The organism is Streptomyces sp. NPDC040545, from assembly GCF_055595065.1.
Window position 1 is genome coordinate 115,343 of record NZ_JBVIWA010000020.1, and the last position, 40,912, is coordinate 156,254.

The 40,912-nt window shown below is 69.6% G+C and carries 39 protein-coding genes and 3 pseudogenes (1 of these 42 only partly in view); 30 read left to right on the forward strand and 12 right to left on the reverse strand.

Annotated elements, in window-relative coordinates; translation table 11 throughout:
* Positions 1 to 1,086 carry the 5' portion of a carboxylate-amine ligase gene (locus tag ACZ573_RS30700; RefSeq protein ID WP_471310354.1) on the reverse strand. 12 nt of this gene lie to the left of the window's left edge, so the window shows 1,086 of its 1,098 coding nt (coding positions 1-1,086); the start codon lies at positions 1,084 to 1,086; its stop codon lies beyond the left edge, outside the window.
* A gap of 273 nt (positions 1,087 to 1,359) precedes the next feature.
* Between ACZ573_RS30700 and ACZ573_RS30705 the strand changes: the two are divergent.
* From ACZ573_RS30705 to ACZ573_RS30745, 9 genes and pseudogenes are all read left to right on the forward strand, one after another.
* Positions 1,360 to 1,479, forward strand: a pseudogene (locus tag ACZ573_RS30705) (aminotransferase class I/II-fold pyridoxal phosphate-dependent enzyme); the annotation flags it as partial.
* Positions 1,467 to 1,736: pseudogene (locus tag ACZ573_RS30710) on the forward strand (SDR family oxidoreductase); the annotation flags it as partial. The pseudogenes ACZ573_RS30705 and ACZ573_RS30710, both read left to right, overlap by 13 nt.
* 463 nt (positions 1,737 to 2,199) lie before the next feature.
* On the forward strand, positions 2,200 to 2,442 hold the full coding sequence (locus ACZ573_RS30715; protein ID WP_471310357.1) for a DUF6479 family protein: 243 nt from the start codon (positions 2,200 to 2,202) through the stop codon (positions 2,440 to 2,442).
* 84 nt (positions 2,443 to 2,526) lie between these two features.
* Positions 2,527 to 2,670: a hypothetical protein gene (locus ACZ573_RS30720; protein WP_471310359.1), complete on the forward strand. Its 144-nt coding sequence runs from the start codon at positions 2,527 to 2,529 to the stop codon at positions 2,668 to 2,670.
* Between the two features lie 115 nt (positions 2,671 to 2,785).
* A complete protein-coding gene (locus ACZ573_RS30725; protein ID WP_471310362.1) occupies positions 2,786 to 3,199 on the forward strand; it encodes a CBS domain-containing protein in 414 nt (137 codons plus the stop codon).
* A gap of 662 nt (positions 3,200 to 3,861) precedes the next feature.
* Positions 3,862 to 4,884, forward strand: a complete 1,023-nt coding sequence (locus ACZ573_RS30730; protein WP_471310365.1) for an ATP-dependent DNA ligase — start codon at positions 3,862 to 3,864, stop codon at positions 4,882 to 4,884.
* 451 nt (positions 4,885 to 5,335) lie between these two features.
* A complete protein-coding gene (locus ACZ573_RS30735; RefSeq protein WP_471310367.1) occupies positions 5,336 to 5,737 on the forward strand; it encodes a cofilin family protein in 402 nt (133 codons plus the stop codon).
* Positions 5,738 to 5,989: 252 nt separating this feature from the next.
* Positions 5,990 to 6,316 (forward strand): plasmid stabilization protein, encoded by a 327-nt coding sequence (locus ACZ573_RS30740; protein ID WP_471310370.1) that lies wholly within the window; start codon positions 5,990 to 5,992, stop codon positions 6,314 to 6,316.
* 209 nt (positions 6,317 to 6,525) lie between these two features.
* A complete protein-coding gene (locus tag ACZ573_RS30745) occupies positions 6,526 to 6,801 on the forward strand; it encodes an isoamylase early set domain-containing protein (protein WP_471310373.1) in 276 nt (91 codons plus the stop codon).
* 1,335 nt (positions 6,802 to 8,136) lie between these two features.
* On the opposite strand, the gene ACZ573_RS30750 is transcribed toward ACZ573_RS30745, so the two are convergent.
* Positions 8,137 to 8,586 carry an SRPBCC family protein gene (locus ACZ573_RS30750; RefSeq protein ID WP_471310375.1) on the reverse strand — a complete coding sequence of 150 codons (450 nt, stop codon included), beginning with the start codon at positions 8,584 to 8,586 and terminating at the stop codon, positions 8,137 to 8,139.
* A 240-nt stretch (positions 8,587 to 8,826) separates the two neighbouring features.
* Here ACZ573_RS30750 and ACZ573_RS30755 point away from each other — a divergent pair, with 240 nt between their 5' ends.
* Positions 8,827 to 9,165, forward strand: a complete 339-nt coding sequence (locus ACZ573_RS30755) for a MerR family transcriptional regulator (RefSeq protein ID WP_202203329.1) — start codon at positions 8,827 to 8,829, stop codon at positions 9,163 to 9,165.
* A gap of 257 nt (positions 9,166 to 9,422) precedes the next feature.
* Complete coding sequence (locus ACZ573_RS30760) at positions 9,423 to 9,560, forward strand: cold-shock protein (protein WP_471310377.1); 138 nt, start codon at positions 9,423 to 9,425, stop codon at positions 9,558 to 9,560.
* A gap of 237 nt (positions 9,561 to 9,797) precedes the next feature.
* Here ACZ573_RS30760 and ACZ573_RS30765 read toward each other — a convergent pair whose 3' ends face one another.
* Positions 9,798 to 9,941, reverse strand: a complete 144-nt coding sequence (locus tag ACZ573_RS30765) for a hypothetical protein (RefSeq protein ID WP_471310379.1) — start codon at positions 9,939 to 9,941, stop codon at positions 9,798 to 9,800.
* A gap of 360 nt (positions 9,942 to 10,301) precedes the next feature.
* Here ACZ573_RS30765 and ACZ573_RS30770 point away from each other — a divergent pair, with 360 nt between their 5' ends.
* Both ACZ573_RS30770 and ACZ573_RS30775 read left to right on the forward strand, forming a co-directional pair.
* Positions 10,302 to 10,859, forward strand: a complete 558-nt coding sequence (locus ACZ573_RS30770) for a hypothetical protein (protein WP_471310381.1) — start codon at positions 10,302 to 10,304, stop codon at positions 10,857 to 10,859.
* A 91-nt stretch (positions 10,860 to 10,950) separates the two neighbouring features.
* Positions 10,951 to 13,305 (forward strand): bifunctional polysaccharide deacetylase/glycosyltransferase family 2 protein, encoded by a 2,355-nt coding sequence (locus tag ACZ573_RS30775; protein ID WP_471310382.1) that lies wholly within the window; start codon positions 10,951 to 10,953, stop codon positions 13,303 to 13,305.
* An 85-nt stretch (positions 13,306 to 13,390) separates the two neighbouring features.
* On the opposite strand, the gene ACZ573_RS30780 is transcribed toward ACZ573_RS30775, so the two are convergent.
* Complete coding sequence (locus tag ACZ573_RS30780; RefSeq protein ID WP_471310450.1) at positions 13,391 to 14,896, reverse strand: M4 family metallopeptidase; 1,506 nt, start codon at positions 14,894 to 14,896, stop codon at positions 13,391 to 13,393.
* A 280-nt stretch (positions 14,897 to 15,176) separates the two neighbouring features.
* Complete coding sequence (locus tag ACZ573_RS30785) at positions 15,177 to 16,229, reverse strand: M4 family metallopeptidase (RefSeq protein WP_471310384.1); 1,053 nt, start codon at positions 16,227 to 16,229, stop codon at positions 15,177 to 15,179.
* A 319-nt stretch (positions 16,230 to 16,548) separates the two neighbouring features.
* On the opposite strand from ACZ573_RS30785, the gene ACZ573_RS30790 reads away from it, so the two are divergent.
* From ACZ573_RS30790 to ACZ573_RS30825, 8 genes are all read left to right on the forward strand, one after another.
* Positions 16,549 to 18,123, forward strand: a complete 1,575-nt coding sequence (locus ACZ573_RS30790) for an APC family permease (RefSeq protein WP_471310386.1) — start codon at positions 16,549 to 16,551, stop codon at positions 18,121 to 18,123.
* A gap of 128 nt (positions 18,124 to 18,251) precedes the next feature.
* The gene (locus ACZ573_RS30795) at positions 18,252 to 19,883 is read left to right on the forward strand and encodes a flavin monoamine oxidase family protein (RefSeq protein WP_471310389.1); all 1,632 of its coding nucleotides are present in this window, start codon (positions 18,252 to 18,254) and stop codon (positions 19,881 to 19,883) included.
* A 970-nt stretch (positions 19,884 to 20,853) separates the two neighbouring features.
* Positions 20,854 to 20,979 (forward strand): hypothetical protein, encoded by a 126-nt coding sequence (locus ACZ573_RS30800; RefSeq protein ID WP_471310393.1) that lies wholly within the window; start codon positions 20,854 to 20,856, stop codon positions 20,977 to 20,979.
* Between the two features lie 417 nt (positions 20,980 to 21,396).
* On the forward strand, positions 21,397 to 21,723 hold the full coding sequence (locus ACZ573_RS30805; RefSeq protein WP_471310396.1) for a GYD domain-containing protein: 327 nt from the start codon (positions 21,397 to 21,399) through the stop codon (positions 21,721 to 21,723).
* Between the two features lie 1,286 nt (positions 21,724 to 23,009).
* A complete protein-coding gene (locus ACZ573_RS30810; protein WP_471310398.1) occupies positions 23,010 to 23,399 on the forward strand; it encodes a hypothetical protein in 390 nt (129 codons plus the stop codon).
* Between the two features lie 458 nt (positions 23,400 to 23,857).
* Positions 23,858 to 24,103 carry a hypothetical protein gene (locus ACZ573_RS30815; RefSeq protein WP_471310400.1) on the forward strand — a complete coding sequence of 82 codons (246 nt, stop codon included), beginning with the start codon at positions 23,858 to 23,860 and terminating at the stop codon, positions 24,101 to 24,103.
* A gap of 951 nt (positions 24,104 to 25,054) precedes the next feature.
* A complete protein-coding gene (locus tag ACZ573_RS30820; protein ID WP_471310402.1) occupies positions 25,055 to 25,402 on the forward strand; it encodes a MerR family transcriptional regulator in 348 nt (115 codons plus the stop codon).
* Between the two features lie 247 nt (positions 25,403 to 25,649).
* Complete coding sequence (locus ACZ573_RS30825; protein WP_008735947.1) at positions 25,650 to 25,853, forward strand: cold-shock protein; 204 nt, start codon at positions 25,650 to 25,652, stop codon at positions 25,851 to 25,853.
* Positions 25,854 to 25,976: 123 nt separating this feature from the next.
* Here ACZ573_RS30825 and ACZ573_RS30830 read toward each other — a convergent pair whose 3' ends face one another.
* The 3 genes from ACZ573_RS30830 to ACZ573_RS30840 all read right to left on the reverse strand — a co-directional run bounded on the left by ACZ573_RS30830 (position 25,977) and on the right by ACZ573_RS30840 (position 27,404).
* Positions 25,977 to 26,420, reverse strand: coding sequence for a DUF2267 domain-containing protein (locus ACZ573_RS30830; protein WP_214353992.1), 444 nt, complete (start codon positions 26,418 to 26,420; stop codon positions 25,977 to 25,979).
* A 60-nt stretch (positions 26,421 to 26,480) separates the two neighbouring features.
* Positions 26,481 to 26,876, reverse strand: coding sequence for a DUF2267 domain-containing protein (locus ACZ573_RS30835; RefSeq protein ID WP_214353993.1), 396 nt, complete (start codon positions 26,874 to 26,876; stop codon positions 26,481 to 26,483).
* A gap of 96 nt (positions 26,877 to 26,972) precedes the next feature.
* On the reverse strand, positions 26,973 to 27,404 hold the full coding sequence (locus ACZ573_RS30840) for an Hsp20/alpha crystallin family protein (protein WP_471310406.1): 432 nt from the start codon (positions 27,402 to 27,404) through the stop codon (positions 26,973 to 26,975).
* 127 nt (positions 27,405 to 27,531) lie between these two features.
* On the opposite strand from ACZ573_RS30840, the gene ACZ573_RS30845 reads away from it, so the two are divergent.
* Together ACZ573_RS30845 and htpG are read left to right on the forward strand one after the other, a co-directional pair.
* Positions 27,532 to 28,182, forward strand: coding sequence for a type III effector protein (locus ACZ573_RS30845; RefSeq protein ID WP_471310409.1), 651 nt, complete (start codon positions 27,532 to 27,534; stop codon positions 28,180 to 28,182).
* A gap of 115 nt (positions 28,183 to 28,297) precedes the next feature.
* Positions 28,298 to 30,214, forward strand: a complete 1,917-nt coding sequence (gene htpG, locus ACZ573_RS30850) for a molecular chaperone HtpG (protein ID WP_471310412.1) — start codon at positions 28,298 to 28,300, stop codon at positions 30,212 to 30,214.
* 119 nt (positions 30,215 to 30,333) lie between these two features.
* Here the strand turns inward: htpG and ACZ573_RS30855 are convergent, their stop codons facing one another.
* On the reverse strand, positions 30,334 to 31,152 hold the full coding sequence (locus ACZ573_RS30855; protein WP_471310415.1) for a VOC family protein: 819 nt from the start codon (positions 31,150 to 31,152) through the stop codon (positions 30,334 to 30,336).
* Between the two features lie 810 nt (positions 31,153 to 31,962).
* Here ACZ573_RS30855 and tpg point away from each other — a divergent pair.
* Positions 31,963 to 32,521: pseudogene (gene tpg / locus ACZ573_RS30860) on the forward strand (telomere-protecting terminal protein Tpg).
* A gap of 287 nt (positions 32,522 to 32,808) precedes the next feature.
* Positions 32,809 to 33,360 (forward strand): EF-hand domain-containing protein, encoded by a 552-nt coding sequence (locus ACZ573_RS30865; protein WP_471310418.1) that lies wholly within the window; start codon positions 32,809 to 32,811, stop codon positions 33,358 to 33,360.
* A 562-nt stretch (positions 33,361 to 33,922) separates the two neighbouring features.
* Here ACZ573_RS30865 and ACZ573_RS30870 read toward each other — a convergent pair.
* Complete coding sequence (locus ACZ573_RS30870; RefSeq protein WP_471310421.1) at positions 33,923 to 34,834, reverse strand: hypothetical protein; 912 nt, start codon at positions 34,832 to 34,834, stop codon at positions 33,923 to 33,925.
* Between the two features lie 231 nt (positions 34,835 to 35,065).
* On the opposite strand from ACZ573_RS30870, the gene ACZ573_RS30875 reads away from it, so the two are divergent.
* The 4 genes from ACZ573_RS30875 to ACZ573_RS30890 all read left to right on the forward strand — a co-directional run bounded on the left by ACZ573_RS30875 (position 35,066) and on the right by ACZ573_RS30890 (position 38,739).
* On the forward strand, positions 35,066 to 36,709 hold the full coding sequence (locus tag ACZ573_RS30875; protein WP_471310424.1) for a hypothetical protein: 1,644 nt from the start codon (positions 35,066 to 35,068) through the stop codon (positions 36,707 to 36,709).
* A gap of 27 nt (positions 36,710 to 36,736) precedes the next feature.
* Positions 36,737 to 37,720: a hypothetical protein gene (locus ACZ573_RS30880; RefSeq protein ID WP_471310427.1), complete on the forward strand. Its 984-nt coding sequence runs from the start codon at positions 36,737 to 36,739 to the stop codon at positions 37,718 to 37,720.
* Between the two features lie 593 nt (positions 37,721 to 38,313).
* Positions 38,314 to 38,511: a hypothetical protein gene (locus ACZ573_RS30885; RefSeq protein ID WP_471310430.1), complete on the forward strand. Its 198-nt coding sequence runs from the start codon at positions 38,314 to 38,316 to the stop codon at positions 38,509 to 38,511.
* A 24-nt stretch (positions 38,512 to 38,535) separates the two neighbouring features.
* Complete coding sequence (locus ACZ573_RS30890; RefSeq protein ID WP_471310432.1) at positions 38,536 to 38,739, forward strand: hypothetical protein; 204 nt, start codon at positions 38,536 to 38,538, stop codon at positions 38,737 to 38,739.
* A gap of 18 nt (positions 38,740 to 38,757) precedes the next feature.
* On the opposite strand, the gene ACZ573_RS30895 is transcribed toward ACZ573_RS30890, so the two are convergent.
* Positions 38,758 to 38,904 carry a hypothetical protein gene (locus tag ACZ573_RS30895; RefSeq protein WP_471310434.1) on the reverse strand — a complete coding sequence of 49 codons (147 nt, stop codon included), beginning with the start codon at positions 38,902 to 38,904 and terminating at the stop codon, positions 38,758 to 38,760.
* A gap of 826 nt (positions 38,905 to 39,730) precedes the next feature.
* On the opposite strand from ACZ573_RS30895, the gene ACZ573_RS30900 reads away from it, so the two are divergent.
* Entirely contained in the window at positions 39,731 to 40,051 is a 321-nt protein-coding gene (locus ACZ573_RS30900; RefSeq protein ID WP_471310437.1) for a hypothetical protein, read from the forward strand.
* Between the two features lie 468 nt (positions 40,052 to 40,519).
* Here ACZ573_RS30900 and ACZ573_RS30905 read toward each other — a convergent pair.
* The coding region (locus tag ACZ573_RS30905; RefSeq protein ID WP_471310439.1) for a hypothetical protein at positions 40,520 to 40,912 on the reverse strand (393 nt) is incomplete at its 5' end.

The window sequence follows — 40,912 nt, forward strand, 5'->3', positions numbered from 1 at the left end:
GGCTCCTGAGGTGATCAGCGCGCCGACCGCCGGTAGGCCCGCCTCGGCAAGGGCGCGGCGCTGGCGGTCGGCCGACGTTCCCTGCCGGAGCAGCCGATGGACGAGCGAGATCACCTCGCGGTGGTCACCGTTCTCCTCGAGGGCGGGGCCGATGTAGCGCAGGAGCGCGCACACCACGTCCGTGCTGCTCCGCAGTCGTCCCTCCGGGTCCACCAGCGTGCTGCTGATCCCGTGCCGGGCCGCATGCCAAGTCGCCGCTTGCAGGAGCTCCGGCCGGCATGGCGTGTGAGCGACTCCCGCCTTTTCCTCGGCGATCGCGGTGGCGGCGAGCCCGCGGACGACTCCGGCGAGCATCACCGCGTCGTCCGCCTCCAGCTGCACGTCACAGCAGCGCACCTCAAGAGTGGGGTATCGCTCCGAGAGCCGGGCCTGCCAGTACAGCTGCCCCCGGTCCGGAATCACCCCGGGCCGCCCCACCAGGGCATCGGCCCGCGCCTCGTAGTCCGCGAGCCCCGCGAAGTGCGGTGGTGGACCGCTGACCGGCCAGCGGCCGAAGATGATCGTGCGCCAGCTGGCGAACCCGGTGTCCCGCCCGTCCCACAGAGGCCCGTTCGCGGACATCGCCAGCAGGGTGGGAAGCCAGACGCGCAGCCGGTTCAGGACGGCTACCCCGGTTTCGCGGTCGGGCATCCCCACGTGGACGTGCATCCCGCAGATCAGCTGCTCGTCGACCAGCAATCGGGCCTCCTCCTGCATCTTCACGTATCTCGCCGTGCTGGTGATGGGTACGGGCACGACATCCCGGACCGGCGAGGTGGCGGAGATGGCGATGCGGCAGCCGTTCGCCTGCGCGGCGGAGGCGACCGCATGGCGCAGCCGCAGGAGATGGCCTCCCACCTCTTCGAGAGCCGTGCACACGGGGGTGGCGACCTCGATCTGCGCCTGGAGCAGTTCGTCCTGGACCTCTCGCTCTTCCGCGAGGGGTGCCAGGCGGGCCGTGGCGCGCACCTCCTGCACGAGCGGTGTCGGAAGGAGCGTCTCCGGGTCGACCAGCAGGTACTCCTCTTCGACGCCAACAGTGATCATGCTGGGTGGTACCCCGTACTTGCAGTGATCACCCAGTAATGGGGTATTACGGCACCACATTGAGGCACATGCTGGCATTTCCCGTTTCGGGGTGTGAGCGCTCGGCCGTTCAGGGTGGACGACGCGGCGACGTGGCCACTCCTTCGGTCCTGTTCTGCTTCTTTCTCCCGGCGCCTGCCCTCGGGCCGCAGCCGGGCCCCGACCGGCTCCGACTGTCCGCCGGAACGGATTTCGGAGGTGTTTTCGCTCGATGGCTCCGGGCAGGCGCGAAACATGGACCAGTCGAAGGCGCCTGTACTCGAGGCATTGGCCGCATACCATGCTGACGGCCAGACCCCGTTCATACCGCCAGGACACAAGCAGGGCCGGGACGCCGACCCCCGGGTGCGGGCGCGGGCCCCTACTGTGCGGCCAAGGCCCGCTTGGGGCTGCTGACGCAGGTCATGGCCCTGGAGCTGGCCGAGCACGAGATCACCGTGAACGCCGTCGCCCCGGGGGAGATCACTAAGCCGATGACCGGGCAGAAGGACGGGGACGTACGGAGGACGGGCAGGCCCGATATCCCTCTCGGCCGGCCGGGAGACGCCCGCGAGGTCGCCGAGGTCGTCGCCTTCCTCGCCAGCCCCTCAGCCTCCTACGTGACTGGCGCGCCCGGTCCGAATCGGCAGCCCGTGCGAACTCGGGCGTGTGGTCCCCTGCTGCTCACGTCGCCGATGTCGGACGACCCCGAAAACACCCCGCCCACCGGCTGGCTCAGGTAGATCCCGGAGTGGGCGATGTGCTCGCCGAAACGGTCCGAGAGGACGTCTTGGAAGTGGGCGTAGCCCGCCCCAGACGGGCCACCTCGACCGTGGTGCCGGTCGCAGCCGCAACACCTTGGGCCAGCCTCCGGTGTCGTCGACCAACACGTCGAGCGCGGCGGTGGCCGAAGGACAACAACACTGCCAAGGTCCTCCCGGCTCCGCCAACGACTGAACGACGGAGCCGTAAGCCGAGCAGGCCACCACCTGCCGCCGACGCACAGCCGGTGCGGGTGACACCGCGTGCCGACAGTCCCCGTAATGGATTCCTCCGGTGGCCGTTGAAGCGCCCGATCGCGGGTAGGGGCCGGACATGACTGCCCTCCAGACCATCGCCGCAGAAGCCCAGCCGTCGCTCTTCCTCATCGTCGCCGGAGTGGTCCTGGTCGTGCTCCTGGTCGGCGCGTTCTGGTACGGCAGCCGACGGCGGCGCCGTGCCGCGGCCCCGCCCCGGCCGACCGAGCAGAACCCCCTTATGCAGCGCCGTGAGGACTCCTGGCAGACCCCGGAGGAGCACGCACGCGAAGAGGAGAAGCATCGGTATCCCCACCCGTGATGCCCGCGTATCGGCTGCCCCGCCGGTTCCTACGGATACGCGGCACCTGCGCGTCCCATCCAGCGGAAGACAGCAGGTCAGGCTATGGCCAAGCAGAACGGCTCCGGCGACCAGGGGATGCACGACCTCCCGAAAGGCCGCTCCGGGCGCCCCAGCGGAACCAAGGACGCCTCCGCCACCACCGGTGTCGACCCCCAGGACCCTCCCGGTACCCGCACCGCGGGATAGTCCTAAGGCCGCAGCCGTGACCGGGACCCTTCTGAGCCGTGGATGTGTAGGTGATGGAAGGCCGGGCAGGGGCCCTACAAGACGCCTTCCGCTCCTCCGAGACGAGGTGGCCGCGATGACTACCGCGCGCGACATCATGACTCCCGAGCCCGAGTGCATAGACGCTGAATCCACGGTGCTTGAGGCGGCGCAGAAGCTGGCACGCCTCGACGTCGGAGCGTTGCCGATTTGCGGAGCCGACCACAAACTCAAGGGCATGCTCACCGACCGGGACATCGTCACCAAGGTCCTCGCCGAGGGTAAGGACCCGGCGACCTGCAAGGCCGGCGAACTAGCGCAGGGCGAGGCCGTCACCATCGGCGCCGACGACGACGCTTCGGAAATCCTCCACACCATGGCCGAGCACCACGTACGACGGTTGCCGGTGATCGACGGCCACGATCTGGTCGGCATTGTCGCCCAGGCCGACGTGGCCCGTGCCCTGCCCGACCCCCAGGTCGCCGATCTCCTCGAAGCCATCTCCAGCTGAGGCCGCTGCAGCGCACTCAGAGCCTGCACACCGGCACCGGCGCCCGCCATTTTCGTCGTGCGGCCGAGACCAGGGAGGGATCTCGCGGGTAAGCACTCCTGGCAGTGGTACGCCGTCACCGCAGCCGCACTGATCGCCGCATCGCTGCTCGTCTGGTGGGTTGCGATGGCTGTGGTCCGCGACGTTCACGCCACCAGCGCGGTTTGAGTACGGTCGGCGCCGAGAGATCGGCACCATCCCCGGCAGAGCTAAGGCCTCCGGCAACGAGCTGACCATGGCGGAGCAGCTCATCGAAGCCCTGACGAGGAACTGGGATGCGGAGCAGTTCCCCGACACCTTCCGGGAGAAGGTCACTGCCATGACCTAGGCCATGCCGACCGGCGGGACCGCCGAGAAGGCCGAGGCCCCCGGAGCCGACGTGCGTGGCCGACCTCATGGAGGGACTGCGCGCCGGCGTCGAGCGGGCGGGGAGCCCCAAGGCCGGCAAGAGCGCCACTTCTATCAGGACGCGAAGAAGCGGATCCGACGAGCGGTCTGTCGAAGGGCCGACCGCTTCAAGAAGGCCGCCGCCGACATCACCGGACGCTCGCACATGCCCCGAGACGACCTCGGGAAGGCACTGTCCCCATCCCGGAAGTGAACGCAGTAGGGAGGCGTCCAGGGTGGTGTTGCGACCGCCGGTGGAGCCGGTGCTGGCGCGGGCTGTGGAGTCGGTGCCGGGCCCCGGCGTGCTGGGCGAGCTGGCCTTCGAGCAGAAGTTCGACGGCTACCGGGCCCTGCTGTTCACCCCCACCGATCCGGACAGCAGGTTGCTGCTGCAGACCCGGCGCGGGTCGCTGATCCAGGACCATTTCCCCGACCTCGTCGCTGCGGCGGACCGCCTGCCCGGCGGCCTGGTCCTGGACGGGGAGCTCGTCGCCTGGAACACGAAGGTGGGACAGCTGTCCTTCGAGGGCCTGCAGCGCCGCACAGCCGCGGGCGGACGCAGCGCGCGCCGGCTCGCCGCAACGCTGCCCGCGTTCTTCATCGCCTTCGACATCCTGCAACAGGACGGCACCGAGCTGAACAATTACCCCTACCGCCAACGCCGCCTCCGGCTGGAAGCCCTCTTCGCCGAGCACCACCTCTCGACGCCCTGGACGTTGTGCCCGATGACGACGGACCTGCTCAAGGCGCAGCAGTGGCTGGAGTCCTGGAGCGAGATCTCCGGGGTCGAAGGCATCGTGGTCAAAGCCATGAACCAGCCCTACCGGCCAGGACACAGAGACTGGTACAAGCTGCGCAAGCGGAACACCACCGAGGCGATCATCGGCGCGATCGCCGGCACCCTGATCCGACCCCAGCTCCTCGTCCTGGGCCGCCGCGACGCCGTCGGCTGGCTCCGCTCGATCGGCCGCACGGCGCCGCTCCGTGCGGAACTGGCCCGTCTGGTGGGGGGCAACGTGATCGCGGCCGACGTCGGACATCCCTGGGAGGGCCTGCGGTTCGCGTCGGCGTGGGGCAGCCGGGACACCCTGGACGTGACACTCGTCCGCCCCGAGCTCGTCGCGGAGATCAGCGCCGATACCGCCGTCGATGAGGGCGGCGTATTCCGGCACCCGGTCCGCTTCAAACGGCTGCGCCTGGACGTGACCGTGGAGGAGGTGCCGCTGTTCGGTGGCGGTCCGAGCGCGGCCACCGGCTGACCTCGCGGGGGACGTGGCGGCCCGCCTTCAGGGGTGGCGGTGGCCGACTCGGTCGCCGCAAGGGGCGACCCGCTCGTACGAGCTGTCTGCGGGCAGCGGACGCCGGCGTTTGGCCCAGCGCCCGGCGTTTGGCCCGCCTTCCATGTTGGTCGCAAGTGCGGGGCAGGTGGAGTAGTTCCGCTGCGTGTGGCGGGTGAAGGTGGTGGGATCGGCTGGGTGAAGGATCCCTTTGGCTGTGACGCACCGGCTCTCCTGGAGTGTTCCTTGACCGCGGACCTGGAGGCGGCGCGTTGCACCGTTGCCGCACGCGCCACCGACGCGAGAGATCTGTCTCTTCTGCTGGACATGCTCGGGCTGTTGCGGCCCGAGCCCGGCCCGGTGTCACGCCCGCCGGGGAGGAAGGCCGACCCGCATGGGTAGCCCCACAGGCCATGAGCGGAGCGTGGATTCCGTGAGCAGCCCGATCGGCCTTTCAGAAGGCTGCCTTGATGGCCTCCACCACCTGAGGGAGACGCGGGAGATCAATACCGTGATCCTTCGTTTCGCCGACACCCCGGGTGTGCTGGTGGTGGAGGTGGAGGGCAATCTGACCCACGAGGAGCTGGTTTCGGCCCTGCCCTCGGACGAGGCGCGTCTGGTCGTCCACGAACTGTCCTTCGCGACCCCGGAAGGCGCTCGCAGGCGCGAACAGCTGCTGGTCCTCTGGGTGCCTGCGGGTGCCGGCACGCAGGAAGAGGCCTACACCGCCGTGTACGCGGCCCTGAAAGACCACCTCCCGGACGTGCACGTCCACCTCACGGCCAGACGGACACACCAGCTGGAGTACCGAAGGCTGGTTGCCCTGGCCGGTTGAACACCGGCCGCCGCGCAGTCCCCCTCCGCGGCGACCACGAGGCGTCACGCCCTGACGGCCGGCGAATGCCGGGGCGGTGAGACGGACCGCTCTGCGCCATGCTCGTGTCCGGGCCGCGACGACGTGACGGCCGATGGAGCCGAGTGGGTCGACCATGACGGACCCTCCCCCGTCTGGCCCGGCGGAGATGCGTGGCGCTCGCGCTGCGCCCAGCATGACGGTGACCCGACACCATCGAGAGAGGAATGTGTCATGCCCAGAGGCTCCAGCGCGAAGCGTGAGCGTCAGTACGAGCACATCAAGGAGTCCGGTGAACAGCGCGGCATGTCGGAGGGCCGTGCGAAGGAGATGGCTTCCCGCACGGTGAACAAGGAACGTGCGCGTTCGGGGGAGAGCAAGACGGCCAGCCGCAGTTCCACGCAGGGCAAGTCCGCCTCGCAGCGCGGCGGCGAGCGGTCTGGCGGCGGCAGTTCATCGGACCGCACCAAGGACGAGCTGTACCAGGAGGCGAAGGAGCGCAACATCGAGGGCCGCTCGACGATGTCGAAGCAGCAGCTCAAGAACGCCCTCGGCCACTGACCGTCCGCCTCCCCGAGCTCCTGGCCCCGGGCTCACCGCAGACACGCCTCGAGAACCGTCACGCCAACACCGGGGGCGTGACGCGCTCGCCCTTGTGGCACCGGGCGGGTGAAGCTGGTGCCCCGAGCGGCCGCGTGCGGGTGCCTGGCCGCGACGGGGGCCGCAGGATGGGCTGAAACAGCCACCTCCGTCTGCAGGAGCTCTTCGCCATGCTCGAACGCAAACTGCTCAAGGACCGTGCTCAGCTCACCTTCGTCCTGCCCGCCGACACTCCGCCTGGTCCGGTCAGCGTCGTCGGTGACTTCAACGACTGGAAGCCCGGCGCCCACACCCTTGAGCCGCGCGGTGACGGCATGCGCGCGGTTACGGTCAGCCTGCCGACGAAGCGCGTGCACTCCTTCCGCTACCTGGCGGCGGGCGACTACTGGTTCGACGAGGACCACGCCGACGGCCACGACGGCACCAACAGCCTCCTGCACACCTGATCCGACATTCCGGGCGCGGATCCACCCGAGCGGTCGACCCCTGCCTTTGGGGTGACCGCTGGTGGAGTCCTGTGACTACCGCCCCGGTGAGTGGTACGCCGGATGCCGGCGTCACCTCTCGTCCCACGGAGCGGGGGTCGAGCCTGTCCGGGGTGCGGTGGGGGGTGCCATTCGGCGAGGAGGAGCCTGCCGGGGTGGTGGTCGAGGATGGCGCGGACCAGACAGCGCAACGCCCCGGGGCGGGCTCACCCGCGGCGGTGGAGCGTACGACCGTGTCGACGGGGCGGGCCTCTCCGAACTGTTCACCGGTGGCGGAGCGGGCTTCGGTGACCCCGACGGTGTGGATCAGAATGCGGTCTCACGGTTCGGTGAGCAGTCGGTCGGGCAGCCACTGGTCCAAGGCTGCGGGCGAGAACATCGACTCGCCTCCTCCGAAGTGCGACCGGGTGCGACTCCACGAGGCGGTGCATTACGCTGGATACCTTTCGCACGAGTCGCCGTACTGGACTGCGGACCCGTCCACGGGTCAGGCGCGGGGCAGCCATCCGGCGGCGAAGTCGGCGTGGTCCCGTGCGCGCTGGGCTCGGTCCTCGAGGCCGGCGGAAGCCTGCCACCGCGTACCGCTCCCCGGTGGCCGTGCAGGGCCCCGGGATACCGGCCACCTCCGCCATGAGCTGCTGAGGCTGGGGCTGCCAGCCGGTGACCAGCACTCTCAGGCGCAGGGCCTCGGAGCGCCGGTTTGCAGGTCCAGGAGGTGGAACAGGCCGTCGGTGTCCATGGTCGTCACGCCGTGCAGGTCCATCAAGAGGTCCCGCTCATCGGCGGTGACGTGGTCCAGGGCCGGCCGCGTCGGCGCTGATCAGGACCGAGGTGCCCCAGCGCTGTATGCCCACGTTGATCAAGTTCCTTCTCCCCCTCACCCGCAGGCACCGTCCTGCGGTCCTCCATCGTGGCCCGGCCTCTGCCGGAGACGGTGAGGCGCGCTCTCGCCCGCGCCGCGTGAACGAGGGGAGGGGGCCCTGGCCGGGCGTGGGACAGGGCCCCTCCGACGTGCCTCCGTGGGGGACGGTCAGGCACGCGTCGCCGGGGACAACGACCGCTGGCGCCTGCGGGACACGACACTTCCGCCGGCAGCGGCACCCCTCACTCCATGCGGCAGCGGGTATTGGTCCGTCGGCTACGGCACCAACACCGCGACGGCGCGGCATCCGTCGCGGCTCATCCGGCTTCCCCGCCTCTTGGCTTTCGCCCCTCCGGGCATGAACGGTTCCAGGTTCCGGAGGGGGCGAAAGGCGCCGGGGAGGCAATGTCCGCCCAGGTGAGGCCGAGTCGTGGTCAGACCTTGCCGCGCCAGGAGCCGGTTTCCTGGCCGCGCCTTTCGATGTAGTCCTTGAACCGCTTCAGGTCGCCGGTGATCTGCCGCTTGACGAAGCCGAGCTTGTCCCCGACGTTCTCCGCGAAGCCGTCCGGGTCGTAGTCGAGCTGCAGCATCACCTTGGTCCTGCTGTCGCTCAGACGGTGGAAGGTGACGACGCCCGCCTGCTTGACCTCGCCGCCCAGCGTCCTCCACGCGACCCGGTCGTCGGGGATCTGCTCGGTGATCTCCGCCTCGAACTCCTTGGTCACCCCGCCGATCTTCGTGACCCAGTGCGTCATGGTGTCGGTGCGCTGCTCGATGCGCTCCACCCCGTCCATGAAGTGCGGGAACGACTCGAACTGCGTCCACTGGTTGTAAGCGGTGCGCACGGGAACGTCGACCTCGACGGACTCTTCGACCTGCGACACAGGAGCATCCTTCCTCTTCACCGGCCGGGCAGGTGCCCGGCCGTACCCGGGGAGCCCTTCCCCTGTCTGCGCTGCTGCCCCCGCTCGGCCACTCCATCACCCCTGGACAGACGCACCTCTGGGTGGGGTATTCGACGCCAGCTATAGCCGCGCAGGCGCCGCCCCGTCAGCGGCAGTTCCTTCGGGGCCCTGGTGCCAATGGCACCAGGGCCCCTCCATGCGTTCCACGAGAGAGGTTCCATGACAGCAGACGACTCGTTCGGCCGTCTCGACGACGACGATTACCCCGCCTACACGATGGGCCGGGCCGCCGAGATGCTCGGCACCACACAGGGCTTCCTCCGAGCCATCGGCGAAGCCCGCCTGATCACCCCGCTCCGCTCCGCGGGCGGCCACCGCCGATACTCCCGCTACCAGCTGCGCATCGCCGCCCGCGCCCGTGAACTCGTCGACCAGGGCACCCCCATCGAGGCCGCCTGCCGCATCGTCATCCTCGAAGACCAGCTCGAAGAAGCCCAGCGAATCAACGCCGAGTACCGCCGCGCCGCCGAATCGGCGAATCCGACGGCTGCGACCTGACTGAGGCGGGGAGAGCTGAAGGCCTGCCGGGTGCCGGCGGGCCATCGTCCCCACCTGTCCGGAGCGGGACGCGCAGGCCGTCCTATGGTGACGGAGTGTGCCGGGGTGTGGCGTCTGCGTGAGCTGTCGTGGTTCGGAAGTTCCCTTGCCCACGCTTTCGGCGTGGGCGTTTTGCTGTGCTGGGCCGCAGGAACCAGGGCGATCACCTCCGCCTTCCGCATGTCGTGGGAGGCATCATCGACTGGAAGGCACGAGACATGGCTACGGGAACTGTGAAGTGGTTCAACGCGGAGAAGGGCTTCGGCTTCATCGCCCATGAGTACCTTCCCCCGCTTCCGGCACCGGAACTCAAGGGAGCCGAGGCTGATCATGGTCGCCGCGGAGCGGGGCACTGAAGGCCAGGCCAGATGTGATCGTACGGCGTGCACGTTCCCGCGCACGGCTTGGCCCGGGCGGCGGACGTCGGGCCGGGCCGGTGGTCGCGGGGGGTGGTGGAGGCCGCAGACCCTGAAGCCGTGCGGGCCGCGTTGCGACGACCGGTGGGTGCGGGGTGGGCGGCGGACCGGCTGACGGAGGCACCTCGGCACCCCGTTGCCGAGGGGCCTGCCGTGGGTGACCGCTGCGGGGGTCGGTCACCTGGTCCGGCAGGGTTCCTCGTCCACCTCGTCGGCGAAGTCGTTCTCCCCGACGTCGACGCCGTTGTGTTCTGCGCCTGTGTGCAGATGCCGTACCTGGGCGTCATCGAGGAGGCCGGTCGCCTCTGCGGCCGTCTGCACCGCCCACCAGCTCCTGCGTGCCCTGGACCCGGACGCGTGGCTCCCCGGGGCGGTCCACCTGCTGTCGGGCAAGTACGTGCGGGCCCCTGGCGGCCCGCGCTCCCTCGCGCAGCGGCGCCAGCATGTGCCTCGGGACGGACGGGTCCTTCGGGACGGAGGGCTCGGCCGGCCAGTCAAGCGGGGGCGGAGCGGGTGGACCGGTGCCAACCGGGGCATCCCGGTCGGCACCGTACGGAAGGGGACCGGTTCGGCACCGGGAGTGACACAGAAGGTGGTTCCAGCGCTGAAGGGCATGGGGTGCCCGCTCGAGCGCGCCCCCGGCATCAGTCGCTCCGCTTCCCGATCCAGAGGCCACCCCGCATGAACCCACCCTTCGGCATCCCGGATCCGGACACGATGGAGCTCTTCCCCGGTGATATCGCTGCGTACGGCACGGCGCAGGTGCCGCCGGTCCCGGCTGCCGCCGAGGCCCCCGTCTTCGTCGACACGTCGGGGCGCAGACAGCGTCGGGTGCGGCGCTGGGGCTACCTGCTGGTGGTACCGGCCGTCGCCTACGTCGTGCTGCTCATGAGCACCTTGCTGGGCGGCCCCACCTTCCAGTCGCCTTTGCTGCCCTCTGCCCAGGCTCCCCCCACCCCCGTGCCCGGGGGCACGGCAGGGGCCGGCACCGCCGGCCCCTCCACCCGTGGTCCGGCGAGCAGCAGCACACGACCCGCCCCGGCAGCCTCGCACAGTGGCGCCGCACCTGCCCCGGCCGCCACGACCGTGACCGACAAGGCGACGCCCAGCACCGGGCAGGGCCCGACGAAGGCCGCGACCGGACCGGCAGACCCGGCTCCGTCGCCTCGCGGCGGCGGCCGCGGCCGCGGCACCGCTCCCCCCGGGCAGGGTGCCGGCAAGCCCACCGGCCGTCCCTGAACCGGCCACGTCCGTCACGCCGCACAGGCCCAGCACAGAGCACACAGCCGGCACCGCACCGCCCCACGCAGCAGGCAGGAAGTCCCACCCCTTGTCGAAGAACCGTCGCCGCCGCCCCCACGGCAGGCACAGCACCGTACGCAACGTCCCCCTGCGCACCCACTGGCTGTTGCTGACCACCCTCGTGCTCACCCTTTCGGCGGCGCTGCTCCTCCAGGGCTACACCCAGCACCTGTTCGACTCCACCCCCGACGGGGCTCACCGTGAGCAAGGCCCGGGGACGTCCGTGCCGGCGGGGATCAGCTCCGGCGGGCCGGTGATCGAGGGGGAGGCGGCCCGCACCGCTGCCCCGGCGGCCCGCACGATCGCTCTGACCTTCGACGACGGCCCCGACCCCGTCTGGACTCCGAAGATCCTCGACGTGCTGCGCCGCAACGCCGTGCCCGCGACCTTCTTCACCGTCGGCACCCGGGTCGCCGAGAATCCCGGCCTCGCCCGCCGGATCGTCGACGAGGGCCACCAGATCGGCCTGCACAGCTTCACCCACACCGATCTTGGCGCCGCGTCCGCCTGGCGGCGTTCCCTGGAACTGCGCGAGACCCAGCTCGTCATCGCTGGCGCCACCGGCGTCACCACGCCGCTGCTGCGGCCGCCGTACTCCTCCACCGGCAAGGCGCTCGACGACGCCGACTGGAGCGCCGTCGTCCAGGCCGGGCAGGAGGGGTATCTGACCGTCCTGACGACCCTGGACAGCGAGGACTGGCGACGCCCGGGCGTGGAACAGATCGTCGCCGGCGCCACCCCCAAGGACACCGCCGGGCAGATCGTGCTCCTGCACGATGCGGGCGGAGACCGCACGCAGACGGTCGCCGCGCTCGAAGAGCTCGTGCCGCGGCTGAAGGCCTCCGGCTGGACGTTCGCCACGGTGGGCGATGCCGTCGCTCTCCGGGGGTCCGTGCAGCCCGCCGCGACCACGGACCGGTGGCAGGGGCTCGCCCTGATCACCGCGATCCGTACCAGCGACTGGATCCTCGAAGCCCTCTCGTGGCTGCTGTGGGCAGCGGGCGCGATCAGCCTGCTGCGTGCGGTCGCCGTCTTCGTTGCCGCACGCCGGCACGTACGGATGCACCGCAAGCCCTGGGGCGCTCCGGTCACCGAACCCGTGAGCGTCATCGTCCCCGCCTACAACGAGAGCGCCGGCATCGAGGCGGCCGTCCGCTCCCTCGTGGCCTCCGACCACCAACTCGAGGTCATCGTTGTCGACGACGGTTCCACGGACGGCACCGCCGACATCGTCGAAGCCCTCCGGTTGCCCGGCGTACGGGTCATCCGGCAGCAGAACGCCGGAAAGCCGGCCGCCCTCAACACGGGTATCGCGGCCGCCTCCTGCAATCTGCTCGTCATGGTCGACGGCGACACCGTCTTCGAACCGGACGCCGTCCGCATGCTCGTCCAGCCCTTCGCCCACCGCCGGGTGGGCGCGGTTTCCGGCAACGCCAAGGTGGTGAACCGGGGAGGGCTGCTCGGACGCTGGCAGCACATCGAGTACGTCGTCGGCTTCAACCTCGACCGCCGTCTGTTCGACCTCGCCGAGTGCATGCCCACCGTGCCCGGCGCCGTCGGCGCGTTCCGCCGCGAGGCACTGCTGCGGGTCGGCGGTGTCAGCGACACCACCCTCGCCGAGGACACCGACCTCACCATGGCCCTGTGCCGGGACGGCTGGCGCGTTGTCTACGAGGAGCGGGCCAAGGCCTGGACGGAAGCGCCCGCCTCGCTGGGTGCCCTGTGGAAGCAGCGCTACCGGTGGTGCTACGGCACCCTCCAGGCCATGTGGAAGCACCGCGGCGCCCTCGCCCAGCGGGGGCAGGCCGGCAAGCTCGGGCGACGCGGTCTGGTCTACCTGCTCATGTTCCAGGTCCTGCTGCCCCTGCTCGCGCCCGTCGTGGACGTCTTCGCCGTCTACGGCCTGGTCTTCCTCGACCCCCTGCGCATCCTCGGCCTGTGGACGGCATTCCTGCTCCTCCAGGTCCTGATGGGCCTGTACGCGTTCCGTCTGGACGGGGAGCGGCCGGGCCCGCTGTGGAGCCTGCCGCTGCAACAGTTCGTCTACCGCCAGCTCATGTACCTGGTGGTGATCCAGTCCGTCTTCACCGCCGTCGCCGGCTCCCGGCTGCGCTGGCAGCGGATGGAGCGCTACGGCAGCCTGCAGGTACCCGCCACCCCCTCCGAGCCGGTTGCCGCGCTGCCGCCCCGGCCCTCCGACCCTTCGTACGGCCGCCCGGCCGCGCCCGGGGCGCCGCAGGTTGCCGGGGCCTGGGACGTTCACGCGGGCGAGCCGCACGGCGGCTACGATGCGGACCCCGCCTGGGCGCCCCACGCCCCGGCACCGATCCCGCACAGCCCGCAGGACCACATCTGGCCCTCGCAGATGCAACGCGACCTGTAGTCGGCAGTCCGCAGTCCGCCGGAAGCGGCGGAAGCCCCGGCGGGCCCGCAGGCCCGCCGGGGCGAGGTACCGCTCAGGAGCCGGATCAGCCGTTGACGTTGACGGCCTTCCAGGCGGCCGCCACCTGCTGGTACTCCACGCTGGTCGATCCGTACAGGTCGGCCGTCGCCTGCAGGGTCGCGGTGCGCGCTCCCGCGTAGTTGGTGGTCGACGTCATGTAGGTCGACAGCGCCTTGTACCAGATCTTGTAGGCCTTGGTCCGGCCGATCCCGGTCACCGTCGAACCGTCGTAGGTGGGCGAGTTGTACGAGACCCCGTTGACCGTCTTCGCGCCGCTGCCCTCGGAGAGCAGGTAGAAGAAGTGGTTGGCCACGCCCGAGGAGTTGTGCACGTCGAGCCGGCCTACGGTCTTGGACCAGTAGTCGGCCGAGGCGCCGTCCTTGCTGGGCTTGTCCATGTAGCGCAGCGGCGTGCCGTCGCCGCGGATGTCGATCTTCTCGCCGATGAGGTAGTCGCCGACGTCGGCCGAGTTGTTGGCGAAGAACTCCACCGAGGTGCCGAAGATGTCGCTGGTGGCCTCGTTGAGGCCGCCCGACTCGCGGCTGTAGTTCAGCTTGGCCGTGGCGGCGGTCAGGCCGTGGCTCATCTCGTGGCCGGCGACGTCCAGGGAGGTGAGCGGCTTCTGGTTGGCGGCGCCGTCTCCGTAGGTCATGCAGAAGCAGCCGTCGGACCAGAAGGCGTTGACGTAGGCGTTGCCGTAGTGGACGCGGGAGTAGGCGGCCTTGCCGTCCCCGGCGATGCCGTTGCGGCCGAATTCGGACTTGTAGAAGTCCCAGGTCACGGCAGCGCCGTAGTGGGCGTCGGCGGCGGCCGTCTGGCGGTTCGACGGCAGTCCGTCGCCCCACTTGTCGTCGGCGTCGGTGAACAGGCTTCCTGTGCCGGTGGTGCCTCCGTTCAGGTCATAGGTCTTGTGGCCGCCGCGGATGCCGTCCGTCAGGCTGTAGGACGCCCCGCTCTGCGTGGTGTCCAGCGTGACGGAGCCGGAGTACTGGCTCGCACCGGTGCCGGTGTCGATGGCCTCGTAGGAGTACAGCTCGGCGCCGGTGGCGGCGTCCGTGATGACGTGGCGCTCGCTGGGGGTTCCGTCGTGCTGGGTGCCGGTGACGACGGCCTCGTAGGCGAAGACCGGGTTTCCGCTCGCGGCCCAGACGACCTGGCGGGCACCGGCGGGCGCGGCCTTGAGGGAGGAGCGGGCGGCGGCCGGGGCTATTCGGGCCTCGATGCCCTTGGTGGTCTTGCGGCGGCCGTCCTTCTTCTGGTGGACCACCAGATCTCCGCCGAGGACCGGCAGCCCGGCGTAGGTGCGCTCGTAGCGCGTGTGCACCGTGCCGTCGGCGTCCTTGATCACATCGCGGGCCACGAGGCGCTCGTCGTCGGCCAGGCCGATGGCCCGCGCGGTGTCGGCCGCCGTGTTCTGGGCCGCGACGATCGCCTGGAGGCGCGCGTCGGCGGTGAGGACGAGCGCGGTGGCTCCCGCCTCGCGCTCGGTCGAGGCGTTGGCGGAGCCGCTCTGGACGGAGATCGCGACCATTGCCGCCGACGCGACGAGGGCGGCGGCGCGCAGCACTCGGGTGCGGCTGCGGGGGGTGCGGGATGGGGACGTGGGGAGGGTCACTCGTGCTCCTTCAATTGCCGTGGGGGGTTAGGCAGTTGAGATTGCCAGGAAGGAGCAGTGAATTGACAGGTATGCAACAAGAATTTGACCGGCTGTTGTCCGGAGAGAGGGGAGCGATGTTCGCTGAGCGACCAAAAATGGAACATTGCGCTCCCCCGGACGCGGTGTGCACCGAGTCCGGGGAAGGGCCTGGCCGTTACTGGACGCCGGGGATCTGCCGGGCCTTGAACGCGGCACGCACGGCGTCCGCGGCGTTCGCGCCATACATCCGCTGGGCGGTCGAAACCGTCGTCAGGGCCGCATCCTTGAAGGACGTGTCCGGCGCGAAGCCGAACTGGGCGTTGACGATGATGCGGTCAGCGGTCCGGGAGCCCAGGGCGTTGCGGATGTCGAAGAGGGCGCGGGACCAGATCTCCCCGTCCGCGTGGACCTCGCCCTCCAGGTCGGCGTACACCTTGTTCCCGTCGATGCGGCGCAGGCAGTGCGGGGCGTCGCTGTAGGAGGCCGCGTCCCAGTCGGCGACGCAGGCCAGGTCGGCCCGCCGCGGCCAGCCGTACGCGGCGTCCGCATGGGCACCGACCTCGACGGCCAGGTAGTCACCGAAGGCCTCGCCGATCGCGCCGGCCTCGGGAGAGGAGCCGAAGCCGGGCACCTGGGCCTCGTGCACCGCGTGACCGTACTCGTGGACGATCACCTCGGCGTCCTCGGCGTCGTCGACCCCGCCCTTGCCGAAGCGGATCTCGTCCTTCTTGTCGGTAAAGAAGGAGTTGTCCGCCCCCCACTGGTTGATGCGTACGGGCTGCACCCGGTCGTTGGCGCCCGGCAGCTCGGTGCCGAAGCCCAGGGACTGGAGGTACTCCTGCGCCTCGTTGACCCAGAAGTAGGCCATGACCTGCTCGAACCGGTCGTCGTGACGGGTGTACCCGGCGGCCTCGCCGGTCCTGGCGGAGGGGCCGGTGTCCGAGCGCACGGAGGCCCAGCGGCCGTGGAGTCCGCCGCCGCCGTCCAGGTTGCGCAGCGCGGCCAGGGCGTACGCGGCGGCCGGGACGGCGGAATCGGCGTCCTTGCCGTCGGTGAGTGCCTGGTCGCCCGTGGCCTGGACGGGGTTGACCATGAAGATCCGGCCCTGCGGCGCGGTGGAGCCGGCCGTCGGGGCCGTGGACTGTGCGGCGGCCGGGCCGGCGAGCGAGAAGAGCGCCACGGTGGCGGTGGCCGCGGCGAGCATGCCGCGGGGTGTGCGGCGGTTCATAAACATCCTCCGGGGGCGGGAAGGCGTGGTGGGGAGGGAAAACGGGTGGGGCGGGCGTGATCCTCGCCCACCGGCACCCTGCTTGAACAGACCCTGACAAGGTCCGGATCGGCCCCCACCTGCCCGGCCGCCCCGGGCCGCCCGCAGGACACGCCGCCGTGCCCACCGCCGACGGCGTACGAACCGCTCCTGATGCCCCGACAACTCGTCGTCCCCACACGGCGATTACCGGACCGCATGCCGATTGTGGGCTGCGTCACGTACCGCCAGAGTGGCCCGCCTCACGTCGGGACACCCAGCACGAGCGGAAGAGGACGACATGTCCAACGGTTCCACCGGCACCCCCCGATCCACCCGGGCGGCCCGCCCCGCAGGCGAGGTCCAGCGCCTCAAGGCAAACTCCGTCGGCCTGGTCGGCGTCGTCTTCATGGCCGTCGCCACCGCCGCCCCCATCACCGCCATGACCGGCAACCTCCCCATCGCGGTCGGCTTCGGCAACGGAACCGGCGCCCCCGCCGGGTACCTCTTCGCCACCGTCGTCCTCACCGTCTTCGCGGTCGGCTACGTGGCCATGGCAAAGCGCATCACCGCCGCGGGCGCCTTCTACGGATACATCTCCCACGGACTCGGCCGGATCGCCGGCATGGCCTCCGGCATGCTCGCCGTCCTCGCATACGTCGTCTTCGAGGCCTCGATCGTCGGCGTCTTCTCCTACTTCGCCCGCACCACGGTCCAGGACCAGCTCGGCGTCGACCTCCCCTGGGTGCTGTACGCGGCCGGGATGCTCGCCGTCACCGCCGGCCTCGCCCACTTCGACATCAACCTGACCGCCAAGGCACTCGGCGTGATGCTGGTCGCCGAGATCGCGGTCCTGTTCGCCGTCGCCACCGCCGTACTGGTCTCCGGCGGCGGCCCCGACGGGATCCCCCTCGAACCGGTCGACCCCCGGAACGCCTTCACCGGTACCTCCGCGGGCCTCGGCCTCTTCTTCGCCTTCTGGTCCTGGGTCGGCTTCGAGTCCACCGCCATGTACGGCGAGGAGTCCCGCGACCCCAAGCGGGTCATTCCCAAAGCCACGCTCATCTCCGTCGTCGGAGTCGGCCTCTTCTACATCTACGTCTCCTGGATGACCATCGCCGGCAACGGCCTGACCGGGTCCGTGGAACTGTCCGCCTCCGCCAACCCCCTCGACCTCTTCTTCGCCCCCACCCGGCACTTCATCGGCGCATGGGCCGTGGACGCCTTCCAATGGCTGCTGCTCACCGGCTCGTTCGCCTGCGGGATGGCCTTCCACCAGTGCGCCGCCCGCTACCTGTACGCCATCGGCCGCGAGCGCTTCCTGCACCCGGCGCTCGGCCGGACCCACCCGCGCCACGGCTCCCCGCACGTCGCCTCCGTCGTCCAGACCGTCATCGCCGTGACCCTGGTCGCAGGTTTCTGGCTCACCGGCCAGGACCCGTACCTGCACCTGTACACGCTGCTGGCGATCCTGGGCACCATGGCGATCCTGATCGTCCAGACCCTGTGCTCCTTCTCCGTCATCGGCTACTTCCGCCGCAACCACCCCGAGGACCGGCACTGGTTCAAGACCTTCACCGCGCCCCTGCTTGGTGGGATCGCGATGACCGCCGTCGTGGTCCTGCTCGTCGTCAACATGGAGACCGCGGCCGGTGCCGCCTCCGACTCCGTCTTCTTCAAGCTGATCCCCTGGATCGTCGGCGCCGTCTTCCTCGGCGGACTGGGCCTCGGCCTGTGGCTCAAGGCCAAGGCGCCCGAGCGCTACGAGGTCATCGGCCGCATCGTCCTGGAGGACGCCGCCGAGCGTGCCGACGACGGCACCGCCCCCGGTTCCGACGGCACCACCGGCCTGTCCCCGTCCCAAGCGAACGTCTGACCCACGTACATCTGACCCACGTACATCTGACCCACGTACATCTGATCCACGTACATCTGATCCACGTGTACACCTGATCCGCGCACGCCCGGCCCGCAGTCGCCCCCCCCCGCGAAGGAGCCCCCGCCATGGCCCGTACGCCCCTCATGCACGCACTCCGCCGGCTCACCGCCGAACACTCCGCCGCCCACCGCCTGCGTCTGCCCGTCGCCGACGTGCGCGGCCTCGGCCGCCGGGAGCTGATGCGGCGGGCCGCCGCCCTCGGCCTCGGCACCGCCGCGGCGGGCGTCGCCGCCGCCCCGGCCCGCGCCGCCACCCCCGCCCCCGACGGCAAAAGGCCCCAACGGGCCCGCGTCGCGGTGGTCGGTGCGGGCATCGCCGGCCTCACCGCCGCCCTCACCCTCCAGGACGCGGGCATCCCGTGCACCGTCTACGAAGCCAACCCCGACCGCGTCGGCGGCCGGATGTGGACGCAGCGCGACCACTGGGCGTACGGGCAGACCTCCGAGGTGGGCGGCGAACTGATCGACACCAGCCACAAGAAGATGCTGGAGCTCTGCCGCCGCTTCGGCCTCCCGACCGAGGACTTCCTCGGCGGCGGCCCCAACGGGGCCGAGGAGGTCCTGTGGTTCAACGGCACCTACTACTCCCGCACCCGGGCCGACGAGGACTTCAAGGCCGTCTACCAGCAGCTGCACCGCGACCTCCAGGACTCCGGCGAGGTGTCCTGGAACTCCACCACCCCCGCCGGCACCGCCCTGGACAACATGACCCTCTACGAGTGGATCGAGAGCCGGGTCCCCGGCGGGCACGACTCCCCGCTCGGCCGCTTCATCGACGTGGCCTACAACGTCGAGTACGGGGCCGACACCACCGACCAGTCCGCCCTCGCCCTGGTCCTGCTGATGGGCTACCAGCCCAACCCCGGGAACTTCAACGTCTGGGGCCTGTCCAACGAGCGCTACCACATCGTCGGCGGCAACGACCAGCTGCCGAACGCCATTGCCGCGGCCCTGCCCTCCGGTTCGATCGTCATGGGCCGCCGGCTGGTCGCCGTGCGCGCCGACACCGACGGCACCCAGACCCTCACCTTCGACGACTCGGGCGCCACCCGCACGGTCGTGGCCGACCACACCGTCCTGTGCCTGCCGCTGCCGGTCCTCCAGGGCATCGACACCTCGGCGGCCGGTTTCGACCCCCTCATGAAGAACCTGCTGCGCGACGCCCGGATGGGCGCCTGCACCAAGCTCAACATGCAGTTCACCGGTCGCCCGTGGCGCGGCACCGGCCCCTGGCCCGGCGTGTCGGCGGGCGACTGCTTCACCGACTCCGAGGTCCAGCAGACCTGGGACACCACCAAGCTCCAGCCCGGTACCGGCGGCATCCTGCTCCAGTACGGCGGCGGGACCCTGGCGCGCGCCCTGACCCCCGCCGCACCGTTCGCCACCGAGTCCGACCCGTACGTGCGGAGGCTCACCGACCGCACGCTGACCGGGATCGACGCGTTCTTCCCCCGCACCAAGGCCGCATGGACCGGGCGGGCCCAGCTCTCCGCATGGCACCGCAACCCGTACTCGCTGGGCGCGTACTCGTACTGGCCGACCGGCTACCTGCACCGGTACGCGAAGTACGAGGGCACCGCGCAGGGCAACGTCCACCTCTCCGGCGAGCACTGCAGCTACGACTTCCAGGGCTTCATGGAGGGCGGTGCCACCGAGGGCGAACGGGCGGCGCGAGAGGTGATCACCGCCCTCACCTGAGTCGGCGGACCAGGGGGGTGCCCCTGCGGGGGCGGTGGCGTGCGTGTGAGTTGGGGGTGTGGTGGCGGGGTGTGGGTGTGAGCGGGCGGTCATTGCTGACTGCCTGGTGAAAACGAACCTTCGTCTGGGACTGAGCCGCTCTGCAGGCGTCGATCGAGAAAAGCAGCGTCCTGACATGGAGCTTCGACGCCGGCAGCGACGGTGACTTCGTACTCGTGATGCAGGCCACCGGCACCACCAAGAGGGAGCTGCGTCTCAGCTCGGCCCCGGCCGGCTCCGCCGTCCCAGTCGGGGCAAAGCACTCCGACCTGCCTGTGCAGCACGCCCCTATCGGGGCGCCGGCCCTGGCCGCGAGCGAGGACAAGCTGCTCTGCGTCGCACGCGGCTGTCCCAACGACAACAACCTGTACGGGAGCATGCTCCAGGGCGGAAGGTGGAGCCCCCTGGCGCAGATCGCCGGCATCGCCGACACCACCCAGGCCTCGGTGGCCGCCGACGCGGCCGGTAACTTCCACCTCGTCTACGCCGACGCCACCCAGCGTCTGAAGCACTGGAGCCTGCAGGGATCGAACTGGGTCTACATGAAGAGGTCCGTCAGCGGCTTCACCGGCGGCGCGCCTGCCCTGCGCGGATTCGGGAACGCTCTGGCCTGCGCCGTGCGCAGCCGCCGCGACGGCCAACTGCACACGGCCACTTTCGACCCCGGCTCCACGGCCTTCGACGAAGACGCCTTCGAACCCCTCACCAGCCACGTCCCCACGATCGGCGACCCGGCCCTGTGCATGGGCCCGGGCGCCGTCTACATGGCCGTTCGCGGTCGAGACGACCAGCACGTGTACCTGACCAGGTACGGAGTAAAGCCGGACCGCGTCAAGGTTCCCAACAGCGTGACGCGCTTCACCCCGGCCCTCGGCATGGCCGGCCACGGCAGGCTGGGCCTGGCGACCGCGCCTCGGCTGATGGCCACAAGGTGCAGTTCGCCACCTACAAGGAGACCGACAAGATCTGGAGCCCGTTCACCAAGCCGTCCATCGCGGACGGCACCGAAGCCCCCGCGTTCGCCTTCGCCACGCTCCCGGGCGACGCGGGAGCGTAGTTCGGGCACATGTACTGCCTCCACAACCACTGAACCTGAGCCTGCCGCAGGCCCCCCTTCGTGGACGCGGTGCCGGCCGGGGCCGTGACGGTGCAGGAGGTCGCGGTGCAAGCCAGGCCGGTCCCATTGCGGCCGGTACCGAAGGTGACGGCGGTGGTGTCGGCCAGGTTAGTGCCGGTCAAGGTGACCTTGTTTTTGCCTCCGGCCGCCGGACCGCCTGCGGGACCCGCGACCCGGCGCAGTACGACAGGCGCCGGTGCCTGCAGCCTCGTAGCGGTTGGGCAGGCGGCCTGCTCACCCATTCGCCCTGGGCCTTGACGGTTGTCGTCCCCGACTGTTCGGGCGAACCGCGTTCCAATCCGTACCTTCTCCCATCGGGCGCGGGCATCCATGGGCAGGACGAAAGGGAGACACACGATGCCGCTCTATCTATCGAGGTTCAGTTACACACCGGAGACTTGGGCGAGGCTGACCGTCCACCCCGAGGACCGCGCGAAGGCCGCTCAGGCGTACATCGAATCCGTCGGTGGAAAGCTCCACGGCTTCTGGTACGCCTTCGGCACGCACGACGGCTACAACCTCTGGGAAGCTCCGGACAACGTGTCCATGGCCGCGGTTGCTCTGGCGATCAGCGGAGGTGGCGCGCTCAGGTCGTTCGAGACGACCGTTCTCCTGAGCGTCGACGAAACGCTGGATGCCCTGCGCAGGACCCAGCAAATCCAGTACCGGGCTCCTGGCGGGTAACGTCCCGCGAGCAGAACCTGCTGCCTCGGCGTGACAGCGCCCGGTTCGATGACATCCACCCCTCATGCGCGCCTCCGATCTGGCGGGCAAAGGCAGCTACGGCCGCGACGACCGGTGACAGCCGGGGCCACGCGAGCACATCCCGGGTGCCCTCGCAGGCTGGGTGCCCAGGATGCTCGGCGGCCGACGTCCACGGGGTCGGTGTCCGGGCCGGCCGGAGTGGCGCGAATGGATGCTGTTCGCCTCACTGCCCTGCTACGTCCATCAGCCCACGGCGACCGGTTACGGCCCGTAGGGGAGTTTCGTCACGCGGGTGGTGGGTTTCGTGACGGATGTGAGGTGCTGGACTGTGTAGTTGTTTCTCTTACGGTTCGTCGTGTGCGGTAGGCGCGGGAGCGGCATTTGGGGGAGGAGTAGCGGGCTGGTCGTCCGGTGGTCCGCCCTTGGGGTGGGGGGGGCAAGGCGTGGCCGCAGGCCGGGCATGCCGGTGCGGGTTCGGGCTGGGTGGTGAGTGAGGCCTTGGCGTTCGGCGATGACGCCTGCTTCGAAGCGGCTGTGTGCGCCGAGGGTCTCGGGGAGTTCCGGCCCCGGAACCGGGCATGGGCAAGCGAACCGTGCAGGCGCGGCCCGAGCGGGTGAAGGCGGCCCGCGCGGAGCCGGCCGAAACGCAGAAGCGTTGCGCTCTGCGCCGGCGACAGCGGCACCCACTCCGTCCGACCGTCGCTGCTGCAGTGTTCCGGTCTCGGCCGAGCTCAACCACCGGCTTCCCCAGGAACGAGCGCTCCGGAGCGGCTCGGTCCTGGCTCCTGACCGAGCTCAGGCAGACCACCATGCGGATCGAAGCAGCCGTCCTACCACCAGCTCCGCCGCGGTCGGCACCCGACTAGCGAGCCTTCCCAAGGCCGTCCCTGCGTTCCGTCCGTCTGGGAAGAGAAGTTGTCCAGCCACGAGTCGGCCTGGCATCCGGCCGTGGCCGAACTCAACGGGCGCCTGTTCATGGTCCACCGCGGCGGCATGGACGACTCCATCTCCCGTACCCGCCCCGGCCCGACGTCCGCTCGCCCCCGGCTGCCTCACCTTCTCAGACCCGGACCGCCATATCTGAGCGCTACCACCACGGGTTGGGCCACGTCCAGGACCAGCTCACCACCCAGCCCCACCGCCCGGTGTGCCAGCGCCTCCACCTGGACAGCGGTCGTAGCCGGCCCGGCTCCCGCCTCGGATACCGTGTTCCTCTACGGGGTGCCATAACGGATGTGACGCCCCCCACCGGAGGTAGTCAGCGTATGAGTTCAAAGCGCAGCAAGAATCCAGCCCTGCCCGTACTTGACGACGCATTCCGACTCGAGTCGGTCAAGGTTGCCGAAGAGTCCACCCGTGACTTGGCCGCGCGGCTGGCCACCACCGAGCTGCGCCGCGTTTCCCACCCGGGCCGGGTCACCTGGGAGCCCACCGATCAGGCCGAGCCCGTACCGGTCCCGCCGACTGTGGTCGACGGTGACGGGGACCTGTGGCTGCGGGACCGGGGCACTGGCACCTGGACCATGCCCGAGTTCAACCCGAAGGAGTTCCCGGCCCGCTGTGGCGAGGTTCTGACGTGGAACCAGCTTGCCCGCGAGTTCGGCCCGCTGACCGCACTGGCCGACGACCGCCGCATCGGCGGCGGCCGGCGCTGACCGCGCAGCCTTCTGGGATGACCGCGCCCCTGAAGCGCCCGTTACGGGTAGCTGGGAGCTCCAGCTCACCGCCGAGCTCGACGATGGCGGCGAGCAGGTGAGCGTGGTGGTGGCGTGCGACGCCTTCGAGCAGCGTGGTGCGGGCCTGGCGCCACCCGATGTCCTCGGTGCGGCCGGCGTCGGTGGACCAGCCGGGTAGCGGTCGGCCTTCAGTTGCCGTGGTGAGCGCGCGGCCCAACTCGCCGATCGACTGCTGCCAGTCGGCCAATTGCCCGAGCAGGCCTCGCACCAGCTCGTCGACGGCGGCCGCCGGGCCGGCGCCGAAGTCCCGCGCTTCGGCGGCGGCCTCGGCGAGGACGTCTTCGTCCAGGTCCTCGAGGATCGAGAACGACGGGATGCGCCTGCGGCACGCCGTCTTCCACCCGACCACACCCGGACGGCTTCGCCAGGTCCCCGCAGTGAAGATGCTCCGTCGGACCTGGGTGCAGGAGTTCCAGATCGAGGACGAGACCGTCATCTGGCGCTACCCGAAGAACATCCCGCCTGCTGGTCAACGAGTGGTCTCGCCCTACGACAGCGCCGACCGCGCCGGATCCAAGCGCGACACCGACTGGCCCCGCCTTGTGCCCTCGACCTATTCCGCTGCTGCTCAACGCCGACTACCTCTCCGACGCACACGCGAAAATCTGTGGTGGCTGGAGTAGACATTGGGTGGTGGTGTGGTTATGGTTTCTCTCGTAACGCAGAGAGACCGCAGGGCCTGGCAGAGACGAACTGCCGGGCAGCAATACATGCAGTACCCGTAGTTGCAGTGCGCAGGACGGTGCGGTCGTGGAGTGTCGAAGCCAGAGCGGTTGCAGGACGGCGACGGGACTGACGACCGGACTGGGCGGCCCGCAGTGATCAGGGGCCACCCTGAGCAGTACCGCAGTTAACGCAGTGGCAGTACCCGCATTTCGCAGCACCAGCAGTGAAGTAAGTGAGTGGTACCTCGGTGAACGCGTCGCAGTACGGGACGGGTTCACCGGGAAGTTCGGCAGTGGGGTTCTACGCCAGAGCAGACGCAGGACAGGCGACGGGGCTGGCTGCCGAAACGTGGCGCTCGGTCAGGTCACGAGCAGTACACAGTGGTGCGCAGTACAGCAGTAAGAGCAGTACCTGCAGTTCGCAGTAGCAGTACCCAGCAGTGAAGGAAGTGGAGCGGTACCTCGGTGAAGGCGTCGGCTGCGGGCGCGCGCACCGGGAGGTTCGGCAGTGGGGTTCTAAGCCAGAGCGGTTGCAGGATGGGCGACGGGGCTGGCTGCCGGAGAGTGGCGCTCGGTGAGGCCACTGAGCAGTTCGCAATATCAGCAGTACCAGCAGTATGCAGTTCCCCGCAGGTAGGTAGTTGATCACTGAGGGATGAACGGAGGGATTGGGCGCCATCAGGATCGCCCGGGACGGCAGGCTGAAGCCCGGGTACCGCAGGACATCGTTAGTGAGGTGGTCTCCGGTCAAGCAACCGCGATCCCCGCGCCTCTGGCAGCAATCAGGCCAGGCATGCGGAAACAGAAGGCCGGCGCAGTACCAGGGCCGGCAGATGGTGTAGCAGTTCCTTCGGGGCCCTGGTGCCATAGGCACCAGGGCCCCTCCGTACGCTCGGTGAGAGAGGTGCAGTGACCGCAGACGACTCCTTCGGCCGTCTCGACGATGACGACTACCCCGCCTACACGATGGGCCGAGCCGCCGCGATGCTCGGAACCACCCAGGGCTTCCTCCGCGCGATCGGCGAAGCCGGCCTGATCACCCCGCTGCGCTCCGCCGGTGGTCACCGCCGCTACTCCCGCTACCAGCTGCGCATCGCCGCCCGTGCCCGAGAGCTCGTCGATCAGGGCACCCCCATCGAGTCCGCCTGTCGCATCGTCATCCTCGAAGACCAACTTGAGGAAGCGCAGCGCGTCAACGCCGAGTACCGGCGTGCCACCGGAGCGGCGGGTCCGGCGGATGCCACTGCCGCGGCCTGAGCCGGGAGTGCCCGCCGGGTGACGGCGGATCCCGTGCACCCCGCTTGGCGTGTGCCATTCGGGTCGTTTTCTCTGGTGGCAGGGTGTGTGGGCGTGTAGCGTTTGAGTCAGCTGTCGTGGTTCGGAAGTTCCCTTTGCCCACGCTTTCGGCGTGGGTTTTTTGCTGTGCTGTGCCGCAGGAACCAGGGCGATCACCTCCGCCTTCCGCAGGGTGTGGGAGGCGTTCATCGACTGGAAGGCATGAGACATGGCTACGGGAACTGTGAAGTGGTTCAACGCTGAGAAGGGTTTCGGCTTCATCGCGCAGGACGGTGGCGGCCCGGACGTCTTCGCCCACTACTCCGCGATCAACTCCTCGGGGTTCCGTGAGCTCCAGGAGGGCCAGGTCGTCACGTTCGACGTCACCCAGGGCCAGAAGGGCCCCCAGGCCGAGAACATCAACCCGGCCTGACCCTTTTCGGCCCGTGGGCCCTTGAGCTTGCCGCAAGGCCCTGCTCCCGCCGGTTCGGAGCAGGGCCTTCGTGTTCTTCCGCTTAGGGCCTTTGGGATGTCCCCTGGGCGTGCGTCTCGGTGGCTATGCGGCGGGGGTGAGTTCTGCTTGGCCGAACAGCAGAGCCCAGTCGGTGGGGAGCTGCTGGAGGATGCGGCTGGTCAGGTCGGGGCCGGCGTGGGCTGTGACGGCGGCGAAGACGGCGCCGGTGTCCCAGCGGGTGGTGGCCAGGGATCCGCCGGAGCGGGTGGCGAGGTCCTTGATGAAGTCCCAGCCGGTCAGTGGCTGGGTGTCGGGGATCTGCGTGGTCAGCACGCGTGCCGCCTCCAGGGGCAGACAGCGGGCCAGGTCGACGCGTTCGTCACCGGTCAGTTGACGTCCGAGTCCGGCGAGCACTACGCGGACCGCTTCTTCGGCCCGTTCACGGGTGGGGTAGGCGCCTTCGTATCGGACCTTCTCCAGCATCTGCTCGTATGCCGTCGAGCACGGTTGCTGGTGCGTGAGCGGTACGCGCGCGTCGGTGATCACTGCGGGGCATGCCTTTCAGGAGCCGTGGGAGCGCTGGGCACGTGGCACTCCCGGATTTCGTCAGATGGGCTGGGGGCGGCCGAAGAGAAGGTCGTAGCCGACCGGGAGCTGAAGCAGGATCTGCCCGGTCAGGTCTTCGCCTGCCGTGTCGGCGACGGTGGACAGCACGGCGCTGACGTCCCACATTGCGGTCTGCTCGGTGGCGCCCTCGATCCAGGCGGCGGTCGCGCGGACGAATCGCTCGGGGGGAAGCGGCTCGGCGCTCCGCAGCGGGTTGAGCAGGATCAGGGCGAAGCCTTCCGGCAAGCGTGCCGCGAGCTGAGCGCGGACCCTGCCGATCAGGTGGGCGCCGAGCAGGGCGAGCACGACGCGCGCCGCACGCTCGGCTTCCTCCGCTGTGTCGTATTCGCCGCGTTCCTTCACACGGTCGAGGAACGCTTCGCGTCGCAAGGTCATCAGCCGCCACCCCTTGGTGTTGTCGGTTCCACGGGGGTGCGGAGGGCGGGGAGGGGTAGATCAGGTGGCCGTCCTCCGCACCGATTCCCGACTGGGTCAGCCGGAGATCTCCTTGCGGCCAGAGCCGGCACCGATGGAGACCTTGCGGGGCTTGGCGCGCTCCGCGATCGGGATGCGCAGGGTGAGAACGCCGGCGTCGTAGTCGGCCTGGATGCGCTCGGTGTCGAGGGTGTCGGCGAGCATGATCTGGCGGGAGAAGACGCCCAGCGGCCGCTCGGACAGCTCCATCTTGACGTTGTCGACGGTGGCTGTCGGCCGTCGCTCGGCCTTGACGGTCAGCATGTTCCGCTCGACATCGATGTCGATCGCGTCCGCGGTCACGCCGGGGACATCGAAGGCCACTACGTACTCGTCACCCTCGCGGTAGGCGTCCATCGGCATCACCGACGGCTTCGACCAGGTACCCGGGCCCATCAGCTGCTGCGCCATCCGGTCCAGCTCACGGAAGGGGTCAGTGCGCATCAACATCGTGAGACACCTCCAGCAGGTTCGAACGGTTGTTGCCAATGCGCTGCACAGAACCTGTTGTAACATGTCATCCACTGGATGACAAATATGCAGTCATCAAGTTGATGACATTTCGAGGAAGGTGTCCGTGACCGCAGCCCATCAGCCGCCCGCGACCAGTACCGAGGCCCACAGTCCGGCGTCCTTCATGGCCGCCGCGGCAGCCCTGGCCGCCGTGGACGACGCGTTGCGCGGCGCCCAGAACGACACTTCCGACGAGGTCGGGCCCGGCCCCGAGCAGGCCCTGGCCTCCCTGATGCTGCTGCGGCAGGTACGCGAGCAGCTCGCCGGCTGGGAGACCGGTCTGATCGAAACCGCCCGCGACGCAGGCGCCAGCTGGGCCGACCTTGCCCACCCCCTCGGCGTCGCCAGCCGCCAAGCCGCCGAACGCCGTTACCTGCGCGGCCGGCCCGGCCCCGCCGGCACCACCGCAGAGCAGCGCGTGCAGGCCACCCGACAACGCCGCGCCGCCGACCGCACCGCCGCCACCTGGGCCCGCGCCAACGCAGCCGACCTGCGTCGCCTCGCCGTAGAGATCACCGCGCTCACCCACCCCACGCCCGAAGCGCGCTCAGCCCAGGCCGCTCTGCACACCGCTCTCGGCGCCGGGGACGCCGCAGAGCTCATCGCACCCTTGGCTGACATGCGTCCCCACATCGACGCCCGCCAGACCGGTCTCGTCGACTCCCTGGACGCCCTCGAAGCCCACCGCACCACGACAGCCTCTGACGAAGACTGACTCACCCACGCAGAGCCATCATCCGCACGCGGTGCCTCCCGCCGGCGCGTCACGCCGACGACGGCTCCGTGCCCGAATCCCATCCGTATCTGACCTTCCGCTGAAAGGACCCAGCATGCCCAGCAGCGTCGAGACGCTGGAATTTCAGGCCGAGACCCGCCAGTTGCTCCGACTGGTGATCCACTCGATCTACTCGAACAAGGACATCTTCCTGCGCGAGCTGATCTCGAACGCCTCCGACGCCCTGGACAAGCTGAGGCTGGAATCGCTGACCGGCAGCCTCGCTGGCGTCGACATCAGCGACCTGCACATCTCGCTGGAGGTCGACAGGGACGCCCGCACCTTGACCGTCCGCGACAACGGCATCGGCATGACCCGCGACGATCTCGTGGAGCTGATCGGCACGATCGCCAAGTCCGGCACCGCCGGCCTCCTGGAAAAGATCAAGGAGTCCAAGGACGCCGCCACCACGGAGAGCCTGATCGGCCAGTTCGGCGTCGGCTTCTACTCGGCGTTCATGGTCGCCGACAAGGTGACCGTGCACACCCGGCGGGCCGGCACCGACTCCGGTACCCAGTGGGAGTCCGACGGCGAGGGCTCCTACACCATCCAGGCCGCCGACGACCTCCCCGTCGGCACCTCGGTCACCCTGCACCTCAAGCCCGCCGACAGCGAGGACGGACTCGCCGACTACCTCTCCGAATCGAAGATCCGACAGATCGTCAAGCGATACTCGGACTTCATCCGCTGGCCGATCCGCATGGCCACCAACCGGACCGACGCCGACGACGAAGCCACCTCCGACCTCGACACGCTCAACTCGATGAAGGCGCTGTGGGCCCGGCCCCGCAGCGAGGTGACCGAGCACGAGTACAACGAGTTCTACCAGCAGATCAGCCACGACTGGCTGCCCCCGGCCGAGACGATCCACATGCGCGCCGAAGGCACCTTCGAATACGAGGCGCTGCTGTTCATCCCCTCTCAGGCCCCCTTCGACCTGTACTCCCGCGAGTCCAAGTCAGGCGTGCAGCTGTACGTCAAGCGAGTGTTCATCATGGACGACTGCGAAGCGCTCATGCCCAACTACCTGCGCTTCGTCAAGGGCGTCGTGGACGCCCACGACCTCTCGCTGAACGTCTCCCGCGAGCTCCTCCAGCACGACCGCCAGATCCAAGGCGTACGCCGACGCCTGGTCAAGAAGGTCCTCGGCGCACTCAAGGACATGCAGGCCAAGGACGCCGAGCGCTACACGAAGGTCTGGGCCCAGTTCGGCCGTGCACTGAAGGAGGGCCTGCTCGAGGACACGGACAACACCGAGGCGCTGCTGGAGCTGGTGTCGGCCGCTTCCACCCACGACCCGGAGAAGACCACCACGCTGCGCGAGTACGTCGAGCGCATGAAGGACGGCCAGGACACCATCTACTACCTGACCGGCGAGACCCGAGCCATGGTGGAGAACTCCCCGCACATGGAAGCCTTCGCCGCCAAAGGCTACGAGGTGCTCATCCTCACCGACCCCATCGACGAGGTATGGGTGGACCAGGTCCCGGCCTTCGACGGCCACCGTCTGCAGTCCATCGCCAAAGGCCAGGTCGACCTCGACGAGTCCGCCGACGGCGACAAGGAAACCGACGCCGACAAAGCCCAGCGCGAGCAGGACTTCGCCGCCCTGCTGCCATGGCTGACCACCACCCTGTCCGACCACGTCAAGCAGGTACGCCTGTCCTCACGCCTGACCACCTCGGCAGCCTGCATCGTCGGCGACGCCCACGACGTGACACCCACCCTGGAAAAGATGTACCGAGCCATGGGCCAGCAGATGCCCACCGTCAAAAGGATCCTGGAACTCAACCCCACACACCCCCTCATCACCGCCCTGCGCACCGCACACCACGCAGACGCCGAGGCACCCGCGTTGAAGGAGATCGCCGAGCTGATCTACGGCAGCGCCCTGCTCGCCGAAGGAGGCGACCTGCCCGACCCGGCCCGCTTCACCCGGCTCCTCACCGACCACCTGACCCGCACCCTCTAGCCACCGAAGCAACCCGGCACAGAGGAACCCGCCTGCTCCGCACCCCGTTCGGGGCGCCGGAGCAGGCGGACGTGCGACAGGCGCGGGAAGGACCCGGTCCGCCTCGACCTGCCACTCGGTCACACCCGCCCGGAGGCCTCCCACAAGGTGAAAAGGGCACCATCGGGATCGGACAGGATCGCGGCCCGGCGGCCCTCATACCGGCTCGAGGCCAGGGAGCCGGTCGGAACGCTGCCTCCCCGCTCGATGGCGGCCACCACAGCAGCATCGAGGTCGGCGACGGTGAAGTGCACGTGCCAGCGCGGGCGACGCACCGGCTCGGCCGATGCCTGCACCACCGGCCCACCCACCAGCTCTGCCACGACGCGGTCGTCCTGCCGCAACACGACCCGGTCCTCGTCGTAGGACACGACGCAGCACCCCGTTTGTCCGTTGGCCCACAGCAGCACCTCCCCGTAGAACACGGCGGCGGCGAAGACATCGCGCGTGCGCAGCTCCACCCAGGCCGGCGTGTCCTTCGGTGTGGACTGCCAGTCCGTGAGGATGCTGCCCTCCCACACGCCGAACACCGCACCCTGAGGGTCTGCCGCAAGCGCTCCGCGGCCGATGTCGCCGAAGGGGACCGGGCCGACAGCCACGGTGCCGGTGCGCTCACGGATGCGGGCAACGGCGGCATCCGCACTGGTCACGGCGAAATAGGGAGTCCAGGCGACCGCCATCGACAGCACAGCCGCGCGCGCCCCGATCCCTGCCACCGGCACCCCGTCCAGCTCCGCTACCCGGAAGGCCTCACCCAGCCGGGTCGGACGAAAGGTCCAGCCCAGGACCGCACCGTAGAAGTCCTCGGCCGTCTCCAGGTCCCGCGCCATCAGACTGACCCAGCACGGTGCCCCGAACACATCCGCGGATACCCCACGGTGCCGGCCGGCTTCGGTCATGACGTCCTCCCTTCTTCGTCCCTCAGGATCTACGCCGACGATCGGCGCGCTCGGGATCCCGAGCCATTCCGGGGAGGGGGGCGACTTCACGGTCCACGGTCAGCGGCTCACCCGGTCGTCCCCACACTTCCATTCCGCGTCCAGCTCAGGACGGGGCTTTGACGAGGTCGTCGCGTGTCATGCGGGAGCGGCCCGGACACGACGCCGATCGGCTTCGCGGCGAGGGCCACGCATCGTGCTGGCGATGCGCTCATCCACCGTCCGGTCGCCAATGTGGTCGCTGGAACCGGTGTAAGTGGCTCATGTGACCGTAGGCGGCCGTGAGAGGCCTCACGGCAAGCTGACCAGCCCGAAATGCAGGTTTCCGGCCCGCACGGGACGAGCCTTGAGGTTCCACCTCCTTCGGTTGCTTGCTTCTACCCCCTCTTGAACGGCGTAGTCGGTCGTCCGCCCGCCGCCCGCTGGCAGTGCTCCATCCGCCGGCCCGGCTCCCGGCCGGTGTCGGCCCGTCGTGTTGCCGCCGCACAGGGGCACCGGATTACTGTCGCTCGCCCGGGCAAGAAGGTCGCCACCGACTGCATCGTCTACCCCTCCGACGGGCCCTCCCCGCTGGACCTCCTCCCGTACACGCCCGACGGCAAGCCGGTCACCGGCACGTTCCGCCTCGGCGTCTCACCGGGGATGGTCAAGCACGAGGGCACCCAGACCGTGCTGTGGGCCGAGGAGCAGTTCGAGAAGAACGGCGGCCTGTTCAAGATCGCCCGGAACATCAAGAACGGCCGCCCGGCCGACGACGACGGGGAGGAGACGATGGTCAGCTCGCTCGGGGACAGCCTGGACCGCGCTCTGGAGAAGGTGTTCACCCGACCCGCCCCCAAGAGCGCCCAGGCGCAGATGAAGTACCTGGTCAAGCAGCTCAAGGGCACCAAGGCGGCCGCAGCCACGCTCGGGGTGTCCCAGCGGACCGTGGAGCGGTACGTCAAGGGACAGCTGAAGCGGCCCCGCCACGACCTCGCCGCCGGCATAGAGCGCGAGGTCAAGAAGCGGTGGCAGCCGCAGCTGAGGGCCAAGGCCAAGAAGAAGGCCGCTCCACCGACGGCATCGTGCTGACCACCACGGCCCGATTCGGGTACACCGCCGACGACAACACCACGGACGACGCCCGCCTGCGCGCCCTGCCCTCCCAGGCCCTCCCCCGCAGTACGCGGAGAAGCTGTTCACCGCCCGGGAGAACGGCGCCAGCGAGCAGGACCTCCTGAAGATCGCCGCCGAAGCCCTCGGCCAGGTGTACTTCCGCGACGGCGGCCGCCGCGCCCGCGGCCTGAAAGTGGAGTTCACCGACGTCCACGAGATTTGGATCGACCTGTAGCCCAGTGGCTTTGTTCATGAGAACGAGAACGGACAGCAGATGTTCACGACGTTGAGCGGCGTAGGTCGGGGGCACTGTTCGACTGTCGCCGGCAACGACAGCCGGGGTGGGAACTCGATGTGATACCCGCTCCGCCCGAGGTCACACCGGCCAAGAGGAGGGTTCACATCATCGAGCGATCTTGCTCCCGACATGGGCTTTAAGTGGGTTTTGGTGGTGATCTGACACCTAGCCTCGGGGCGGGCGCGCCGACGCGCCCGCCACATCACTCCCGCGAAAGGGCAATCATGACTACCGCCACCACCGACCCGATCGCCATCAAGCTGGACCAGCTGTTCAACGCCGCCGACGCCAACAACGACGGCTACGTCGAGTGGGCCGACTACCAGCGCATCATCGACCGCTACCTGAGCAGCTACAAGATCGCCAAGAACGACCTCAGGGCCCACGCGCTCACGAGCACCCACCAGATGTACTGGACGGAGCTGCTCCGTCACACAGACGGCAAGGACCGCCTGTCCAAGGAGCAGTTCAACCACGCGAACCGCGCCGCGAGCGTGGACACCAGCCGCTTCAACATGGTCGAGGGTCTTCCGCACTCCATCTTCGACGTCATCGACACCGACGGCGACAACACCATCAACAAGGCCGAGTTCAAGAAGCACCTGGAGGTCTGGGACATCACCGACCCCGCCGCCATGGACGCCTTCAATGAGCTGGACACCGACGGTGACGGAGCCATCAGCCGCCATGAGTTCATCCGCGCGGTCAGGGAGTTCTTCTACTCCCCGGACTTGGACGCGCCGGGCAGCGTGTTCTTCGGGAGCCTGTCCCGCTGACACGCGGGCTATCGACCGGCACGCAAGGCCGCGACGGCCTGCCCCTCGCCCGACGCGGCACCCGGGCGTCGCACCCTAAAGGCGGTCCGGGTCCGGAACCATGGATGGTGGTTCCGGACCCGGACCGCCTTCGACTGTACGGGGCAGAGGCTTCGGCCTCGCAAGCGTTGTCCACACCGCGCCCGGCGCCGGCACGACAGGACCGACCAGAGCAAGCCCGCTCGCTGCTGTTCGACTTCAATCCGGCTCCAGCGCCTCCCAAACTGATGAACAAACTTTCACGTCGTTCCGCGGTGGGTGGACGACGGAATCTCGACCTGGCCGGCCGGACGCTCCGTCCATCACGTCACTGGCGACCCGGGGGCGCGCCTTGCCGACGCTCTGGCTTCAGCCCGGCACCACACAAGTTGAGCCTGAGCCCAAACTCGTGAACAAAGCCAGCCCAGGGACGCCCTGGGGGCGCCACCAGCCCGTCCGATTGCCCCGAGGCCCCGCAACTGCGCAGCAGCGCAGTACGGGGCCTCGGGGGCCGTTCAGGGCCGCATCCGGTGGCTCCCGGCTGTCACCCGTTCGGGCGCTGACGGGCGGAGCGTGCGCGCTCCGCCCACAGACCGTCGGCTGCGTCGGCGGCTACCTGCCGGTCGGTCGCGATGACATGCAGGACATCGTCGGTGAGCTGCTGCGGGTGAGCGGTCTTCAGGGACGTGCTCAAGGTTTCACGGGTGTCGAAGACGGTGGAGCCGTCGGGCAGCTCCAGGCCATCCGACTCCCTGGTGACCGACCATTCCGAGTCGCCGCGGTGGAAGTTGTACTCCTCATCGGCCTCGAGGATGGTGACGTCGCAGCCGCACCCGAACCCGCCATCGGTCTCCGGGTCGTAGTCGCCTTCCTCGTGGCGGGTGTTCAGCGTCACCTCCCCCTCGTGCTGCTCCGCGAGCAGGGCCGCCACGGCCACCACCGTCTGGTGGGCGTCAGCCGGCACCGGCGCCGAGCTCGGGGCCGCGTCAAGGGCGCGCACCGTGGTGGAGGCATGCCGGGCGACCAGGCCGTGGATCGTGTCGGCCAACGACTGCAGCGTCTCCAAGGCGTCGCTCAGGTTCGCCGGCTTCCCGGCGCCGGCCGGGGCGACCAGGTCGGTGTCGCCGCGTTCGACGATCCGTCCGACCGACCGCCGCAGCTCCTGCAGCGCGTCGGCGCTGTGCTGGAGCTGGACGAAGAGCGCCGAGGCGACCGTCGCGGCGTCCTGCGGGGTGTAGAGGGCCCACGGGCTCTCCAGGGCCTGGACCACGGCCCCGGCGGTCTCGGCCGCAATGCAGGCCATCTCCACCGAGTCCTCGGGGTCGTCCATGCCGTAGTCGACCGCGGTACGCACCTCCGAGACGAGGTCGTTCTGTTTGTCGGCGGCCTGTTCGTACAGGCCGTTCCACGGAGTTGCGTCATCGAGGCGGGCCGCCGTGCCCTGGTTGATCAGCATGGCGAGGATCCTTTCAGACCTGCCGGATCCGGCGAGGGCGTCCTGCGCGGGCGAGGACAAATACACCCTGCCTCGGTGAGTGCGTGGCTCTGCCGTCCCTACCTCTGATCCGGGGAATTCGGCGTCGAAACCCGGCGTGAGCGGCGCCGTTTGCCGTCGGCTGCGGTCCCGCGGTCCTACCGTGCTGGTGGGCCGGAGTCGCGCCTGTGGGCCGAGAGGGTGAGGAGGCGCATGCCGATCCACTCCCAGGACGACCCGCCGCAGGGCGAGACCCGCGCCTCCGTGTGGCTGTGGTCCCTCCTCGGCCTGTTCGCCGCCTGCGTGCCGTGTGCGCTGCTCGTGGTGGAGAAGCTCGGCTCCCAGCTCTCGCCGGTCCCGTTCACCCTCGCGGTCCTCGCCTCGCTCGCCGGATACGTGCTGGCGGTACGCGCCGTGGTGGGGGAGAAGTTCCGACAGCATTCCCGCCGGGCCCGGCTCCTTGCGTGGGCGGCGGCCGCAGTCCTCTTTCTCGGCAGCGTGGCGGTGCTCTTCGCCTTCCGGCCGCCGCCGCCCCCGCTCGCCCGGATGAGCGGCGCACGGGATGTGGCAGTGGTCGGTTTCGCGGTGCACGACGGGCGTCAGGACAAGCGGGTCCTCGCCGACGTGGCAGCCACCTTCGCCCACGACATGGCGGAACGGATCCCTACCGCGACCGCCGTCCGCAGTTATGCGGGCGAGGTGTCGCTGCCGCTGGCCGAACTTGCCCAGACCCACCGCAGCAAGCTGGAGCGGAGGAGTGCGCACTTCGCCGACGAGACCAACGCCGAGATCATCGTGGGCGGCCTGGTGAGCTCGGACCCGGCCGGCCAGGCCACACTGCGGCCCGCCGTCTACGTCAGGGCCGACCAGATGCCCGATGCGCCCGAGCTCGCCGGGTGGTTCACCGGTGGACCGATCCTCGTCGCCGGCGGCTGGGAGTCGGCGCGGGCCCGTGCCCGGCTGAGCGCGGAACTCACCAGCCGTATCGGCACGCTGGCGCAGTTCGTGGACGCGCTGGACACCTGGCGCAACGGCAGCCCCACGGAGGCCGGCCGTATCCTGGAAGGCCTGCTCGATCCCAAGCGGCAGGGCAGCACCCAGGGCTTCGTGCCGCTCGATCTGGTCCGGCTGTTTCACGGCCATGCCCTAGAGGCCCAGGCGTCCGGCGAGACCGGCCCCCACCGGCAGAAGCTGCTGGAGGCTGCCCGTACGGACTACCTCGCCATCACCCAGGACTCGTCGGCCGGGCGCCGCGCCGCCCTCAGCCTGCAGGTCAACACGTACCGCCGGGCTCTCGGCCCTACACACAGCTGTCGGCCGGGGACCGTACGCGCCAGGGACCTCGCCCAGGTGTCTCAAGCCCTCCACCGCCTCGCCGAGAACCGCGACGCCACCGAACTCGGACGTCTGAAGGCCACCGTGAACCTCGCCCAAGTCGAGCAGTGCCGCATCAACGCTGGGCTGGTGAAGGACGACGGCACGGTGGAACGGGCCGTAGCCACCGTACGCGCCGCCCCCGACGTCACCGGCTCTGCAGAACTCCGGGCCTTCGCGGACTCCATCGCCGCCGTCAGCGCGGCCGGCCGGGGCGACCTGGCCGCCGCCATCGAAAACATGCGGGACGCCATCGCGCACGGCCAAGACCCGTTCCAACGAGCCCTCTGGCACGGCCTGCTGGCCTCCTGGAGTCTGGCCCGCTGCGACCTTGAAGGTGGCCGCGAGGCCCAGCAGGATGCCATGGCCCAGATGTCCGCCGCGGAGCAGGCGGGTCGGGTGAGCAAGGCGATGCGCAACCAGCAGGAGCAGGCCTTGGCCGCGGAGCTGCGTCGGGCCGAGGAGACCTGCGGGACACGGTGACGAGCATCATCAGAGAGGAGACAATCGGTGCACAGTCAGCTGATCGGATGGCGGCCCGCCGGGATGTGGGTTCTGGCTCTCGTCCTCGCCACGGGCTGCACAGCAGTCCGCGAGGACCTGACGGCAGCGCCCATGGGGCGGGCCCCTGTGGGCGTCACCCGACGCGGAACGCCGAGCCCGGCCGCCCAGGACCTGCTCTTGGCGCAACAGTTCGACATGGGCCTGCCCGGTGCCGGCCCGCCGGGTTTCGGCTGCGCCGACGATGTGAGCCTGATCGCTCAGGGCCGGCCGCCCGGCCGCCCCTTGGTCTGGGTGTCGTCGCGCACGAACGAAAGGGAGGCGAGCGGCGAGGTGGGGCTAGCCCTGGGAGAGGAGGCGACCCTGTGCCTGTACGGCTTTCCGCAAAGCGGACCTATCACGGTCACGGTGCAGGCCGGAGGGCGCACCTATACCACCTCGGTGAAACGCGTGGCCGAGTTGAGCAGTGCACCGTCACCGCAGGAGGCCTCCCTCTTCAACGGGCAAGCGATGGAGGTCGCGGACCTCGACGATGATGACTCGGCCTTCGAGGAGGAGGTCGCGGCCCTCCGGAAGGATGTGCTCCAAAGCGGGTCCTGGACGTTCCTCCCGCCCGATCCGGCCCGTACGGCCATCGCCCGGTCCGGCCGACTCAGCGTGCGGGCAAGCTCCGGAAACGTACGCGCGGTCAACGAGGTACCACTGCGCTGGGACGTGGGTGCGGTGACGGCGGACAACTGGGAGCGCAGCCATCGGATCGCCGTCTACGGGTATCCGGTCGGGACCCGGGTGCCCATCGGTCTCTACCGCACGGAAGTCGGGCCAGACGAAAGGACAACCGCGGTTCTGGAGCGAAACGTGGGCCAGGTGGTCATGCCAAGTTCCAGGGTCGCCTTTTTCACCGTTCCCCAGGATGTGTTCCGCGTCGTCAGCGCACCGGCAGGCGAGAGCCGCTGCCTGGTCGTCCCCAACGTCGCCGACTGCGTCGCGTAGTCGCCCCCATGGGCCGCCGCTGAGCTGGAGCACCACTATGCCCACCAGAACGGCGATGCTCGCGCCTGTGGAGGCAGGGCTGGAAGGCGGCGATCGCGGTCCGAGCCCGTAGCGCCCGGGCCGAGCCCCTTTGCGCGCCGCAGACGCGCGCTCTCTACCAAGTCTGGGTTACAGCATAAAGCGCTCCACAGACCCAGTACCCGTTCGACTGCCGCTGGTCTTGTGGTCCATGTCGGAACGGTTCTGTACGGCCTGGTCCACCGCCCCGCACTCCTGCCGCAGCCGGTTTCAAGATCCGCTGAACCGTGTGTCGCTGCTTCGGCGGTGCTTCCAGATCCCCAGCAGCCACTCGTCGCTCGTCTTCTTGAACGGATCCAACCTGGGCGAGGGCCGCACCGGCGTCTTCCGCGGCCTGGGCACCGGCGACGCCAGAGCCTCCATGAGCTCGGCCTCGTGCCCGAGGCGTACGACCCGCACCTGGACGTCGACTTCAGCCCGCTGCGCGGTGACGCCCCGCCCGCGCCGGACGGCTACGGTCAGGCGGCCTGACCGTAGCCGTCCGGCGCCGGTCAGGCGGCCTGACCATCCATGTCATGTCCCGTGACCTACTCGCCCGCCCGGAGAACACCGTCACCTCGATCGCCAAGCTCCTCGGTGTCTCCCGCAACACCATCTACAACTACGTGCCCGAACTCAAGGGCGGTCGCTTCGCACTCGCTGAGGCGACGGCCGCCGGAACTGCCCCAACCCACCAGGTCAGAGAACTGGTCACCGCCGTTTGCGGCTGGTGACAGCGTTCTTACCGGCACCCCAAGTTGATCGTCTACCCGCCGGACGGACAGGGCTGGCGCCGGGTCCGCTACGACGGTACCGCCATCGGGGTCGCACACCGGCCATCCGACATCCGCGTCTTCCTCGCCGCGGCCGGGCTCGAGAACGCCGAGGACGTGGACCTCACCGACCCCGACTTCGTGGAGTGGAGAGGCGCCGGCCCCGAGGAGTGGGAACCGTCCGTGTGAGGGATGGACCGGGCCTCGCTAGATGCCGGACAGCCAGCTGGCACCGAAATCCGAGAGGTCGCGTGCGCGCTGCGCCCGCTCCTCGATCAGCCGGCGAAAGCCAGCCACGGCGTACCGCTCGCCGGTGGCCGAGCCGCGCCCGCGGATGCCGGCGACGTCGGCCATGAGCTGCTGGGGCTGGGGCTGCCAGCAGCATGTACCGGATCGTAGGAGGCTGCTCGTCCACAGTGAACGGGAACCGGCAAGTCGGCACCTGGATGGGGCTATAGGTCTTCTTCGACGCTCTTCCGTCGCCTGCCACGGAGCGCACCACGATGTGAGTGGACTCCACTCCCCGCCGACTCCATCCGGTGAGAACACGGAACGTGACGAACATCCGATGTCGTGCACCCGATACCCACCCCGTTGTCCAGGTCGTTCACGCGGCACAGGGGCTGTCCCTCGCGGGAAAGCAACCCTTGACCAGCCACGAGATTTGGGTGTTTCCCCTTGACCACGCTCGCCGCCGTCCTGGCGATGCCACGTATTGGCCCGTAGTGGGCTGGCCCGGAGGGGGAGATCTCTCCCTCCGCACCGTCACGGTGCGTAGGACCGGTGCGCGGCGCACAGAGTGGCGTCCACTCCGCTCGGTGGTGCACTCCACTGGGTAGAAGTGGACGACATCGTGCGCACCGGGTGGAGAGTGGAAGCCATCGTGGTGCGCACCGGGGGCGGGTGGAGTCCACTCGGTGCGCACCACCCGGTGGAGGAGTGCGGTACATCGTGCGCAACTCGTCGCGCCGTGCGCGCACCAGTGCGCAACCGTGCGCCGCCGCCCCGGGCGTCCGGTGCGCGTGGCGCGCGTCGGCCCCCGGGACGCCAGCCTCTACGATACGCGCGTGGGACAGCCTCCGGCACAGAAGGCCGCGAAGGTGGCGAGCGGGCAGCAGCCGAAGAGGAAGCGAAGCGGCCCGGCAAGGCGCAGCGCGAGGCGATCAAGCGGGCGCAAGCGGTGAAGAAGGCGGCGGCGAAGAAGGCGGCGGCGAAGAAGGCGGCGGCGAAGAAGGCCGTGCCGCTGCCACGCGGCTCGCTGCGGGCCGCATACCCGGGCACCTGCCCGGCCTGCTTCAAGGACTACGCCAAGGGCGAGGTCATCACGAAGGTGGCCGACGGCTGGGGGCACCCCGGCTACGCCCCGCGGCAGCTGTCGTCAGCCGAGCGGGAGTTCGCCCGGAACAAGGCCCGGATCGAGAGCGGCGAGACGTTCCGAGGCCAGAAGCCCTCGGATTGGCGGCTCGGATCCTCTCCGTCCAGCACCCGGCCCGCCCGCTGAACTCCGCTGCTGTGGTGTGGCGTCGGCCACGGACAAACCCACCCGTCAAGGGGATGGTCAAGGAGGAATCGGACACCTGTCGTCGGTGATCGTCAGACGGCGGTCAAGGGGGTCCTTCTCACGGTGCCTCCGGCCCGCGCCCATCTCCGCGTGCGGGCCGGACGCTCACCGACCCGGCCCGCAGGCCGGGGAGAACGAGGACACCGTGCCCGCCGAACTCACACACGACCCGGCCCACGAGCACCGCGCCGCCCGCGACAGCCGGCCCTGCGACGACGTGGACCAGGTCCCGCGGGCCCCCTCCAAGGGCCCCTCCATCGCCCCCTCCACGGCCACTTCGCCCGCCGGACGCGAATCCGCAGGTCAGCCCCGGCGGTCAAGGCCCCGCGACGCGTTCGACAACCCTCCTAAGGGCTGTCCCGTAAGTGATCTGGGATGGGTGATGGTGCGTAAGCGGTCAGGAGTGGTTCAGCTAGTGCGCAGCCGGTCGCCTGGCATCGGGAGGCGGGGAGGGGTGTAGCCGTCGTGGTCCTTGGGGTCATGTGCTCGCCCGTCGTCAAGTAGCTGGTCGGGGAGGAGAAGGACGCGGGCGGTGTCGGAAAGGTTCAGATCGGAGCCGGGGCCGATCCAGGAGTCACGGTCTTCCCCGGGTGTCCATGGGTATTGGTGCACGTAGAAGGTGTCGCACAGCAACACGACGTCCGCTGAGTCCACCGCGCACGCCGCGAGTTGCACCATGGTTTCTGGCAGCGTGGCGGTGATGGTTAACCGGTAGGTGTAGTGCACCGCACTTCCTCGCTCGGGCACCTGAGGGTGTGGTCCTACCTCCCAGTGTGTGATCTTGGCGGTCAGTGGGTACGT

Bases quoted from the DNA above. Each gene is read 5' to 3' on its own strand.
- ACZ573_RS30720 (WP_471310359.1), top strand. From the start codon at position 2,527: ATGGCCAAGCAGAACGGCTCCGGCGACCAGGGGATGCACGACCTCCCG.
- ACZ573_RS30785 (WP_471310384.1), bottom strand. From the start codon at position 16,229: ATGAACCGCCGCACACCCCGCGGCATGCTCGCCGCGGCCACCGCCACC.
- ACZ573_RS30875 (WP_471310424.1), top strand. From the start codon at position 35,066: ATGCCGATCCACTCCCAGGACGACCCGCCGCAGGGCGAGACCCGCGCC.
- ACZ573_RS30755 (WP_202203329.1), top strand. From the start codon at position 8,827: ATGACAGCAGACGACTCGTTCGGCCGTCTCGACGACGACGATTACCCC.
- ACZ573_RS30740 (WP_471310370.1), top strand. From the start codon at position 5,990: ATGCCCAGAGGCTCCAGCGCGAAGCGTGAGCGTCAGTACGAGCACATC.
- ACZ573_RS30870 (WP_471310421.1), bottom strand. From the start codon at position 34,834: ATGCTGATCAACCAGGGCACGGCGGCCCGCCTCGATGACGCAACTCCG.
- ACZ573_RS30760 (WP_471310377.1), top strand. From the start codon at position 9,423: ATGGCTACGGGAACTGTGAAGTGGTTCAACGCGGAGAAGGGCTTCGGC.
- ACZ573_RS30865 (WP_471310418.1), top strand. From the start codon at position 32,809: ATGACTACCGCCACCACCGACCCGATCGCCATCAAGCTGGACCAGCTG.
- ACZ573_RS30885 (WP_471310430.1), top strand. From the start codon at position 38,314: ATGTCCCGTGACCTACTCGCCCGCCCGGAGAACACCGTCACCTCGATC.
- ACZ573_RS30825 (WP_008735947.1), top strand. From the start codon at position 25,650: ATGGCTACGGGAACTGTGAAGTGGTTCAACGCTGAGAAGGGTTTCGGC.
- ACZ573_RS30790 (WP_471310386.1), top strand. From the start codon at position 16,549: ATGTCCAACGGTTCCACCGGCACCCCCCGATCCACCCGGGCGGCCCGC.
- ACZ573_RS30805 (WP_471310396.1), top strand. From the start codon at position 21,397: ATGCCGCTCTATCTATCGAGGTTCAGTTACACACCGGAGACTTGGGCG.
- ACZ573_RS30840 (WP_471310406.1), bottom strand. From the start codon at position 27,404: ATGTTGATGCGCACTGACCCCTTCCGTGAGCTGGACCGGATGGCGCAG.
- ACZ573_RS30795 (WP_471310389.1), top strand. From the start codon at position 18,252: ATGGCCCGTACGCCCCTCATGCACGCACTCCGCCGGCTCACCGCCGAA.
- ACZ573_RS30895 (WP_471310434.1), bottom strand. From the start codon at position 38,904: ATGGCCGACGTCGCCGGCATCCGCGGGCGCGGCTCGGCCACCGGCGAG.
- ACZ573_RS30810 (WP_471310398.1), top strand. From the start codon at position 23,010: ATGAGTTCAAAGCGCAGCAAGAATCCAGCCCTGCCCGTACTTGACGAC.
- ACZ573_RS30780 (WP_471310450.1), bottom strand. From the start codon at position 14,896: ATGGTCGCGATCTCCGTCCAGAGCGGCTCCGCCAACGCCTCGACCGAG.
- ACZ573_RS30725 (WP_471310362.1), top strand. From the start codon at position 2,786: ATGACTACCGCGCGCGACATCATGACTCCCGAGCCCGAGTGCATAGAC.
- htpG (WP_471310412.1), top strand. From the start codon at position 28,298: ATGCCCAGCAGCGTCGAGACGCTGGAATTTCAGGCCGAGACCCGCCAG.
- ACZ573_RS30855 (WP_471310415.1), bottom strand. From the start codon at position 31,152: ATGACCGAAGCCGGCCGGCACCGTGGGGTATCCGCGGATGTGTTCGGG.
- ACZ573_RS30770 (WP_471310381.1), top strand. From the start codon at position 10,302: ATGAACCCACCCTTCGGCATCCCGGATCCGGACACGATGGAGCTCTTC.
- ACZ573_RS30715 (WP_471310357.1), top strand. From the start codon at position 2,200: ATGACTGCCCTCCAGACCATCGCCGCAGAAGCCCAGCCGTCGCTCTTC.
- ACZ573_RS30835 (WP_214353993.1), bottom strand. From the start codon at position 26,876: ATGACCTTGCGACGCGAAGCGTTCCTCGACCGTGTGAAGGAACGCGGC.
- ACZ573_RS30745 (WP_471310373.1), top strand. From the start codon at position 6,526: ATGCTCGAACGCAAACTGCTCAAGGACCGTGCTCAGCTCACCTTCGTC.